Source organism: Acidaminobacter sp. JC074 (assembly GCF_022496765.1).
Lineage (GTDB): Bacteria > Bacillota > Clostridia > Peptostreptococcales > Acidaminobacteraceae > JABXKX01.
Genome location: NZ_VANV01000014.1, coordinates 115,344 through 173,014, shown reverse-complemented (window position 1 = coordinate 173,014; position 57,671 = coordinate 115,344). Strand labels below are relative to the sequence as shown.

The 57,671-nt window shown below is 35.5% G+C and carries 57 protein-coding genes (2 of these 57 cut by a window edge); 50 read left to right on the top strand and 7 right to left on the bottom strand.

What is annotated here, in order from left to right; genetic code table 11:
- The 17 genes from EZV73_RS16840 to EZV73_RS16760 form a co-directional block, all read left to right on the top strand.
- Positions 1-546 carry the 3' portion of a flavodoxin family protein gene (locus EZV73_RS16840; RefSeq protein ID WP_240841574.1) on the top strand. It extends 87 nt beyond the left edge of the window, so only the last 546 of its 633 coding nucleotides appear in the window; its start codon lies off the left edge, out of view; its stop codon occupies positions 544-546.
- 187 nt (positions 547-733) lie between these two features.
- Entirely contained in the window at positions 734-1,582 is an 849-nt protein-coding gene (locus EZV73_RS16835; RefSeq protein ID WP_240841573.1) for an NmrA family NAD(P)-binding protein, read from the top strand.
- 18 nt (positions 1,583-1,600) lie between these two features.
- Complete coding sequence (locus EZV73_RS16830; protein WP_240841572.1) at positions 1,601-1,789, top strand: tautomerase family protein; 189 nt, start codon at positions 1,601-1,603, stop codon at positions 1,787-1,789.
- Between the two features lie 10 nt (positions 1,790-1,799).
- Positions 1,800-2,213 carry a MarR family winged helix-turn-helix transcriptional regulator gene (locus EZV73_RS16825; protein ID WP_240841571.1) on the top strand — a complete coding sequence of 138 codons (414 nt, stop codon included), beginning with the start codon at positions 1,800-1,802 and terminating at the stop codon, positions 2,211-2,213.
- Positions 2,214-2,227: 14 nt separating this feature from the next.
- On the top strand, positions 2,228-2,776 hold the full coding sequence (locus EZV73_RS16820; RefSeq protein WP_240841570.1) for a flavodoxin family protein: 549 nt from the start codon (positions 2,228-2,230) through the stop codon (positions 2,774-2,776).
- Between the two features lie 46 nt (positions 2,777-2,822).
- Positions 2,823-3,701, top strand: coding sequence for a protein-ADP-ribose hydrolase (locus tag EZV73_RS16815; protein WP_240841569.1), 879 nt, complete (start codon positions 2,823-2,825; stop codon positions 3,699-3,701).
- A gap of 3 nt (positions 3,702-3,704) precedes the next feature.
- Positions 3,705-4,523, top strand: coding sequence for a Sir2 silent information regulator family NAD-dependent deacetylase (locus EZV73_RS16810; protein ID WP_240841568.1), 819 nt, complete (start codon positions 3,705-3,707; stop codon positions 4,521-4,523).
- 11 nt (positions 4,524-4,534) lie between these two features.
- Entirely contained in the window at positions 4,535-5,104 is a 570-nt protein-coding gene (locus tag EZV73_RS16805) for a flavin reductase family protein (RefSeq protein WP_240841567.1), read from the top strand.
- Positions 5,105-5,106: 2 nt separating this feature from the next.
- On the top strand, positions 5,107-5,670 hold the full coding sequence (locus EZV73_RS16800; protein WP_240841566.1) for a nitroreductase: 564 nt from the start codon (positions 5,107-5,109) through the stop codon (positions 5,668-5,670).
- 95 nt (positions 5,671-5,765) lie between these two features.
- Entirely contained in the window at positions 5,766-7,715 is a 1,950-nt protein-coding gene (locus EZV73_RS16795) for an NAD(P)/FAD-dependent oxidoreductase (protein WP_240841565.1), read from the top strand.
- A 10-nt stretch (positions 7,716-7,725) separates the two neighbouring features.
- Complete coding sequence (locus tag EZV73_RS16790; RefSeq protein WP_240841564.1) at positions 7,726-8,154, top strand: cupin domain-containing protein; 429 nt, start codon at positions 7,726-7,728, stop codon at positions 8,152-8,154.
- A 63-nt stretch (positions 8,155-8,217) separates the two neighbouring features.
- Complete coding sequence (locus EZV73_RS16785; RefSeq protein WP_240841563.1) at positions 8,218-9,174, top strand: AraC family transcriptional regulator; 957 nt, start codon at positions 8,218-8,220, stop codon at positions 9,172-9,174.
- A 111-nt stretch (positions 9,175-9,285) separates the two neighbouring features.
- Entirely contained in the window at positions 9,286-9,921 is a 636-nt protein-coding gene (locus EZV73_RS16780) for a flavodoxin family protein (protein WP_240841562.1), read from the top strand.
- Positions 9,922-9,925: 4 nt separating this feature from the next.
- On the top strand, positions 9,926-10,423 hold the full coding sequence (locus tag EZV73_RS16775; RefSeq protein WP_240841561.1) for an FMN-binding protein: 498 nt from the start codon (positions 9,926-9,928) through the stop codon (positions 10,421-10,423).
- A 10-nt stretch (positions 10,424-10,433) separates the two neighbouring features.
- Complete coding sequence (locus EZV73_RS16770; RefSeq protein WP_240841560.1) at positions 10,434-11,114, top strand: 4Fe-4S binding protein; 681 nt, start codon at positions 10,434-10,436, stop codon at positions 11,112-11,114.
- Positions 11,095-11,382: a putative quinol monooxygenase gene (locus EZV73_RS16765; protein ID WP_240841559.1), complete on the top strand. Its 288-nt coding sequence runs from the start codon at positions 11,095-11,097 to the stop codon at positions 11,380-11,382. The genes EZV73_RS16770 and EZV73_RS16765 overlap by 20 nt, the downstream gene beginning before the upstream one ends.
- Positions 11,383-11,495: 113 nt before the next feature.
- Positions 11,496-12,395: an AraC family transcriptional regulator gene (locus EZV73_RS16760; protein WP_240841558.1), complete on the top strand. Its 900-nt coding sequence runs from the start codon at positions 11,496-11,498 to the stop codon at positions 12,393-12,395.
- Between the two features lie 17 nt (positions 12,396-12,412).
- Here the strand turns inward: EZV73_RS16760 and EZV73_RS16755 are convergent, their stop codons facing one another.
- Both EZV73_RS16755 and EZV73_RS16750 read right to left on the bottom strand, forming a co-directional pair.
- Complete coding sequence (locus EZV73_RS16755) at positions 12,413-13,345, bottom strand: hypothetical protein (RefSeq protein ID WP_240841557.1); 933 nt, start codon at positions 13,343-13,345, stop codon at positions 12,413-12,415.
- Between the two features lie 75 nt (positions 13,346-13,420).
- Positions 13,421-14,575: a LysM peptidoglycan-binding domain-containing protein gene (locus tag EZV73_RS16750; protein WP_240841556.1), complete on the bottom strand. Its 1,155-nt coding sequence runs from the start codon at positions 14,573-14,575 to the stop codon at positions 13,421-13,423.
- A gap of 269 nt (positions 14,576-14,844) precedes the next feature.
- Here EZV73_RS16750 and EZV73_RS16745 point away from each other — a divergent pair, with 269 nt between their 5' ends.
- The 5 genes from EZV73_RS16745 (at position 14,845) to tdh (ending at position 20,306) form a co-directional block, all read left to right on the top strand.
- On the top strand, positions 14,845-15,633 hold the full coding sequence (locus EZV73_RS16745; RefSeq protein ID WP_240841555.1) for an SDR family NAD(P)-dependent oxidoreductase: 789 nt from the start codon (positions 14,845-14,847) through the stop codon (positions 15,631-15,633).
- An 89-nt stretch (positions 15,634-15,722) separates the two neighbouring features.
- A complete protein-coding gene (locus EZV73_RS16740) occupies positions 15,723-16,313 on the top strand; it encodes a flavodoxin family protein (protein ID WP_240841554.1) in 591 nt (196 codons plus the stop codon).
- Positions 16,314-16,438: 125 nt separating this feature from the next.
- Positions 16,439-17,788 carry an MATE family efflux transporter gene (locus EZV73_RS16735; protein ID WP_240841553.1) on the top strand — a complete coding sequence of 450 codons (1,350 nt, stop codon included), beginning with the start codon at positions 16,439-16,441 and terminating at the stop codon, positions 17,786-17,788.
- A 136-nt stretch (positions 17,789-17,924) separates the two neighbouring features.
- Complete coding sequence (locus EZV73_RS16730; RefSeq protein ID WP_240841552.1) at positions 17,925-19,094, top strand: low temperature requirement protein A; 1,170 nt, start codon at positions 17,925-17,927, stop codon at positions 19,092-19,094.
- A 186-nt stretch (positions 19,095-19,280) separates the two neighbouring features.
- On the top strand, positions 19,281-20,306 hold the full coding sequence (gene tdh / locus EZV73_RS16725) for an L-threonine 3-dehydrogenase (RefSeq protein WP_369123963.1): 1,026 nt from the start codon (positions 19,281-19,283) through the stop codon (positions 20,304-20,306).
- Between the two features lie 193 nt (positions 20,307-20,499).
- Here tdh and EZV73_RS16720 read toward each other — a convergent pair whose 3' ends face one another.
- The 3 genes from EZV73_RS16720 to EZV73_RS16710 form a co-directional block, all read right to left on the bottom strand.
- Complete coding sequence (locus EZV73_RS16720) at positions 20,500-20,970, bottom strand: ankyrin repeat domain-containing protein (protein WP_240841550.1); 471 nt, start codon at positions 20,968-20,970, stop codon at positions 20,500-20,502.
- Positions 20,971-22,107, bottom strand: a complete 1,137-nt coding sequence (locus EZV73_RS16715) for an aldo/keto reductase (RefSeq protein ID WP_240841549.1) — start codon at positions 22,105-22,107, stop codon at positions 20,971-20,973. It lies immediately after the preceding gene.
- A gap of 113 nt (positions 22,108-22,220) precedes the next feature.
- On the bottom strand, positions 22,221-23,336 hold the full coding sequence (locus EZV73_RS16710; RefSeq protein WP_240841548.1) for an aldo/keto reductase: 1,116 nt from the start codon (positions 23,334-23,336) through the stop codon (positions 22,221-22,223).
- Between the two features lie 112 nt (positions 23,337-23,448).
- On the opposite strand from EZV73_RS16710, the gene EZV73_RS16705 reads away from it, so the two are divergent.
- The 10 genes from EZV73_RS16705 (at position 23,449) to EZV73_RS16660 (ending at position 34,461) form a co-directional block, all read left to right on the top strand.
- Positions 23,449-24,057 (top strand): lactate utilization protein, encoded by a 609-nt coding sequence (locus tag EZV73_RS16705; RefSeq protein WP_240841547.1) that lies wholly within the window; start codon positions 23,449-23,451, stop codon positions 24,055-24,057.
- A 172-nt stretch (positions 24,058-24,229) separates the two neighbouring features.
- Positions 24,230-25,903, top strand: a complete 1,674-nt coding sequence (locus EZV73_RS16700) for an ABC transporter substrate-binding protein (protein WP_240841546.1) — start codon at positions 24,230-24,232, stop codon at positions 25,901-25,903.
- 106 nt (positions 25,904-26,009) lie between these two features.
- On the top strand, positions 26,010-26,435 hold the full coding sequence (locus EZV73_RS16695) for a MarR family winged helix-turn-helix transcriptional regulator (RefSeq protein WP_240841545.1): 426 nt from the start codon (positions 26,010-26,012) through the stop codon (positions 26,433-26,435).
- Between the two features lies 1 nt (position 26,436).
- Positions 26,437-27,135, top strand: coding sequence for an FAD-dependent oxidoreductase (locus EZV73_RS16690; RefSeq protein WP_240841544.1), 699 nt, complete (start codon positions 26,437-26,439; stop codon positions 27,133-27,135).
- A 624-nt stretch (positions 27,136-27,759) separates the two neighbouring features.
- Positions 27,760-29,127 (top strand): hypothetical protein, encoded by a 1,368-nt coding sequence (locus EZV73_RS16685; protein ID WP_240841543.1) that lies wholly within the window; start codon positions 27,760-27,762, stop codon positions 29,125-29,127.
- 65 nt (positions 29,128-29,192) lie between these two features.
- Complete coding sequence (locus tag EZV73_RS16680; RefSeq protein WP_240841542.1) at positions 29,193-29,636, top strand: hypothetical protein; 444 nt, start codon at positions 29,193-29,195, stop codon at positions 29,634-29,636.
- A gap of 14 nt (positions 29,637-29,650) precedes the next feature.
- Positions 29,651-31,765 (top strand): carbohydrate ABC transporter permease, encoded by a 2,115-nt coding sequence (locus tag EZV73_RS16675; protein WP_240841541.1) that lies wholly within the window; start codon positions 29,651-29,653, stop codon positions 31,763-31,765.
- On the top strand, positions 31,765-32,658 hold the full coding sequence (locus EZV73_RS16670) for a sugar ABC transporter permease (protein WP_240841540.1): 894 nt from the start codon (positions 31,765-31,767) through the stop codon (positions 32,656-32,658). Before EZV73_RS16675 ends, EZV73_RS16670 begins: the two co-directional genes overlap by 1 nt.
- Before the next feature lie 9 nt (positions 32,659-32,667).
- On the top strand, positions 32,668-33,753 hold the full coding sequence (locus tag EZV73_RS16665) for an ABC transporter ATP-binding protein (protein WP_240841539.1): 1,086 nt from the start codon (positions 32,668-32,670) through the stop codon (positions 33,751-33,753).
- Between the two features lie 69 nt (positions 33,754-33,822).
- Positions 33,823-34,461 carry a tetratricopeptide repeat protein gene (locus EZV73_RS16660; RefSeq protein ID WP_240841538.1) on the top strand — a complete coding sequence of 213 codons (639 nt, stop codon included), beginning with the start codon at positions 33,823-33,825 and terminating at the stop codon, positions 34,459-34,461.
- 36 nt (positions 34,462-34,497) lie between these two features.
- Here the strand turns inward: EZV73_RS16660 and EZV73_RS16655 are convergent, their stop codons facing one another.
- Positions 34,498-34,698 carry a hypothetical protein gene (locus EZV73_RS16655; RefSeq protein WP_240841537.1) on the bottom strand — a complete coding sequence of 67 codons (201 nt, stop codon included), beginning with the start codon at positions 34,696-34,698 and terminating at the stop codon, positions 34,498-34,500.
- Positions 34,699-34,882: 184 nt separating this feature from the next.
- Between EZV73_RS16655 and EZV73_RS16650 the strand changes: the two genes are divergently transcribed.
- From EZV73_RS16650 to addA, 4 genes are read left to right on the top strand one after another with little or no spacing between them, the layout of a single operon-like run.
- Entirely contained in the window at positions 34,883-35,881 is a 999-nt protein-coding gene (locus tag EZV73_RS16650; RefSeq protein ID WP_240841536.1) for a MotA/TolQ/ExbB proton channel family protein, read from the top strand.
- 7 nt (positions 35,882-35,888) lie between these two features.
- Positions 35,889-36,845, top strand: a complete 957-nt coding sequence (locus EZV73_RS16645; RefSeq protein WP_240841535.1) for an OmpA family protein — start codon at positions 35,889-35,891, stop codon at positions 36,843-36,845.
- Positions 36,846-36,903: 58 nt separating this feature from the next.
- The gene (addB, locus tag EZV73_RS16640) at positions 36,904-40,239 is read left to right on the top strand and encodes a helicase-exonuclease AddAB subunit AddB (protein WP_240841534.1); all 3,336 of its coding nucleotides are present in this window, start codon (positions 36,904-36,906) and stop codon (positions 40,237-40,239) included.
- Positions 40,220-43,699 (top strand): helicase-exonuclease AddAB subunit AddA, encoded by a 3,480-nt coding sequence (gene addA, locus EZV73_RS16635; RefSeq protein ID WP_240841533.1) that lies wholly within the window; start codon positions 40,220-40,222, stop codon positions 43,697-43,699. Before addB ends, addA begins: the two co-directional genes overlap by 20 nt.
- Positions 43,700-43,885: 186 nt before the next feature.
- Here addA and EZV73_RS16630 read toward each other — a convergent pair whose 3' ends face one another.
- On the bottom strand, positions 43,886-44,755 hold the full coding sequence (locus EZV73_RS16630) for a DMT family transporter (RefSeq protein WP_240841532.1): 870 nt from the start codon (positions 44,753-44,755) through the stop codon (positions 43,886-43,888).
- Here EZV73_RS16630 and EZV73_RS16625 point away from each other — a divergent pair, their 5' ends adjacent.
- The 14 genes from EZV73_RS16625 to csaB all read left to right on the top strand — a co-directional run.
- Positions 44,756-45,313: a cob(I)yrinic acid a,c-diamide adenosyltransferase gene (locus tag EZV73_RS16625; protein ID WP_330637164.1), complete on the top strand. Its 558-nt coding sequence runs from the start codon at positions 44,756-44,758 to the stop codon at positions 45,311-45,313. It abuts the gene before it with no gap.
- A gap of 130 nt (positions 45,314-45,443) precedes the next feature.
- Positions 45,444-47,543 carry a ribonucleoside triphosphate reductase gene (locus EZV73_RS16620; RefSeq protein WP_240841530.1) on the top strand — a complete coding sequence of 700 codons (2,100 nt, stop codon included), beginning with the start codon at positions 45,444-45,446 and terminating at the stop codon, positions 47,541-47,543.
- A complete protein-coding gene (locus EZV73_RS16615) occupies positions 47,540-48,226 on the top strand; it encodes an anaerobic ribonucleoside-triphosphate reductase activating protein (protein ID WP_240841529.1) in 687 nt (228 codons plus the stop codon). Before EZV73_RS16620 ends, EZV73_RS16615 begins: the two co-directional genes overlap by 4 nt.
- Before the next feature lie 8 nt (positions 48,227-48,234).
- A complete protein-coding gene (locus EZV73_RS16610; RefSeq protein WP_240841528.1) occupies positions 48,235-49,101 on the top strand; it encodes an ABC transporter ATP-binding protein in 867 nt (288 codons plus the stop codon).
- Positions 49,102-49,109: 8 nt separating this feature from the next.
- On the top strand, positions 49,110-49,907 hold the full coding sequence (locus EZV73_RS16605) for an ABC transporter permease subunit (protein WP_240841527.1): 798 nt from the start codon (positions 49,110-49,112) through the stop codon (positions 49,905-49,907).
- A gap of 9 nt (positions 49,908-49,916) precedes the next feature.
- Positions 49,917-50,711: an ABC transporter permease subunit gene (locus EZV73_RS16600; protein WP_240841526.1), complete on the top strand. Its 795-nt coding sequence runs from the start codon at positions 49,917-49,919 to the stop codon at positions 50,709-50,711.
- A 242-nt stretch (positions 50,712-50,953) separates the two neighbouring features.
- On the top strand, positions 50,954-52,363 hold the full coding sequence (locus EZV73_RS16595) for an oxaloacetate decarboxylase subunit alpha (RefSeq protein WP_334303300.1): 1,410 nt from the start codon (positions 50,954-50,956) through the stop codon (positions 52,361-52,363).
- 96 nt (positions 52,364-52,459) lie between these two features.
- Positions 52,460-52,843: a holo-ACP synthase gene (gene acpS, locus EZV73_RS16590; protein WP_240841524.1), complete on the top strand. Its 384-nt coding sequence runs from the start codon at positions 52,460-52,462 to the stop codon at positions 52,841-52,843.
- Positions 52,833-54,002, top strand: coding sequence for an alanine racemase (gene alr / locus EZV73_RS16585; protein ID WP_240841523.1), 1,170 nt, complete (start codon positions 52,833-52,835; stop codon positions 54,000-54,002). The genes acpS and alr overlap by 11 nt, the downstream gene beginning before the upstream one ends.
- 30 nt (positions 54,003-54,032) lie before the next feature.
- The gene (locus EZV73_RS16580) at positions 54,033-54,218 is read left to right on the top strand and encodes a hypothetical protein (protein ID WP_240841522.1); all 186 of its coding nucleotides are present in this window, start codon (positions 54,033-54,035) and stop codon (positions 54,216-54,218) included.
- A complete protein-coding gene (locus tag EZV73_RS16575; RefSeq protein WP_240841521.1) occupies positions 54,208-54,567 on the top strand; it encodes a type II toxin-antitoxin system PemK/MazF family toxin in 360 nt (119 codons plus the stop codon). The genes EZV73_RS16580 and EZV73_RS16575 overlap by 11 nt, the downstream gene beginning before the upstream one ends.
- A 155-nt stretch (positions 54,568-54,722) precedes the next feature.
- Entirely contained in the window at positions 54,723-55,193 is a 471-nt protein-coding gene (locus EZV73_RS16570; RefSeq protein ID WP_240841520.1) for a hypothetical protein, read from the top strand.
- Positions 55,194-55,250: 57 nt separating this feature from the next.
- On the top strand, positions 55,251-57,431 hold the full coding sequence (locus EZV73_RS16565; RefSeq protein ID WP_240841519.1) for a DUF5693 family protein: 2,181 nt from the start codon (positions 55,251-55,253) through the stop codon (positions 57,429-57,431).
- A gap of 2 nt (positions 57,432-57,433) precedes the next feature.
- Positions 57,434-57,671: the start of a polysaccharide pyruvyl transferase CsaB gene (csaB, locus tag EZV73_RS16560; protein ID WP_240841518.1), read on the top strand. 848 nt of this gene lie beyond the right edge of the window; only the first 238 of its 1,086 coding nucleotides appear in the window; it begins with the start codon at positions 57,434-57,436; its stop codon lies beyond the right edge, outside the window.

Below are 57,671 nucleotides of genomic sequence, written 5' to 3'. Positions count from 1 at the left end.
GAAAATATTGAAGTTGAAATTGTACACATAGGCAACAAACACATTAGAGGCTGTATAGCTTGTAACAAATGTGGAGAAAGAAAAGATGAGAGATGCATCATAGAGGATGATGTTAATGAGCTTATTCAGAAAGTAAAGGATGCAGATGGCATTTTACTGGGGTCGCCTGTCTATTACTCAGGAATTGCTGGAACCATGAAAAGCTTCTTAGACAGGTTTTTCCAAGTCGCATATATGAATGATGAGATGTTAAGACATAAAGTTGGTGCTTCTGTGGTTGCTGTAAGGCGTTCAGGCGGAACTGCAACTTTCAACCAGTTGAACATTTATATCAACCATGCAGAAATGATTATGCCTGCTTCACATTATTGGCATGTTATTCATGGTACCCTACCAGGAGAGGCGGTTAAAGACCTTGAGGGTGTAAGTATTATGAAACAATTGGGTAAGAACATGGCTTGGACTCTAAAGAGTCTTCTTGATGGAAAGAAAAATCATAATCTACCTTTAGCAGGCGAAAAAGTATATACAAGTTTTATTCGATAGACATCATTTTGATGTCTATTTTTAGGTTAAATAAAGTGATGTTTGTGTTAAGTTAGTGCATTATCTTTGGCTTTAAATCTTGATAATATTTCATTACAAGCTAAGCAAATGAAATAACTGAAGTTAATCTTTGGTTTTATTAGAAATAAATGTTCGTATGCGAACGAACAACGAAGGAGAGGTTTAAATGAATAGAATTTTTGTAACTGGTGCAACTGGCAATATTGGAAAAAGTTTGGTTGAAGAGTTAAAGAAGAACCATGCTGATTTTACTTGTGGCTTACAAGAAGGTAGGACTATTGAGGGCGTAAAGACGGCTACTATAAGTTTTGATGATGTATGGTCTATGGCTGATGCGATGGCAGGCCATGACACAGTCTTCATCTTAGCACCCTTATCTGAAAATATGAAGGCCTGGAGTCTAAATATTCTAAAGGCAGCCAAGTTGGCTAAAGTGAAGCATGTTGTAAGATCGTCTGGCTATGGCTCTGATGTAAATTCTAAGCATATGCTTTTAAAAGAACATGGTCTTATAGACAAGGCAGTTATGGAAAGTGGTATGGACTATACCATTACAAGACCCAACACATTTATGCAGAACTTTGCCTATGCATATGGTGCTTCTATTAAAGAGGCTGGTATGCTTTATCTGCCAAATGCAGATGCTAAAATCACTTATTCAGATGTGCGTGATGTAGGTGAGGCTAATGCCAAAGTGCTTATGAATATTTCTGACCATAAAAACAAGATCTACAATCTATTAGGGGCACCTATAAGAACAGATGAAATTGCCTTAAGTTTAGGTGGTCTGTTAAATAAAGAAGTAAGATATGTACCTGTATCAGTTGCAGATGCATCAAAGGCTATGTTAGATGCAGGTATGCCCAAATGGGTTGTAGAGGCCATTGATAGTTTAAATGAATTTGGCGCAAATGGTGGTACAGACACAAATGAATCTGATTTAGAGCGTTTGCTAGAAAAACCATCTAAGCGCTTTGAAGATTTTGCACGTGATTATTTAATGGCGTGGCAATAGTATAGAAAGGAGAATTAAATGCCAGTAGTAAATATTACAATGAGTCATGCTGACAAGGCAATGAAAAAGAAGATTATTTCAAATGTGACCAAAACATTAAGTGAAACCATTCAAATGCCTGAGAAGGCTTTTACGGTCATCATTGATGAAAAAGATCATGATTCTATTGGACTTGGTGGTCAAACACTAAGTGAACTCATGAAATAGAAAGGTTATTATGGAAGCACGATGTCTAATAGGTGTATTCAGACAAATTTCTAAGGAGTTAGACAAACAGCTCAAAAGAAGAATCAATCAAGAAGATTTGCCTGTTTTAGTGTCCCATATATCATTGTTTTATATCTTGCCTTCTAATGGTGATCATATAGCTTTTAACCAACTTACTGACAGATGGGAAATATCCAAATCTTCTTTATCAGATATCTTAAAAAGATATGAGGAGATTGGTGTTATTTACAGAATAGGCTGTCCTTATGACAAAAGGGTCGTTAATTTTGGTATGACGGATAAAGGTATGGCAATAAGAGATAAGCTAAATCAAATAGAAGATGAGCTTTTAATTAACCTGATGGTTGATTTAAATCAGAAAGAGCGTAGAACTTTAGAGTCTATGTTAAAAAGAATTTCATAAATAAGGAGAAGAATATGTCAAAAGTAATTTTATTAAGTGGAAGTCCAAATGCAAATGGAAATACAGTACAGGTTTTTAATGAGATGGCAAAGGTAATCGAAGCTGAGGGCCTAGAGGCTGAAGTGGTGTCACTTGCAGGTATGAGCATTGAAGATCCAATGAACTTCCAAGGTGGTTATAACGATGGCTTTGATGAAATCATTGAAAAAATCAAAAATGCAGAAGGTTTAATTGTTGGTGGTCCTGTGTATTGGGGGACTGTAAGATCGGATATGATGGCTGCGCTTCAAAGAATTGCCATGGCTTCTATGCAAGATGGTAATTTCTTATCAAGAAAAGTAGGTGGACCAATCGCAGTTGCAAGAAGAGGTGGTTTGACTTCAACTTTACAGGAGATGTTAATGTTCTTTTTATCAACTGATATGATTGTACCAGGTTCAACTTACTGGAACATGGTGATGGGTCAAGGTCCTGGTCAGGCTTTAGAAGATGAAGAAGGTATGAATACTGTAAAAAGATTCGCAGAAAACGTAGCCTTTACAATTAATAAAATCAATGGTTAATGGATGGGGGATTGGTAACAATCCCCCTTATAAATGATGGAGGAATATGAGCTTAAAACTGGATGATTATAGGCAACTGATAAATCTAGATGAGAAGTATATACCTAATCAGGCGTCTTCATCTAATGAAGAACTGCTAAGATTACTAGAAAATGAGTTGGATCTAAAAACAAAACATGCACTCTTTAGTGCCTTAAAAGCAGACTATAGTAAAAGAGACTTGATTAGAGCGGTCTTAACCATAAGACCCTCTGGCAAGGTCAACCCAAGAATGCTTGCCTTAAATGATGCTATTTTACAGGAAGAATTGAAGAAAAAATGGATAACCAACGCTGATGACTTAATTAAGATAAAGTCTAGATATCCCATGGCTGATAGAGTGAGTCTTTGGGATGGAGACATAACGACCCTAAAAGTAGATGCCATTGTTAATGCTGCTAATCCACAAATGGAAGGGTGTTTTATTCCTTTCCATAAGTGCATTGATAATATTATCCACAATGCAGCTGGTATTATGTTAAGAGAAGATTGTGGCACAATCATGCGCCTGCAAGGTGCCTATGAAGAGACTGGTCAAGCCAAAATAACCAGAGGCTATAATTTGCCATCTCGTTATGTTATCCATACTGTTGGTCCAATTGTGTCTGGAACTTTACTAAGTGAGAAGCATAAAGAGGACTTAAGAAAAACTTATAGGACATGCCTAGATTTGGCTAAGGAAAGCGGCTTGATTAAAAGTATTGCATTTTGCAGCATTTCGACTGGTGTATATGGCTTTCCATTTGAAGAAGCAGCTAAGATTGCTCTTTCGGCAGTGAATGAATGGTTAGAGGAAAATCCTGATCATATGGACCATGTCATATTCAATACTTATGGTGAGGCTGCAACACAAGTTTATTCTAGACTGATTGAGAAGTGGAGATAGGTGATGAATTTAAAAGAAATAAAAGACATAATCAAGTCATCCGATAAGATTCTTGTTGGTGCCGGGGCAGGCATGTCCATACCTGCAGGCATAGATTTAATGGATGAAAAAGCATTTGCAGAAAATTATCCAGCCATGGTTAAGTATGGCTTTTCTTTTGCTTATCAACTCATGGGCTATCCCTATGAAGATGACCGCTTAAGATGGGGCTATCTATCTGCAAGTTTGAATGACATGAACAAACTAGGTATAGATGAAACGTATCAAAATTTATTGAAACTCCTAAAGGATAAAGACTATTTTATTTTGACGACAAATGTAGACAGACTCTTTTATAAAAATGGATTTGATAAAGATAAAATTTATACACCGCAAGGTGATTCTTTTCTCTTTCAGTGTAAAGAACCATGTCATGATGAGGTTTGGGATGCTAGACCACTTATAGAGGAAATGGTCAAACACGTAGATCCTGCAACTCAATACCTAACCAGGGAAGATTTGCTTCCAAAATGTCCTGTTTGTGGTGGTGATGTCTACATGAATGTTAGAAGCGGCAGTTTTTATATTGATGACCATTATCAAGAACAAAGAGACCGATTGAATAAGTGGCTAAACGACAACATTGACAAACACATTGTTCTACTAGAAATAGGCGTTGGTTTTAACACGCCTGGGGTGATCAGGTATCCTTTTGAAGAGCTTTTGAAGCAACTTCCTAATGTAAGTCTGATTAGAATCAACCCAAGTCATAGCCGTGTACCTGAAAATGCTTATAGTTTAGAAATGAATATTGAAGAAGCCTTAGATAAGTTGATGGCATAAAGGAGGATCATATGCAAAAAAATATTGGCAGTGTAAACGGTTTGTATCCCATGCCTGTTACAATTGTAGGTACTCAAGTGGATGGACGTGTCAACTGGATTAATATAGCTCATGTCGGTATTGTGGCCGGTGACATGATGTTGAGTATGGGCAAAAGACACCATTCTAATATTGGTATCAGAAAAAATAAAACCTTATCCATTAATTTACTTGATGCGTCCATGATGATTGAAGCTGATTATGTGGGTTTGGTTTCAGGTAACAGCACAGACAAGTCAGAAGTATTTGATTATTATAAAGGCCAACTTGAGGGGGCCCCTTTAATAAAAAATGCACCGCTTGTTATGGAATGTGAAGTAATAGATGTATATGAAACAGACTTGCATGAACATTTTATCGTAAGAAGTCTTAACACATATGTTGAGGAAGACTGTTTAGATACAGATGGGAATATTGATTTTCTTAAGGTCAATCCTCTTTTGTTTGAAATGTCCAAAAGACGCTACTTAAGCCTTGGTGATGAAGTTGGTATGTGTTGGCATGAAGGCAAAAAAATGATGCAAGAAACAAGTTTGAGGTAATGATGAATAAGGAAGTTATTAAGGCAATTAAAAGTAGAAGAAGCACAAGACAGTTTTTGTCTAAACAAGTTGATAGAGAAATCATAGAAACCATTGTAGAGTGTGGTTTTTATGCACCAAGTTCATATAACACCCAAACTTGGCATTTTACAGTAGTTCAGGATGAAAAGCTTATTTCAGATATTAACTTTGCTGCCAAGGAGGCGAGTAGATTGTCTGGGGACTCTAATTTGATGCCTTTGGCTGACAATAAGGATTTTGATATTTTCTATGGAGCGCCCACCATTATAGTTGTTTCAGGTCAAAAAGATGGTTTAAGCCCTGTGATTGACTGCGCCTTGGCAAGTCAAAATATGCTACTGGCAGCAGAAGCTTTAGGTATTGGTTCATGTTGGAATGGCATCGTCAAGTGGTTATTTCAAAGTGACCAAGCTGATAACTTTAAGGAAAAACTTAATATTCCTGAGTCATATCAGGTTTATCATGCTATTGCAATAGGCCATAAAGCCAGGGAATACAGCAATTTTCCGCGGAGAGATTATTACAAAGCCAACTACATAGGTTAATAAAAGTGATGTTTTGATTAAATTATTTCATTATTCTATCTATTTACTCTTGATAATATATTAACAAAGAAATTAACAAGAGAAAGGAAGTTATGATGAAATACAAACATTTATTTGAACCTATTTCTATTGGTAATGTAGAAATTAAAAACAGGGTTATGATGGCACCAATGGGGTCTAACTATGCAAGTCATGATGGTATGATTACTGAAACTTATATTGAGCACTATAGAAAAAAGGCTCAAGGTCAAGTGGGATTAATTATTACTGAAGATACGACTGTATCACCAAATGCCAACTACGTTTTTAACACTGTTGGTATGTATGATGATAAGTTTATAGAAGGATATAAAGAGCTTGTAGATGAAGTCCATAAGTTTGGTGCTAAAGTAGGACCACAATTGATTCACCCAAGTTTTAATGCAAGAGAAGCTATTTCTGGTAAACGACCTGTTGCAGCATCTCCAATCGCATCTAGAATCTATAAAGAAATTCCTGAAGAATTAAGTATTGAGCAAATAGAGAAGATTGTTGAAGACTTTGGTGATGCTGCTAGACGTGTCCAGCTTGCTGGTGGTGATTTGGTACAAATACATGCCGCACACAACCATCATCTACTGGGTAGTTTTATATCGGCACTCCATAATAAACGCACAGATAGATATGGTGGTTCGCTTGAGAACAGATTGCGTATTCTTGTAGAAGTATTAGAGAACATCAAAAGCAAATGTGGTCAGGATTTTCCAATCATTATCAGAATTTCTGGTGATGAAAATACTGAAGGTGGAAGAAGTGCTGCTGAAACACAGTATATTTTACCTGTTTTAGAAGCTGCAGGTGCATCAGCCTTTAATGTTTCCTTTGGTACAAGCAATGCCTTTTGGGATGGTATTCCACCTATGGGTGCACCACTTGCATGTAATGCAGACTTAGCAGCAGAAATGAAAAAAGCTGTAGCTGTACCGATTATAACAGTGGGGAGAGTGACAACACCTCTTGTTGCTGAAGGTGTACTGAGAATGAAGAAAGCAGATATGGTTGCCATTGGTCGTGGACTCTTAGCTGATCAAGATTTTGTTAAGAAGGCCAAAGAAGGTAGGATAGATCAAATCAGAACTTGTGCAGGATGTAGCCAGTGTATCGTCTGTGTTGCCTTTGATCAGCCTATTAAATGTATGCAAAATGCTGATATAGGTAGAGAATCTTATATGGATAATACACCGGCCTCAGATCAAAAGAAAGTCTTGGTAGTTGGTGGTGGTCCGGCAGGTCTTGAAGCTGCAAGGGTAGCAGCTGTGAAAGGACATGATGTCACACTTGTAGAAAAAGATTCGAAACTGGGTGGACAGGTACTTATTGCCAGCGTCCCACCAATGAAACAAGAGCTTACTGGCATTGTTAGATTTTTAGAAAAGGCTGTTATAAGTGCCGGTGTAAAGGTTGAACTGAATAAAGAGATGTCAGCTAAAGAGATTCAAGCATTTGGAGCAGATAAGGTTATACTGGCTACAGGAGGTGAACCTTTGATAATAAATTCTATTCCAGGTATTGATAATGAAAATGTATTAGATGCATGGGATATTTTAAAGGGAAAGATTGCACCGGGCCAAAAATCACTTGTAATAGGTGGTGGATTAGTAGGTTGTGAAACTGCAGATTTTATTGCTCATCCATATGGCGATATGTCCATAGGTGGCAATGAAGTAACCATTGTAGAGATGCGCGATCATATCTTAATGGATGATTATACACCACAGCGTCACAACTTGGTCATGAGTCTGAAAGATAAAGAAGTGGCACTCATGACTTCAACACGTGTAAAAGAGTTTTTATCAGATGGCATTTTAGTTGAAAAGAATGGTCAAACCATGGAGCTTAGAGGTTACGATAGTGTGGTACTTGCAATGGGAACGCGTCCAAATAATAAACTTGCAAGTGACTTACAAGATATTGGCTTAGATTATACACTTGTTGGTGATGCTGTAAAAGCTAGAAAAATTCTAGAGGCTATTGCAGAAGGCTCTGAAGCTGGACTGGCTATATAAGAGGTGGACTATGAGAGATGCGATAATATTTAATGAAGAACACGTTGAGAAGACCAACTTAATGGATGTAGAAACTGAAGCAGCGGGTTGGATGAAGATGATTCCTGCAGGTGGTGATTTAGGCTCTATGATGTTTGGTGTATCAGAAATTGCACCAGGCTATGCTGGACATAGATGGCATGATCATGTTTATGATGAAGGTAAAGATTTTGAAGTTAGATATCCAGATGAGTTTGAAGAAATATACTACATTTTAGAGGGCAATGGAGTGGTACAGTGGAAAGACGAAGCTGGCGTCATAAAGGAAAAAATCGTTACAGTCGGTGATACAATTGTTTTTCCAAGTGGTATCGGACAACACCAGCTTTACAATAACTCAGAAGATATGATCAAGCTTGTTTTTTCTGCAAATAAGTTACCTTATGTGACTATCAAGTAGTATAATGGGTATAAGATGTGTAGCGTCACTTGGTGGCGCTACATCTGTTATAAGGAGAATAGGATGACTGATAAAAGGAAAGAATTGATTTCATCAATTGTAAGTACAAAACAGTATAAGGCAATGGAGTTATCCAATAAAGACATAGATGATTTTATTGTGACAGACGATGTTCATTACGTTTTTTCTAAGACATTGTTTGATTTGGATTCAAAAATGTTTTCAGTTATGAGAAATGTTTATAATCTTGGAGTTGTTTCTCATAGACATGATTTCTACGAAATCCAGTATGTCTATTCTGGACTTGTCAAGCAACGTATCAATGGTCAGAAAGTAGAACTTAAAAAGGGGACCATGACACTTTTTAATAAACATGTTATGCATAATATTGAGTCCTGTACATCCAATGACAGGATGTATCATATCGCCTTAAATGAAACGGCTTTTACAGATACTTTCTTTAATTTGATAGTAGATAAGAGTCCAATCAAGGCGTATTTACAATCCGATGATCCATCAAGTGATTACTTGACCCTAGACTGTAGTCATCCATTTTTTGAACAATATTTTGAAGCGATTGAAAAAGAATATGTTTATAGACAAGAAGGTTATGAAAAAAACATACAAATGTATCTAGCTCTTATATTCAACAAGTATCAACAACTTGTCATAGAAGAAAACTCTCATGATGCATCGTCATTAAAACATAAGAGAATACGTGAAATCAAGCAGATTATGGACGATCAATATAAGGAGATTACCTTAGAAAGTTTATCAGAACAGCTTCATGTACATCCCAATTATTTGTCCAGATTTATTGCAGGAGAAATGCATTCGAGTTTTAAAAAACTTTTAATTGATATAAGACTAAAGAAAGCATCCTATATGCTATTGGCAACAGATTCAAGCATTGAAATGATATCGGATGAGGTAGGCTATAAGAATGTCAATTATTTTTACAAAGTCTTTAAGGAAGTCTATAAAATGACGCCGAGTGAATATAGAAAGAAGAACAGATAAATGCTGATTGTAGAACAATCGGTATTTTTTATTCAACTTTTTCTCTAAGAATGTTCAATAAAAAAGAATGCTTTTCCTGTAAAATTTCATTATCAAGGAGAGGAGACATATATGAAAGTAATAGCAATTAACGGTAGTCCAAGAAAAAAAGGTAACACATCATTATTAATCGGTGATATTTTTAATGAGTTAAATGAATCCGGTATAGAAACAAAAGAGGTTAATGTCGGTAGCAAGCACTTTAAAGGATGCCTTGCATGTGGTGGCTGCTGGCAAAATAAAGACAAGAAATGTGTAATAAAGAACGATGACTTAAATGACATTATTGATGATATGTTAGACGCTGATGCCATTATACTTGGTTCGCCAGTCTACTGTGCGGACGTTTCAGGACAAATGAAAACTTTTATAGACCGTGTATCTATGGTAGCTTGTGCCAATGATGATATGTTTAAAAGAAAGTTAGGTGCCAGTATAACGGCTGTAAGAAGAGCAGGTGCTCTATCAGCTTTCCATACACTCAACTCTTTTTTTACAATCCTTCAAATGCCAATCATCAGTTCATCTTATTGGAACATGGGTTATGGTTACAGTGAAGGAGAGGTCCTTAAGGATGAAGAAGGCCTTCAAACAATGAGAAATTTAGGTAAGAATCTAACTTATTTCTTGAAAGTTGTAGATATCGGTAGTCAGCATGTTGAAGAACCTAAAACTTCGACAGAAATATTAACCAATTTCATTAGGTAGTATCATGTTAGTCATACTTGTAGTCCTTACATGCATGAGTCTTCTATTGAGAAAGGTGTTTAATAAGTCTTTGATGACAAGTCGTTTTTTAAGAGATGCAGACTTATCCTTTGATGGTTTTATTAAGGCTATAGGACTTATGACAATAGGCGTGCTTTCTTTAAATCTGATTGCATATGCAAATACTTATCACCAAGAACCACTTGAAGTAAGGTTAGAACATCAGGTGGATGATCTTGATTCATCTATTTACCAAGATGGCATATATATTGGTAGTGCGCAGGGCTTTAATGGTATGGTGACGGTTCAAGTTATTGTTGAAAACAATGCAATGACAAGTATAGAAGTGCTTGAGCATTCAGATGACCCACCTTGGTTTGACAGGGCCCAAACGGTTATAGATGATATGATTGGTAGTCAAGGTACAGATGTAGATGTTGTATCTGGTGCGACCTATTCTTCAAATGGTATTATAAATGCCGTAATAGATGCACTAGATTAAGGTGGAGAATATGAAATTACAAAGAATAAGAAAAATTGTTCAGCTTGCCATGCTTGTTATGGTTATAATTGGTTTTAATATACACGCACCTATTTTACTGACAGCCCTGATAGGACTCACTTTTCTAGCGGGTGTATTCTACTGCGGCTGGGTATGTCCTTTTGGCTTTATACAAGATACAGCTTCGTTTGTAAGTAGACAACTCGGCTTTAAAAGCAGAAGACTTCCCAACAAGATTCATCAAGTGATGATCTATTTTAGATATATTTTTTATATCATGATAGTGTGTGGTGTGTCTTTAAGATTTTTAAGTTTTGAACCAAGAAGCGCTTTTTACTTATTGCTTCTAAGAAGAATTCCTATAGTTGGTGTTATGGTCTATTTAGTAGTCTTTACACTTCTAAGTATGTTTTATGACCGTTTTTTTTGCAGGTACTTATGCCCAGAAGGGGCCAAGTATGGTTTAATGAGTTTGTTTAGAGTTTTTACCATTAAAAGAGCATCCGCTTGCGTTTCATGTAAGAAGTGTGACAAAATATGTCCGATGCAAATTCAAGTCAGTTTAGTAGATACTTTAAAATCACCACAGTGCATCAACTGTTTTCAATGTATATCAGCTTGTCCTATAGAGGGATGTTTGAAAATAAAAAATAGATACGAAAGGAATTGTTATGATAAGAGTAGTCGCTAGAAATCATATTAAAAACGATAAGTTAAAAGAGGCTGTAAAATTGAGCATGTCTCTGGTTGAGACTTCCAGACAAGAAGAAGGCTGTCTTTCTTATGACCTGTGTCAAGACACCAATGATTCTCAAATATTAACTATGATAGAAGAATGGTTTTCAAAAGAAGCTTTAGAAAATCACTTAAGGTCAGATCATGTAAGAGATGTTTTTAAGAAGGTAGAGCCTTTATTAGAGAAGGAAACTGAGATACATGTGTATCATAAAGTCTATTAGATGACACATAATAAATACTATAAAAACTCAAAGAATAATAGCCTTTGAGTTTTTGCTTATACGTTGATGATTTTTTTCTAAGTGTTTATAATGTAAATATAGGAGGGGTTCTCATGAAAACTAATATACCTTTTTTAATGAAATCAGGAGAAAAATCAAACTGTGGTGATCCTTTGGATATCAGCTTATCTAGCCATCATTTGAACTGGGATGGCGTTTTAGTTGAAAAAGGGACTTCGCCATATTTTTATCCAAAAGATGTTGTGACACCTAATTTTTATTTTGCAATGGAACTTAAAGTGACCTACCATTGGTTACTTGAAACAAAAGACGGTACAGTACCTTCCATAACAGAACCAGGAGATATATGGATCAATCCTCCTAACACACCTTTTACACACAACATAGACGTGCCGTGCAATTTTTTGATCATCAATATAAGTGAAGAAAAGATGGTAAAAAGTTTTGACGGTATTTTACCAAAGGGTTTGGTTTTCTTGAATAACTACAACATTCAAGATACAACACTTCAAAACTTGATGACGATTCTCTTAAATGAGGTAGAAACAGGCGGTCATAACGGGACTTGGTTGGTTGATAAAATCATCAATGTTTTTTCAAATTATTTTATTCGTCACTTTTCAAATTATTATGATCTTCTAAATAAAAAACAAGAGGCTTCCATATTAGATGAAAATGATTTTAATAAAGTGAATAACTATATTCACAATCATTTATCAGAAGGTATTACCATTGATGATCTAGCAGATGAGCTTAACATCAGCAAGTTTCATTTTCTAAACGAGTTTAAGAAATTGACAGGCATAACACCCTACCAGCATTTACTAAAGGTACGGATTGACTTGGCTAAAAAAGCGCTTTCTAATTTAGATAAGTCAATAACCAGTATTGCCTATGATTTAGGCTTTAGTGACAACAGTCATTTCAGTAGAACCTTTAAAAAGGCGACCGGGGATTCTCCTAAAAATTATAGAGAAAAGAAGAGTAGATAACTTTGTCATCTACTTTTTTAGTAATTAAAATCTTCTAATGATGAATATTGAAGGTCTGCGAAATTTATTAAATTGTCTACCATAGTCATCTTATAAGAACCATAGAAACCACTTGAATTCTCACTTAATCTTATATGGTTGATGACCTCTACACCATCAGGAGAATAAGTTAATCTGCCAACTCGGTAAAGTAGAAACATGACTTCTCTATCGGCCCACTTTGTAATGGCTTCATTGCCTACAAAAGATCTAGATACATCAATAACCTCAGCATTTTCAGTAAAGGATTTAGAAAACATATGGAGATTGTCTTCTTCTACAGATCTTAGATAGTTGATATAGGCATCCGGTAGAAGGTCTGTTGATTCTAGAGTAAAATCACTAAAGTCATTTAAATCACTACTTGTTGCAGGCTCTATGTTTAGTTGACTGATCTGCTTATTTTCTACTTTGAAGGATAAAACAGTCATTTCTTCTTGGTTAAACCTGGCTAAAACCTGCACGTCTTCATCAGTAGCTTTAGCTCTATAGATGTCATAAGTTCCATTAAAAAGAGTGCCATTTGCATAGGCAGATAGACCATTGATACTATCAATCTCTTGATCTGTTAGAGACAATAAAAATCTAGGTGCAAACGTACCTGTATAGGCGTATATGTCTCTTGCAGCAATTGCTTGAAAATAGGTCCTAATGGTTTTATAATCTGAGATCTCTTCAGCAGATTCTATAAGTTGATCATCAGAAGTGGCTTCTTCTGAGTTGTTTTGGTTTGCATCGTCTTCTTCGGGACTTGCCGAAGATACTGTGTCAATTTCCTCAGTTGAGTTCACATCAGTTTCTCTAGCTTGTGTATCTGATAATGGATTAGATGTGTTTTCTGTTTGGCTATTACATGCAAGTAACAATAAGCATACCAAAGTCATGATAATAACAAGGATGTTTTTTTTCATTAGATTCTCCTTTACAAATAAGAGGAAGATAGACTCTTCCTCTTAAAACTACATAGTTAAGGGCTACTATGAGACTTATTTTAATATTTCGTTGAACCATTGAGTTGATTCAGCAACACTTAAAGAGACTTCTTTTTCTTGGTCGTAGAAAGAAAATTGGTGGTAAGGTGAAGGTAAAAGGTCTGTGCCCACCCAGATTAACTTCTTTTCGATTGTGTTGATTTCATTAAAGTAGATCTTAGTGTATTCAGGTAAAACAGCACCATCAGAGTGAATCATAAGTGTTGGTGTATCAAGATTCTTTGCAGATAATCTAGGATTGAATGTTAACCATTCTTCCCAAGTCATTAATGCGAAATAATCAGGCTGCCACTCTTCAATACCACCACGTTCAGGATTTAGGTAGTAATCATATGGACCGAACATAGCTGCTGTTTCATCAGTTGTAGAAATCTTCTTGATGTATTGTACTTCACCAGTTGTTTCAAATAATTCTTTAGCAGCTTGAGCTTGTGCAATTTTAGCATTAACACCTTCTTCACCACCGTAGAATAATTTTACAGCTTCTTCATCATGGATCCATGATGCTGCAGTTGCTACTGCTTGAATTCTATCATCCTCTGATGCTGCAACCAGTGTATAACCAGCACCGGCACATACGCCGAATGCACCGATAGATTCAACTGAGTCTAATGAAGTCAAGAAAGTAACAGCGCTTTTGACGTCTTCAATTTTTAAAGCAGGACTTTCAAAGTTTCTAATGTCACCTTGGCTTTCGCCAAAGTTTCTTGGATCATAAGCAAGTGCTATAAAACCTTCACGCGCAAATCTTTCAGCGTATAAACCCGCCATTTGCTCTTTAACAGTTGTCCATGAACCTGTTACTACTATAGCAGTATATGTTTGATTTTCATTGTAGTCTGCTGGATAGTATAAGTCACCAACAATCTCGTCACCATGAGAATCAAATCTAACAACTTCTGATCTAACTTGACCAGTAGAAGTCGATTGCATTTGATCTTCGTTTAACTTCAGTACTTGATCTACTTGGATTAGATTGACGTTTTCTAAATCATTTAATTTAGCAATTTCCTCAACTGTTGTATTATGGTCTTGTGCAATTCTCCAAAGAACATCGCCTTCTTTTACAGTGTAAGTATCTGCAAAAACAGATAAGAAAGTACTTAGTAGGATGATGCCTACTAATGTAATTGATATTATTTTTTTCATGTTTTCTCCTTTGTTAGACATTTTGTTTTTCAATGATCATTTGTCTTTAGTATAGATGTTTTGCTTTGGCTTTAATTGAAAATAATTAAGAGTTTCTTGTATATTGTTGTGAAATCAAATTAAATGTTGACAAAGGTTCAGAGTTGAACTATGATGTATATCAAAAGGTTGCGGCCTTTTTAAAAAGAAAATATAGTTCAAATTTGAATTAATGAGAACTTTGTTATAAATAAGAAAGAATCGACGAATATTTAAAAGGAGAGCGTTAAATGAAGACAGCATTAATTACAGGTTCTACAGATGGTTTAGGAAAAGGTGTGGCTATAGAACTTGCTAGAAAGAATTATCGTGTACTTTTACATGGTAGGGATCCAGAAAAAGGCATGGCCCTTGTAAATGACATAAAGATCCTTACTGGCAATAAGAATATGTGCTACTACAATGCTGATTTTTCAGATTTAAATGCAGTGAAGGAACTTGCTCGTGAGATTATTGAAAATGAGGCGTCACTGGATGTTCTAGTAAACAATGCAGGTCTTGGTATCGAAGATTCCAAACGTTTAAGTCATCAAGGCCATGAAATGCTATTTCAAGTTAATTATCTAGCTACTTATATGATGACTAGGATGTTAACAGGACTCTTATCGAACTCTTATGATGGAAGAATTGTAAATATTGCATCTGCTGGGCAAGAACCACTTGATTTTTCAGATGTCATGCTCGATAAGGCGTGGTCTGGCTATCAGGCATACTGTCAATCAAAGCTTTCTCAAATAGCAATGACCTTTGAGCTGGCGGATGAACTCTTTGTAAAGGGGATATCTATAAACGCTCTGCATCCTGCTTCTATGATGCCTACGAAAATAGTTAGCCATTCAATAGATACATTAGAAATGGGGATCAAGTCAGTTGTAAAGCTAGTGGATGATGAGGATTTAAAATCCGTTACTGGAAAGTATTTCTTTAAAACTGTTCAAGCTGAATCGCATGAATGGGCTTATGATAAGAAATCAAGAGTTAAACTTATCAATTTATCTTATGATTTAACTGGTTTGTAGGTTCAATAATGTTCAAAAAAGTATTAATTATCTTCTATAAATGTAAAGCCTGCTATGAGATGATATTTAAGATATAGAGAGGAGTCGTTATGACAAAGAAGATCATAGGGATTTGCATGAGCCCTAGAAAGAATAGTGAAACTGCCAAACTACTTACAGAAGCCTTAAGAGGTGCTGCCTTTGAGGGGGCAGAAGTAGAGCTAATAAAGATTGATGACAAAAAAATCAGCCCTTGTACCGCTTGTTCTTACTGCAGCAAATATTCTAGCTGTTATAAAGAAGATGATCTTAAACTAATTTTAGATAAGATGAACGAAGCTGATGGTATCATCATAGGATCGCCAGTCTATTTCTATGATGTCACTGCCCAGTGTAAAATGCTTATAGACAGGTCCATTTCCATACAGCCGATAAATGGCAATAAGGTTGGTGGTATCATTACTGTAGCAGGCTCTTTAGGTCATTCAGAAGCCATCAAAACCCTTAATATGTTCTATTCAGTTCAGGGGATTACCTCCGCTGGTTTTGTATCATCTTATGGTGAAGTTGATGATAAACCAAGAGCAAAAGCATCTGCATTTGAGCTTGGTATTAAGATGGTTAAGATGTCAAATGTGTTAAAAAATTCTGAAGCTTTTACCATGCATAATCATTATGCCTTTGGGACCCACACAAAGTGATAAAAGTCTATTGACAAAGTAAGAATAGAGGACTATACTCCTTTAAGGATATATAATTATTAAAGACCGAAAGGTCTTTGTCAATGATATAAAGGTTCAAAGTTGAACTGAAAAGGAGACATCTTATGGTTTTAGACAAGAAGTTATTAAATTTGGCATGGCCAATTTTCATAGAACTACTTTTACTGATGTTACTAGGGAACGTCGATCAGATTATGATATCAAGATATTCACAAAATGCTGTGGCAGCTGTGGGTAATGCCAATCAAATTATTGGTTTATTAACACTGTTTTTTTCTATTCTGTCGACAGCTTCAGTTATCTTGATCACTCAGTACAAGGGTGCAGGTAGAGAAGGTGAACTGAATAAAATCTATTCCTTGGCTGTGATTGTGAACCTGGTCATCAGTGGTATCATCAGCTTGATACTGTGGTTCTTTAATATAAAGATTCTAAATGCCTTATCTGTACCTGCTGAAGTTATTCCAGATGCAAGCAAGTATATGGTTTTAACAGGTAGCTTTATGTTTTTACAGGCCATGATGATTACTTTTTCGTCGTTTTTAAAGAGTAACCACTTAACCAAACAATCTATGAAAGTAAGTGTGATTACCAATATCACCAATATATTTGGTAATCTTATTCTTATAAATGGTATTGGATTTATTCCTGCTTTAGGTGTAACAGGGATTGCCATTTCAACAAGTGTCAGTAGGTGGATTGGTGTTGTTTTGATGATCATGATGTACAGAAAGCACATCGGTGATAAGATCAGTCTAAGTGTTTTAAATCCACTGCCTAAGGTCTTGATTAGAAATACCATTAAGGTAGGGCTTGCATCTGCAGGATTTTCTTTTTCATATAACCTGTCTCAAATTGTTATATTATCTGTGATCAACTTATTTGGGACGACTACCATCAATGCAAAAATTTATACATCGATCTTAGTAACTTTTACTTATCTATCAACGCTTGCAATTTCAAATGCATCACAGATTATTGTAGGTAATAAGGTGGGTGCAGGTGATTATGATGAAGCCGAGCAAAGAACTTGGGTGGCACTGAGATGGTCCATGTTAACATGTTTGATTATGTCATTAATAACCTATTCAATGTCTGATAATTTGTTTAGAATTTTTACAGCAGATCCAGAAATTATCCGTTTAGGGAAGACAATTCTATTGATTGATATTTTATTAGAACAGGGAAGAGCGGGAAATATTTGTCTCTTGCAGTCATTACAAGTAGCCAATGATAATAAATACCTTTTTAAGATCACAGTAATTTCTACTTGGGCCATTGCAGTCATAGGTGGTTATGTATTAGCAGTTGTATTTGATATGGGTTTAGTCGGCATCTGGATAGCTATGACTGCAGACGAAATCTTAAGGGCTGTACTGTCAGCTATTAGATGGAAAAACGGCAAGTGGAAAGAACATAGACTTGTAGAAAAAATGGAAGTCAAGGCAGCTTAATTTAAATATTCAAAAGTGTAGATGCTTAGCATTTATATTTTTTTTTGCAATAATCTTCATTTTTATCTTAATTATTTACATGAATCTCTTAAGCAAAACTGATAAATTGAATGTATCTAAAGAATGGAGGACGAAAATGGAAAAATCATCGGTAAATACGGCATGGTGGCAAAAGCCCTCTAAGGCGACCAATGTGAACGAACATAGAGTTGTCAGTGTTATTGAACTTTTTTGTGATCTTGTTTTTGTAGCCTATATAGGATCTATATCACATCATCTAGTTGGACAGATGACATTTAAAGGCATTACGACATTTATTATTTTATTTTCTATAGGCTGGATGATATGGTTAAACTCAGCCTTGTATCATGATTTGCATGGCAACAATGACTTTAGAACTAGGTTCAATACTTTTATTCAAATGATACTCATTGGCCTGATGACTGTATTTACTCATGATGTTTTGGGTCACTTTTATGTTTATTACGTTTCTGTATATGCAGGTATAACCATTTTCATAGGCTTTCTATGGCGAGAGACAGGGATAGCGGATCCCAGTCATTTGGTTTATTCTAAACCTTATTCGCGTGTATATTTCCTCTTAGGCATGCTTTTAATAGCGTCCATCTTCTTTCCTCATGATTATAGAAGTATTTACCTTGGTCTCTCAGTCATCTTTTTAGTCGCACCGATGATTTCTAATTATTTGCTGGCTGACAGCAAGACTAAAGTTGATTATGTAAAGAGAACAAAACTGTCAAATGCTTTTATAGAAAGGTCGAATCTTTACTTTATTATTGTACTGGGGGAAATTGTTATTGGTGCGTTAAACGGTGCATCACATGTAGGTATAAATTTTAACAGTGTTATCATGCTTATATTCAACTTTCTCATAGCCTTTGGCCTCTGGTTTAATCACTTTGAGTTTGTTGGTTATATTCAGCATAAAGAATCCATCAGCGGCTATTTTATGTGGTTATTTTCTTTCTACTTAGAAACCATAGCTGTTGCCTTTATAGGAGCTTTGGTTTATTTAAGCTATACATCCTTGTCTATAAACACATGGATTGTTCCGACCGTGATATTTTTTATAGCCATTATCATTCACTTTTCTTTTAATAAGAAAATCAATAATCCCAACATCCATTTAGATACCAAACATACAAAGCTTTTTATGGTCCTATCCATTCTTATATTAGGTGTTTCATATATGATACAAGTTTCTTCTCTACAAGTTGTATTCTACCTAGTAGCGCTCTATATACCAGTTATACTTGGGGTTGGTCTTTGGATAAGACACTCATAATGAGAAGGATACAGACTTTTTTGGTCTGTATTTTCTTGTTTATAAAAGGTATTTATACAGAAAACGTTCTATATATTAAACAATAGAAGAAAATATTGAACAAATTACGTCAATTGTATTGTCAAATTGCCTTAAATCGATTAATATTTAGGTAAAGATAAAGGAGGCGCTTAAATGGCAACTAAAATGAAAGCATTAGTAAAAAAATATGCTAAAGAAGGTTTATGGTTAGATGAAGTAGATGTACCGGAAGTTGGCGATTTTGATGTCTTAATCAAAATGAGAAAAACTGCAATCTGTGGTACAGATGTACATATTTATAACTGGGACGAATGGTCTCAAGCAACTATTCCAGTACCGATGACAATTGGCCATGAATTTGTTGGTGAAATTGTTGAAGTAGGTTCTGGCGTTACAGATTTTAAAGTTGGCGATTTAGTTTCAGGTGAAGGTCATATCGTATGCGGTCACTGTAGAAACTGTTTAGCAGGTAGAAGACACTTATGTAAGAACACAATGGGTGTTGGTGTAAACAGAACTGGTATTTTCGCAGAATATGCTGCAATTCCTGAGTCTAATGTTTGGTTATGTGATCCTAGCATTCCGGAAGAAGTGCTTTCTATATTTGATCCACTTGGAAATGCTGCTCATACTGCTTTATCTTTTGATTTATTAGGTGAAGACGTATTAATTACAGGTGCTGGTCCAATTGGTATTATGGCGGCTGCAATTGCTAAGCATGCAGGTGCTAGACACATCGTTGTAACTGATGTTAACGATTACAGATTATCATTAGCAGAAAAATTAGGTGCAACTAGAACTGTAAATCCAATGAAAGAAAAATTACAAGATGTTATGAAAGACTTACACATGACAGAAGGTTTTGATGTTGGTTTAGAAATGTCAGGTAATGCTTCAGCATTTAATGATATGGTAGATTGCATGTTCCATGGTGGAAAGATTGCTATGTTAGGTATTCAAGGTCCAGATACTAGAGTAGACTGGAACAAGGTTGTATTTAACGGATTATGGATCAAGGGTATTTATGGTCGTGAAATGTATGAAACTTGGTACAAGATTCAAGCGATGTTACAATCAGGTTTAGATATTTCAGGTGTTATTACTCATAAGTTCCACTACACAGAATTTGAAAAAGGTTTTGATATCATGAGATCTGGTCAATCAGGTAAAGTAATTTTAGAATGGGATTAATTATTTAAGTCAGCGAAAGCTGACTTTTTTTAGTTGGTAAAAATCTGTTTTTATAAGCAACGAAGCACTCGATGAGCTGAGTTCTAAATAAAAGGCACAATCGCTTGATTGTGCCTTTAGGCAAAATGATTCATTAAAAGAGCTGAGGGTCGAAGCATTTGCCTATATCAAATATACTCACATCTGTGAGCTTCTAATTATCATCTTTTGTAAACAGGTCATAAATTGAGTCATTAGCATCTTTGGCCTTGTCGAGAGGTGTTTGTCCATCCTTGTTTTTAATACTTAAATCAGCACCAGACTCAAGAAGTAGCTTGGCAGCTTCAATATTTCCAGCCCAAACCGCATCGTGAAGTGGTGTAAAACCATTTGATGATCCTTGTGCATTGACATCATAACCATTTTCTATTAAAAGTGATACAATTTCCATATTGTCTTGAAACATGGCCGCATGTAAGGCAGTACCGCCAAATGAATCCCTTACATCTACATCCTGTGGACTTTCTAGAAGCTCTTTTACAAGGTCTATATCACCTGTATAAGAGGCCTTATGGATGGCGAGTTCATCGTGCTCTATACGATCTGCAGTCTTTTCATCATCTATACTTTTAGAACAAGCGGTTAATAAGACAAGGGCTAGAAGTAATAAAAGTGTTTTTTTCATTTATACCTCTAATTCACTTGAAACGTCCTTCAGTAAGTTTCTGATTTCAAGATTTTGCGGACAGACTTTTTCGCATTTGCCACAATCTACACAAACAGACGCTCTATTTTCCTCGCTGACAAAGATATTGTATTGACTCTTAGCGGCAGCTGTATCTTGATACATGGATGCATTGTTGTAAAACAGGAATGCATTTGGTATATCTACACCAAGAGGACATGGCATACAGTACTTGCAACCTGTACAATTAACACGCGTTCTGGTCTTATAAATATTCTTTACTTGATCAAGGATCTTATTTTCTTCATCAGATAAAGTATTGGGCTTAACTCTTGATGCTTCTTGAAGGTTCTCATCAATATGATCATAATCGTTCATACCGCTAAGGACAAGACCTACTTCAGGTTGATTCCACAGAAAAGATAGGGCCCACTGAGCTGGAGAACGTTTGATTTTCGAGCTGTTCCAAATCTTCATAACATCATCAGGGATATTATTAACAAGGTTACCACCTCTTAATGGTTCCATAATAGCAAGTCCTAAGTCTTTTGCATGTGCATACTGAAGGCCTTCTTTGCCGGCTTGATAATCTTCATCCATAAAGTTGTATTGAATAAGACAGAATTCCCAATCGTAAGCGTCAACAATCTCTTTAAAAAGATCGAGTTCATCGTGGAATGAGAAGCCAATATGTTTGATTCTACCGTCTGCTTTAGCCTTATCAATAAAGTCAAAGAGACCCAATGCCATATAGTTTGCCCAATACTTCTTATTGAGGGCATGTATCAAGTAAAAATCTATGGTATCTGTTTGGAGTCTTTCTAACTGTTCGTTTAAATACTTGTCCATATCATCTCTGGTCTGAATCAACCATGATGGTAACTTAGTAGCTAAATACACTTTCTCTCTGTAACCATCTTTTAAGGCTTTACCTACCAAAGCTTCGCTCTTACCTTCGTGGTAGGGATAGGCAGTATCAATGTAGTTGACGCCTTTATCAATGGCATACCTGATCTGTTTGATGGCCTCTCTTTCATCTATATTGGCATAGACACCATCTACTACAGGTAGTCTCATACAGCCAAAGCCAAGTGGTGAAAGCATTTTTTCTGTTTTACCAAATCTTCTTTTTTCCATTGTCATCTCCTTATGTTATCAGTTTTAAAAGTCTTAATAAACATAGTAGATTATACGCTTAATGATATTTAACTAATAGAACATTATTGAGGAGAAATAGCATATTCTTAAGATTAGCCCCTTAAAACTTTATCAGCATTTTTTAGCTCATCTATAATTTTAATTGATTGAGGACAGTGTTTTTCACATTTGCCACATGCTATACACTTAGAAGGATCTTTACCAGAGGCAACCACCATGGTATCATAGACCCATTTTTGTTCTTTTGTGTTTATCAGAAGGTTGTAATGCTGAAAAATAGTTGGTATATCAACACCTACAGGGCATGGCATACAGTAACCACAGCCAGTACATTCGACGTGGACATTCTTGTACCAAGCCTTTCTAGCGTCGTCAAACAATGCATTTTCTTCATCAGACAGGCAATTTGACTGAGCGTTATCAAAGATCCTAAGATTGTCTTTAAGCTGGTCTAGGTTAGATACACCAGAAAGTATAATGGATACTTCCTCCTGATTATAAAGCCACATGAATGATTTTTCTGCATTGGAGACGTCTGTCTTCCAGTCAGCAAAGGCATCCTCAACGTCTTTTGGGACATCATTTGCCAGCATGCCACCGTGTAAAGACTCCATGGTCGCTACAGCAATGCCTTTTGAGTGGGCATATTGAACGCCTTTTTGACCCACTTGGTTAAACTTATCATAATAATTATACTGAACCATTACCAGGTCCCAGTCATAGGCATCAACAACTTCTTTAAAAAAGTCGAAAGATTCATGTACAGAAAAACCAACATGCTTTACAAGACCTTTTTCTTTTAAGTCTGTAAGAAAATCAAGAACATCGTATTTCAGTGTTGTTGCCCAAGAATCTACATTGAGACCATGTAGCAAATAATAATCTAAATAGTCTGTTCTCAGCCTTTTCAGTTCTTCATCAAAGTAACGCTTAAGGTCATCCTTGCTTTTTACTGCATAGATTGGAAGTTTAGTTGACAATATGACTTTGTCTCTGTAACCATCCTCTAAAGCATGTCCAAGAGCAACTTCGCTACCTTCGTACATGTAGGCTGTGTCAAAAAAGTTAACGCCATGATCTATGGCATATCTGATAATGGGTTTTGCCTGCGTGGGATCAATCTTTCCATCTACTTTAGGCATTCTTAGAACACCAACACCAAAACGTGAAACTTGTCTGCCGTCTCTAGGCAGTTTAATATATTGCATACTTACTCCTTTCTTCCCTCTTCAGAATATCAGAATTGACTTAAGAAAAATTGAACATTATTGCTAAGACGAGCCTTCATTTTTGTGATAGTATAAGACTAGGAGGACATGTATGGAGATAAGTCAAGTTATTCAAAATCTGGAATTAAATAATTTTGAGGTTTATCCTGTAAAAGACATCAAAGAAGCAAGACTTTGCTTTATGGAAATTTTTGATCGCTTAAAACCTTCAAGTGTTTCTTATGGAGATTCTGAAACTTTTTTTGAAACAGATCTGCGATCATGGTTGAATGAACATGCTACGGATTATATAGATACTTTTGAAAAGGGTATAATCTTTAGAGAAAAAATAAGAAGGATGCGCCTTGCTTTAACAGTGGATTTGTTTATAACAGGTTCTAATGCTATTACAGAAAAAGGCCAACTGGTTAATCTAGATATGATCGGTAACCGTATTGGTGGCATCAATTTTGGACCAAAACATGTTGTTTTATTTGTTAAGACAGAAAAAATATGTACCGACCTCGAAACTGCTATGGACTATATACGAAACATAGTAGCACCTAGAAATGCTAGAAGACATGATGATATCAAAACGCCTTGTAAGGTCAGCGGCAAGTGTGAGGACTGTGGGAGTCCAACCAGAATATGCAACCAGTGGTTGATTACAGAGAAGTCTCATCCAAAAGGTCGAATAAAAATTATTCTTATTGATAAGTAGCTATGCTACTTTTTCTTATTATAGGGCTTTAATATCTTAACTTTTCTTAATGAAAGTCTATCAAATTAGAAATAATATTCAGAAAATTCAGTGATTGCAATGTATTCCTTGAAAATAGGTCATTTGACATATTTAGAGATTCATCTAACAATAGGAATATGGGGGGAAGTTAATGAAAAAGTATGTATTAATTATAGGCTTATCTTTAGTGATTTTTTTAATGGGATGTCAAGAGGAGTTTCAAGATCAAGTTTTTGTAGATGATACTGGTGAAGAAGCCATATCAGGTGAGCAGGTTGCAAGTTTAATAGAGGAGATGCCTGGTATAGAAAGAGGCAATTATTTAACACTAGGTGCTTATCAAGTTGATGAAAGAATGAATCCTCTTCTAAATGATTCCAGCTCAAGCATGGACCCAAGAAGGTTTCTATTCAATGGATTGATTACATTAGATTATGGGAAAGTTGTTGATGATTTGGCTTCAGTTGAGGTATCTGAAGATCAAAAGACATTTACTTTTAGGCTGCATGATGTGAAATTTCACAACGGAGACCAAGTCACAGCAGATGATGTTATTTTTACATATAAGGTGCTTGCTAATAAGGACTATAAGGGACCTTATATAGCAGTCGTTTCAGATATGGTAGGCCTAAAGGCCTATCAAGCTGGGGATGAACATGCTCTTGGACTAAAAAAAATAGATGAGAAAACTGTGGTCATGACATTTGATTCAGTGGGTTCTGAAAGAATAGTAGACTTTACTTTACCTATTTTAAGCAGCAGACACTATGCTTATGACAATTTCATCGAGTTTGAAATGATGTTAAGCGATCCTGTAGGAACGGGACCTTTTATGTTAGAAGACTATGTAGAACACCAGCATATTAGGCTGAAACGTTTTGATGATTATTATGGTGATAAACCCTATATTGACGGTGTCGTCATTCATAAAATGCCTTATGATACCTCTGATTTGATCATTACGCAGGGCGCGGTGGATTTTACTTATCTTCCAATCAATGTGGACACAGATGACATGTTGATGGGGCAAGATTTGGTAGAGTATATGAAACTGCCTAATATAAGTTATGACTATATGGCCTTAAATCAATCGAATGAGATATTTAATGATGTAAGAGTCAGAAAGGCTCTTGCTTATGCCATTGATCTCGATGCTTTTGTTGATACTCAAACAGATGGTTTTGGACAGAGAGTTCACACAAGCGTTTGGCCAGAATCCAGTGCTTATCCTGAAGATCTCAACACCTATGAAAAAGATGTGGAACATGCAAAAGAACTTTTGAAAGAAGCTGGCTGGCAAGATTCTAATGGTGATGGTGTTTTAGATAAAGACGGTAGAGACTTTATAGTAGAATGGCTGTATTTAAACAATCCATCTGACATCAGTAATAGGCAGGCAATAGAAGGAGCGATTGAGGAATTAAAGGAAGTTGGTATCCTAGTTAACTTAAAATCTGATTTTCATTCTGCTATTGTAAAAAGAGTATACTTTGATAATGATTATGACATCTGTAGTTTTTACACCAGCTTTGATATGTATGAAAATCCTAGAGCGAAGTTTGGCATAGATTCTTCTTCAAACGCTACTCAATATTATAATGAAGAAGCAGAGAACATCTTTGATCAACTTGATCAAACCGATAATCTTGATGAGCGTGACGCTTTGATGAAAGAGTGGGGCATGATTGCCAATGATACTCTACCTTTTATATTCTTATCGAGATCAAGTATTTTTGTAGTAAATAATCCTAGGGTTTATAACTACTCTTCAACTGAAAATATCTTAAAAGAGATATCTCATATAAAGCTGAAACATTTAAAGTAGCCTTGAGCTGCTTTAATTTTAATATAATATCTTGACATCAAGATAAAATCATGATAATATTATCTTAACATCAAGATAATATTATTTAAGATAGATGGAGGCAGTGATGGATTTAAATCTAAAGTTAATGATTGTACTGGGAAAACTGAGTCGAGTATTTTTGGATAGGTTAAGCAAGAATTTGGAATCACTGGATATGCCCATAAGCGCTTATCCAATGTTGGCACATTTGAATGATGTCGGTAGGGCAAAAACACAGAAGTTGGGTGAAGTAGCTTTTATAACAAGTGGTTCAATTACACATATGATCAACAAGTTAATCAAGCAAAACTGGGTAAGAAAAGTTGTTGATGCTGAAGATAAACGTATAACATGGATAGAAATGACGGATGAGGGTCAAAGGATATTTGATCAAGTGCATAAAACGCATATGGCTTATCTAGATGGGCTATTAGAAGACTTTACAGATGAAGAAAAAATCATGTTTATCAATCAGATCAAATACTTTGGTAAAACAATAGAGGAGAAATAATATGAAAATAACAGATTTTAAAGGTATATTTAAGAAGACTTATGCATATATTGAATCGGTGGATAATCCATTTGGAGATTATTATGTGATTAAGTTAAAAGCTCAAGGTTTATCTTGGACATCAGGTGAACATGCCATATTCTCACTACCAGACCACAAGGTGACAGGTAAGAAATGGAGAGCCTTTAGTATTGCCTCTAGTAACCATGAAGGTGTGATTACTTTAGGCATGCGTACTGGAGAAAAAATCAGCAGCTTTAAGGATACTCTAATTCATATGAAAAAAGGTGAACGTGTACAGGTAAGAGGACCTTTTGGTTGGTTTAAGGTGATGGACAACAAGGCCCCTATGGTTATGATCGCAAGCGGGGTTGGTATCACACCAATAAGGGCCATCATGAAATCACTTGAGAACGATGAATCTAGACCACTTCATACAGTTTATTCATCTAGAAAAGACTATTTGTTTAGTGGTGAGCTCGAAGAAATTGTGGCGAAGAATCAATCTATGGAACTCATTAAGACGACATCAAGAGATGCAACTTCTGATGAGTATAAACGTTTGGCTAAGCTCTACGGTAACGAGGCCTATTACTATATTTCAGGAAGTATGCAGGTTATTAAATCCATTAAAGATGCTCTAACAAAAGAAGGGGTAAAGAAGAACCGTATCATCAACGATCCTTTCTTTGGCTATTAAATAATGCTCGGTCCAAATATGGACTGGGTTTTATTTTTCGTATTGGATTGTAGAACTAAAGCTTGATACTATGTCATGTTTAGAAGTTGATTGCGAAAGCCTATACTTATAATGATCTGAGAAAGATAGAGAAATGATTCCTATGCTGGTTTGTGCAACAAAATATGAAGCATATGATAAATGCTTTCTTTTTTTATGCAATTTTTGAGTGATACATTAAAAAACGGGTATTAAGTGGATGAAAAAAATGCACCGAGCTGGCATGACAGTATTAAGTTAATGCAAAGGATTCAACTTATGTTAGCGTTAACATTGAGCAATCGATTGCATTGATTTATATGATGATTTTATACTATTTGCTATATATGAGGTCTTATTACAAAAAATGGGTGAAAACATTTTCATAATTCAACTCACATAACAAGCAAGTGTTTTCAAGGCTTTCAGCTTCCGCTGTTTATTAGCTATCAGAAAACAAAGAAAAAAACACATATTCGCTCTTGCTTAAAATAGCAACATATATTATCATAGAATTAGCCATAACACGAGAGGTTCGTGGTTTTTATGCAAACGTATGCATTATAGGGTGGAAAAAATTAAAATATGACTGTAGGAGGAATTACAATGAAAAGAGTCGTAAGTTTACTTCTTGTATTAGTACTTGCTTTCTCAATGGTTGCTTGTGGTGGTAACAACGCTAACACAAACAATGATGCTGGTACAAATACAGCTACTAATGAAGAAACAACAGAAACTACTACTGAGGTAGAAGAGGCAACTGGTTTAGAAGCAACTATTTCTGTTCAAGTAGAATCAGGATGGTTAGAGTATTATGAAGCTGCTAAAGCTAGAGTATTAGAAGCTAATCCAAAAGCAACAATCAACTTTATTGAAACTGGATCATTTGATCACATCAACGTATTAGATAGTACAGATGTTACAAACCCAGACGTTGCAGATGTATTTGCTATTCCAGCAGATAGAATCTATGGTTTTGCTCAAAATGAATTCTTAGCTTCATTAGACGCTAAAGGTATTGCAAATGTTGTTGGTGGTTTTGAAGACTACGATAACGGTTTAGGTGGTAACTTTAATGTAAACGGTGACTACTTAGCATTCCCAATGAATATTGAAACATTAATCATTTTTGCTAACGCTGCTAACGCAGAAGCAAATGGTGTAGATTTATCACAAACTATCGAGTTCAACGAATTAAACTATGAAGATATGTTAATTCCTGCTCATAACACTTGGTTTGGTGTTGCAATGGCTAACGCTGGTGGCATCGAGATGTTAGGCATGAAGGAAGATGGTACATTATTTACTGATTTAACAACTGATTTTGCTGATCTTCCACAAGAAAAGCAAGAAGTATTCAAAGCATTATTCAACTTCTGGAAAGCTCATGATGAAGCTGGTACAGATATGTGGGATAAAGAAGCTACTTGGGGTTACATGGATTCAGTATTCGCATCAGGCGGTACTAACTCAATGAGAATTGACGGTCCATGGGGTACTCAAGGTTTCGTTGATAAGTCAAACGATGGTGCTGACTTAGCTATCTTACCAATCAACCAAGTAACAATCGCAGGTTCTCCTCTTGCTCACTGGCAAGGTGGCTGGGGCTTAGCTGTAAACGCTAGAGTTGAAGGTATGGACGATCAAATGAAATTAGCTGAAGCTATGATCGAAGAAATTGTTAATACTGATTATGCAGTAGACTTCTTTAAGGCTACTGGTAAGATCTTAGAAAATGTAGATGCAGAGACTTATGCAAACTCAGACTTATCTGACACAGATAAAAGAGTTGTTGCTGCTGTTATTGAATCATACAATGCTGCACCAGCTAGACCTTTATTCTCAGAGTGGGGTAATGTATGGGGCACTTGGGAAAATTCAGTTCTTTCATGGTCAGCTGTTAAGCCAGCTACTGTAGAAGAAGCATACGCTGAAGTTCAAGCTGCATTCAAGGCAATGATGGGTAACTTCTAAATGAAGTGATATAGTGTTTAGAAGAGAGGGGAACCTCTCTTCTTTGACGCTATGGAGGTGAAAACATGCATTCGGGTACAAAACTACCAAAAAAACATATGTATATTATCTTGATATCTTTAAGTGTTATGATTCTTTCTATGTCTATAGAAACGATGATGAGAGTTAAAGATATAACCTTGTTTGATTTATGGTATCAAGGACAGTCTGATTTAAGCAGAGAAGCAGGTTACAACATTTATGTAACAGGTTCCTTATCCTATTTCTTTCAAAGGGTTATAGTGCCAATGGCGCTGGGTATCCATACTTATTTTGCTTATACAAAAATAAGAGTTAATAAGCTATTTGTTTTTATGTGGACTGTGCTACTTGGAGGCGGTTTGGCATACAACCTCATAGCATTTCAATTAGGATCGTTATTTTATTACATCAACAATATATTGTTCATAATACTAATTGTTACGGTATTATCCTTAATCGGTGTTATCAACAAGAATAAAGGTTTATAGAAAGGGGGCGTATTTTGGCTAGATACAATGTGTACTTATACGATGAGATTGGCAACGAGTACGAAAGAAAAAATCTCTACTTAAAAGAAGTCGCAATCCTTGAGGAAAAAATTCAAGAAGGATCTGGAAACGCTGAGAGTCTTAAAGAAACACTAAAAACTTTAAAAGCTGGTAAGAAGAATCATCCATATATTAAGAAACTGAATGATTATCATACAGAGGAAAAAGCTTTTAAGGCTTCTTTAAGAGAAAAGGTAACTTCTTATAAGAAGCGTGTAAATGGAAAATATTCTAGAAAAGTGCTAAAACTTCAAGTAGATTTACTTAGAAGTAAAGAAGCTTTGGCGTTTTACAAGAATTATGTTTCGCTTGATTACGATGCAGAACTAAAATATGAAGAAGCACGTATAATGGTAGATCAACTAGCAGAAATTGTTGAAACCATGATACAAAATGAAAATCGATTAAAAGAAGCACTTGCTGATGGTAAGAAGATTAAAGATTCTGACGAAGCAAAAGCCAAACAAGAATTTAATGATTTTAAAGCAGACCAGCAGAGACTTTATGATGAAGGTTGTAAGGCGCTGGTTGAAAAAAGAAACAAGGGCTTGATTTCTAAAAAGGCCTTAAACAACGAAAAAGGTGAGCTTAAGAAAAAGATGGACGAGGCTTTAACGGTTAAGTCTTATGATTCACCAAAGAAATCCAACAAAGAGCTGATTGGCAATATTAAGTATCAATTGTCAAAAGGTTTAAAGAGAGATCTGAATGTTATGCATTCAAATATTTCTGACTATAGAAGAAAAACACCTGTAGAACTTAACAAGAAAACACCTATTCATGCATACTTTACATGGATGCTTCCAGGTGTTGGTCAGCTGTTAAATAAGCAGTACATTAAGTCATTGTTCTTCTTTGTCTTGTCTGCATTTATGTATTTTGCAGCAATTCCTTATGCTTTAGGTTTTGGTAACTACCAAGGACAAGGTATTGCTGGTTTAGTAACACTTGCAGAAGGCGGCAGAAAAATTGACCGTTCACTGATCTTCATGATTGAAGGTATCATGGCCCTATTCTTGGTCATGTTTGTTGTGGCAATTGTGGTCATATCATTTAAAGATGTACTGTCGATTGAAAAGAAAAGAATTAAGGGTACAAGACAACGTAACTGGTTTGAAACTTGGGCCAATGTAACTGAAGAGGGCTTCCCCTACATGGTATCTATGCCAGCTTTAGTAGCGGTTGTATTTATTGTACTGGTTCCTATAACAACAGCCATACTATTATCATTTACAAACCTAGATCCTGATCATCAGAACAAGTTCCAATGGATTGGCATTGACAACTATAGGATGATTGCTTTAGGTGAAGGGGTTGCAGGTGGTCCATTCTGGCAAATACTTGGTTGGACACTTACATGGACATTGGTAGCAACAACACTTGCAATTACAATAGGATTTATGTTAGCCCTAATTGTGAATAACGAACGTGTTTATTTAAAACCATTATGGCGTTCAGTATTTATTTTACCTTGGGCTGTACCAGCATTTATCACAATCATGTTTTTCTCTATCATGTTCTCACAAAATGGTATTTTAACAACTCACTTGAACACCTTGCTTCATTCTTTAAACCTCATAGGTGTTGATGAGTGGCTGGTTGTAAAAAATGATCCATTCTGGTCAAGGGTAACATTGATAGGACTTCAAGGTTGGCTGGGAAGTGCCTATGTCTTCTTGCTATCAACAGGAGTACTGCAGGCGATTCCAGCTGACTTATATGAAGCTGCACAAATAGATGGTGCAACTGCATGGCAAAAGTTGAGAAGAATCACATTACCGATTGTACTCTTCCAAACTGCACCTTTATTAGTAGGTCAGTATACATTTAACTTTAACAACTTCTCTATCATTTACTTATTTAATGGTGGTGGACCCTTTAATCCAACGAAATATGGTAACTTAGCAGGCTCTACAGATCTATTGATTTCTTATATATATAAGTTAACAATGGAGAATGACTATCAAGCCATTGGTGCTGCTATTACAATTGTGATTTCTATCGGTCTGATGTTGTTTGCATTTATCGGATTTAAGAACTCTAAGGCGTTTAAGGAGGAAAAGTTATAATGAAATTATTCAAGAAAAAATCAGACTTATATCTTTCTGACAAACAGCCTCTTACAACAATGGGGATCGTAGGTCTATTCATCTCTTATGGGGTACTGATTTTATGGTCAATAGCTATATTATACCCACTTACTCAAATGGTGATTTCGTGTTTCAATGGTGAGCAGGGACAGTATTTGATGCTCAACAATCAGTTTTCATTTTCATGGAAGCACTTTGAGTATTTATTCGCAGAAACACTGTATTTAAAATGGGTTGTTAATACAATATTTATTGCCACTTCAACGGCTGTTTTAACTTTGATCTTTGTATCTTTTACAGGGTTTGCCTACTCTAGATACAGATTTAAAGGTCGTAAGGCATCGTTAATGGCAATCATGTTGATTCAAACCATTCCAACTTTTGCTGGTATTACTGCTTACTATACCATGCATTCAATCATTGCTAGTATCTCACCAGCTTTTACAAGACAGATGATGTTGATTCTTATTTACTCAGCTGGTGGTATAGCAGGTAATACGTTCATCTTAAAAGGTTACTTAGATTCTATATCTACTGAACTGGATGATGCCGCTAGAATAGATGGTTGTTCATCAATGAAAGTTTACAGATTGATCATTATGCCTATTGCAAAACCAATGCTTGCAATAATTGCCTTATGGTCATTCATTGGTCCGTTTATGGATTTCTTATTACCAAAAGTCTTGTTAACAAATCCTGAGTCTTACACATTAGCGGCTGGTCTTCAGACTCTAATCTCAGACTTTAGAACACTGAATCAACCTGCATTTGCAGCGGGTGGTTTGTTAACAGCAATACCGATTGTAATTCTATTTATAGCGTTACAAAAGCAATTAGTATCTGGTTTATCAAAAGGATCTGTTAAGGGATAGGAGGACGTCATGAACGTAGTATTAAAAAATATTGGTAAAAAATATGAAGGTCGTGAAGAGTTCACTTTACGCGACATTAACTTAGAGATAGAAGAAAAAGATTTCTGTGTTATACTAGGCCCATCTGGCTGTGGTAAAACAACACTTCTTAGAATGATTGCTGGTCTTAACTCTATAACAGAAGGTGACTTATTATTCAATGACAGAAGAGTTAACAAGGTTGCATCAAAAGATAGAGATATAGCAATGGTATTCCAATCGTATGCTTTATATCCTCATATGACTGTATATGATAACATGGCATTCTCATTATCAATGAGAAAAGAAAGAAAAAAGATCATTCATGACCGTGTAATGGAAGCTGCTGAAGTATTACAAATCACAGATTATTTACATTCAAAGCCATCAGATATTTCAGGTGGTCAGCGTCAGCGTGTTGCCTTAGGCCGTGCCATGGTTAGAAAGCCAAGCGTATTTTTAATGGATGAGCCTTTATCAAACCTTGATGCAAAACTTCGTGAGCACATGAGAGTTGAACTGGTAAGACTTCATCAAAAGCTTGGTACAACTTCTATATATGTAACTCATGACCAAACTGAAGCCATGACAATGGCAACTAAGATTGTACTGATGAATGCTGGTAAGATTCAGCAAGCTGGTAAGCCGGATGAGTTTTATAACAAACCTGCAAATATCTTTGTAGCCAAGTTTATCGGTTCGCCAACTATGAATATCATTGAAGGTACAATGAAAAAAGGTATCTTTATCTCAGATGATGAACTGATTACAGTTAAGCCAACTCCTGAAGATGAACTTTTACTAAAGCCTTTTGAAGGTAAGAAAGTTTCTTTAGGTATTAGACCTGAAAGATTTGAGTCAGGCGGTAAGTTTGGTGATACATTTGAAGCCACAATTGATGTTGTTGAAATGTTAGGTAAAGAGAAGATTCTTTATGCTAGACTTGAAAATGACAAGGAACTTGTTATTTCTACACCGGGTCACTATGATTATTCACCTGGTGAGAAACATGGATTTGGATTCGACATTGGTGCAATTCATTTCTTTGATTCAGAAACTGAAGAGCGTATCAATTAAGGAAAAGGCGAAAGCCTTTTCTTATTTTGTTTAATGGAAAATCATGTTATACTGATGTCGGAGGTTTCTATGAAAAAAGTATTAGTTATTTTTATTTGTATGGTTCTTGCAAGTATGTTAATTGCATGTGAATCGAAAGTAGATACACATAACCGTGAAGCTCTTAAATATGTGCGTATGGGCAACTATACCGAAGCGCTCAACTTGCTTAATAAAGCTGTAGAACTTGATCCGGAAGATGACACGTCATGGAACAATATTTCACTGTGTTACGATGCTATTGGAGAGTATCAATTGGCTTTAGAAGCAGCACAGAAGGCTGTCAATCTCGGTGAGGAAAGTGAAATAGAGTATTCCAATCTTGGTAATGCTTATTTTGATTTAGGTAATATAGAAGAAGCCAAGATGGCATATGAAAAAGCATTAGAAATTGATGACGAGTATTTTTACGCCCTATATGGCATGGGTATCTATTATTCTGAAAAAGAAGAATACGAAAAGGCTTTAGAGTACTTTTACAACTTATACAATAACAATCCAATCAATGTGGATGTTGTTAGATACATTGCATTTTGTAATTATAAACTTGGCCTAGTAGATGAGTCCATAGAGTTTTTACAAGCTGAGCTTGATAAGGTTTCTTCCACTGAGCTAGAACAGCTTTTAGAGTTATTATTAGAGTATAGACATACGCATTCAGATGAATAAACGAAAAGAAGCACTGCGACTGCAGTGCTTTAAATTTTATCTAAGAATGGTATCTAGCTGATTTTCTTTAACATAGTCATTGAACTCGACTTGGTCTACGAAGGTTACACCCGAGACCAAAAGAGAACGATCGATACATTCTTTCTGTGAGAGTTTCCCAATACCATAGTAGTAGTCGTAGTGGGTCTTGAAAACTCTCAAATTAGTAGGAATTGGATATCCGCACTTAGTTTTCATGGTACACCTCCCATGTATAATTTACCCGACAAAAGTTTGTTAAAACAAAAACATTCTTATTTTTCTGTAATGTTTCAAATATTAATGGAAGGTTAATTTATTCTTACAAATGGAAGTTCCTATTGTAAGAGCGCTTACAAATCTATACAATAAACTTAGAACATAGGACTAGAAGGAGGTATACATGGAAGCATTACAAGGTTTAAACAGCATTGCACTCTCGATTATCATAATTATTGTTGCTTTGTTTTTATGTACACTGATATTTTCAGTGATGATCAGACGAACTTATGGTGGTTTGATCAGAGATATTTCTGACAAGGAAAATAGAAAGAACAGATTATTTAAGTTTAGAATAATCAATGATATTATTGATGATTTTAATGTTGCACTTAATAACAATGTTGATGAGATCAACACGGTTGCAATTGTAGATAAAAATATTAATGTACATTTAAAGAATGTGCTATTAGGCGAGAGATTTGTTAAAAAAGCTGTATCTATGATGATCATTCTTGGTCTATTAGGTACATTCTATGGTTTGATTTTATCAATTGGTGAATTGGTTGATATGTTATCAGACAGTCAGTCGATTACAGGTGTTGACGTTATTACAGGTGGTTTGATCAACTCAATCACAGGTATGTCAGTTGCCTTTATTACATCGATGTTTGGTATCGGTACATCTATTCTTGCCAATATCATGAACATTTTATTTGGTTTAAACGATCAAAAAGAAGCATTTATCACGCATATGGAAGAGTTCTTAGATAACAACTTAATGACTTCTAAGAATGGTCTTGGCGCAGTGGATGAAGATGGTAATACTGCCTTATCACTTAGCTTTGACAAGTTTAATGACACACTTGCTCATAATTTAAGAAACATCACAACAGAAGTGACAACACAACTTGCTGAAGCGACTGGTGATATGGTGTTAACAGCAGAATCTATTAAGGGTTCAGTGGTTAGATTTGATCACTCATTAAACCAGTTCTCTGAAAACATCAGAGACTTCACAGAGTTTAATCATCATTTAAGAACCAACATCCAAAGACTAAGCGTGACTTTTGATGATTTAAATGATGAAATGGATAAGAACATAGCTGATATGAAAGCTGGACATAAGAAGGTGGATGACTTAAATCAAACACTTGAAAAATTATCTAGAAAAGACGGGTAGGTGAATTATGAAGCTGCGTAGACGTAGGGTAAGACACCACGAAGAAGAGGAAAATTTCTGGCCAGCATTTACCGACATGATTTCAACGGTTGTTCTAATCTTGTTTTTCCTGGTACTGGTTTTCTACATGGAAAAAATCGTGACCATGAGAACACTGAGTGCTTTAGAAGAACAACTTGCTAATACAGAACTTGTTTTAAACGAAAAGATGGAATCATTAGCTGAAACAGAAGAAAATCTCTCAATGAGTAAACTAGAAATTGAGAGCAACACACTGGCTTTAAAGGCTTTACAAGTAGAGCTTGAAGCAGGTCAGGAAGATTTGAAATTGGCCCAAGAAGCCATTGAAGATCAAAAGAATATCATCGAGCAAAGTAATGAAGAACTGGCTTCTTTAAGAGCAAAACTAGAAGGTATTGCCCTTTTAAGAGTGGATGTGCTTGATAAGGTTAAAAAGTCTATTGAAGATGAGTTGGGTGAAACCAGTTCATCGGGTGAAGCCCTTGTTACTATTGGTGACAATGGTAATATCATCATCAATGAGTCTTTGGTGTTCGACACAGATTCATCTGATATCAAGTCAAGTGGTAAGGCCTTACTAGATAAGATGGCCATTGCCTTTGAAAATGTATTAAGTGACCCTTCGATTAGGGAAAATATTGATGCAATCAGTATTCAAGGTCATACAGATGAAAGATCGTCTGAGTCTTACAACAGAGAGTTATCTGCAGAAAGAGCCTATACGGTTGTCAACTACTTAATGGCTTCTAACACCGATTTAGCAGATGACTTTGGTCAGTATTTTGCAGCCAGTGCTTATTCTGAGTTTAGACCAATTGATAATGGCACTTCAGAAGAAGCTTATGCAAAGAACAGACGTATTGAGATTGCAGTAATCCTTAAAGATGCTCAAATTCAAAATGTTATCAACACATACTTAGAAGAATCATTAGAAGATTTTTAGTATAAGAATTAGCCCATTTAATGGGCTTTTTTTGTTATACTTATAAAGAGGTGTAAATATGATATTATATGTAATTGGTCCATCCAATAGTGGCAAAAGTAAATACATTCATAAGATGATAAAAGAAAGACTGTCATCTACAAAACAAGTGATGATCGTCCCTGAACAATACACATTACAAGCTGAAATTGAATTGATTAGAGATTTAGAATCGAAGGGGATCATTGACGTAGAAGTGATGAGCTTTAACAGGTTTTGTACCCATGTCATCAGTGAGACGGGTTCTTTAAAGGAAACCGAGATTAACAAACTGGGAAAGGCCATGGTTTTAAGGTCCATTCTTGACAAACATGCAGATGAGCTCTTGGTTTATTCTCAGGTATCTAAAAAGACTGGTTTTATAGAAAAACTCACCACACTTTTAAGTGAAATGAAACATGTAGGTATAGATGGAAACGTGCTTAGAAAAAGACTAGAGGATGCGGGTACCCAAACCTTAATCGATCGAAAACTCTTTGATGTTGCCACTATCTTGGATTATTACAATGATTTTATGTCAGGAGAATACTTTGATGAGGAAGATAAACTTCTAGCTGTAATTGACCGTTTGAAGGCTTCTGGTATCCTTGAGGAAACAGTGGTTTATTTTGATGGCTTTGACTCTTTTTCTAATCAAGAATACCAATTGATGACTGAAATGATGAAGTTGGCTAAGGGGTCTGTTTTTTCACTGTCTATGGCAGATTCTGATGTTTATGCACCCGTAAATAGGACCTTTAAAAAGATAAGAAAAATCGCTGATATTCATGGTATTAAAGAACACAAACATCTGATTGAGGATAGTCCTGTGAATAAAGAACTTTATCATCTGAAGTCTAACTTTTTCTCTTTTCCTTATGAAGTCTATAAAGAGGAAAATGACCATGTCAGCTTACATATGAACAACAACATGTATGATGAAATAGAAGGTGTTTGTAGAGACATCATAGATAAGATCAGGTCTGGTTACAGATACAAGGATTTATCGGTTGTGACGGGACATCTAGAAGGTTATACATCTATTGTAAAAAGGATTTTTGGCGAATATAAGATTCCATATTTTATTGATGATAAGGTATCAATTATGAATCATCCTATCATCAGATTTATATTATCTTCTTTAAGAGCCGTTAACTCTGGCTTTAAGAAGGAAGATGTTTTACGACTTATGAAGTCAGGCTTTTGCGATATTGAGAGTGAAGCAGTCTATCACTTTGAAAATTATATTGTGTCTCATGGACTAAGGGGCAAGAAGTGGTTGGATCCAATTGAAGATGAAGATTTAGACGAGACCAGAAAAAAGGTCGTAGAACCCTTGTTTTCTTTACTAGAGTCTATGCCTAAAAAGGCGCCGATATCTGACATGACCAAGGTTCTTTATAAGTACTTGATGGATTCAAATATACCTGAAAAAACGGAAAAGTGGATAGACTATCTAAAGGAAGAACAAGCCTTCTCAAAGGTTCAAGAAAGTGCCCAGGTTTGGAATGTGGTCGTAGAAATTTTTGACCAGCTTATCGAACTTGAAGGCGACGATATAAAGACCATCAAGGATTATATTAGAATCTTAGAAGCTGGATTTACTGAGGTTACCTTAGGCTTGATACCACCGAGTATTGATCAGGTTGTTATAAACAGTGTTGAACGTTCTAAGGCTAAAGGTGTTAAAGGCATTTATGTTGTCGGTTTAAATGATGGTATGTTGCCTAAAAAATATTCTGATGAAGGCCTACTTTTAGATGATGAAAAACTTCATTTAAAAGATGCTGGTATTGATTTAGAAACGGATGCGGATAGTATTTTAAGCCGGGACATGTTTTCAACTTATACGGCTCTCTTAAAGGCAAGTGACTTTATAAGATTTTCTTTTTCTTTATCGGATGTAGAGGGCAAAGCCTTAAGGCCATCCATATATGTAGATAAGCTAGAGCGCATATTTGATCATTTAAAGCCAATTAGCCATGTACTTGATATAAAAGAGCCAGACCAAGTATATAACAAAAGCAATCACTATAAGTCTTTGACTGAACAGCTTAGAATTTATGCAGATGATTATGATATAGATGAAAAATGGTTTTCTGCCTTGTATTGGTATGAAAAGCAAGATGAATGGAAGGCTAAAGTTGATAAACTTCCAGATGCCCTCTTTTATGATAATCAAGTGGAATCCATTGATAAAAGCCATGCAAAAGAACTTTATAAGTTACCGCTCTTATCAAGTGTTTCAAGGTTAGAGCGTTATTCGAGATGTCCATTTTCTCACTTTATTCATTATGGCCTTAGACCAAAACAGAGAAAGGAATATGAAATAGACTTGCCGGATATTGGTTCTTTATTCCATAAGTCTTTAGAAAAGTTTGATGGTAAAATGAAGACTTATAAAGAAGATTGGATGACCATTGACAAGGCAAGAACCTATGAGCTTATGGATGAGATTGTTGATGAGTTGGTAGTGAATTTCAAATATGATATTTTTTCATCCTCTTCAAGGATCAAATATATGATTAAGAAGCTTAAACGTGTGGGTAAACGTGCAGTTTGGACTTTGGTTACCCAGGTTAAGCAGGGTGACTTCTTACCATATGCACATGAAGTTGGTTTTTCTGCGTCAGGTTATAACACGGTACCACCGATTATTATAGAGCTTTCTAGTGGCGATCGTATGATGTTAGAAGGACAGATTGACCGTGTGGATATGTATGAAGAAAACGGCAAGAATTACATTAAAATCATTGACTATAAATCTGGAAGCAAGAAGTTTTCTTTATCAGAAGTTTATCAAGGCCTGCAGCTTCAATTGATGGTTTATCTAGATGCTATATTAGAGAACAGCCAGTATTTTAAAGTGGATGAACTCTATCCAGCAGGTGTTTTCTATTTTAAGATTGATGATCCTATCTTAGAATCTGAAATCCTAAAAGGAGATATGACTGAGGAGGAAATTCTAAAATCATTAAAGATGGATGGTCTCTTGGTAGAAAACATTAATATTGCCAAGGCCATGGACAATCAAGTCATAGATAAAAGAAAATCAAGTGTTATACCTTTTGAGTTAAAGAAGGATGACTCTATTTCTAGTCGTTCTAAGGTTGCTAAAGCTGAAGAATTTTACATGCTTATTGACCATGTGAAAAGCATTGTTAAAGATATTGGTGATGAAATAACAGGTGGCCGTACACTTATAGAACCTATTAAACTTGGGACCATGACAGGTTGTATGTCATGTGATTATAAGAATGTGTGTCAGTTTGATCAAGGTTTTGGCAATAGGTATAAAAATCTGTCTAATATGAAAGATGATGAAGTTTTAGAATGTATAAAAAAAGGAGGAGATGATGCCAAGTTGGACGCATGATCAAAATGAAGCAATTATCTCAAGAGGCTCTAATCTCTTGGTATCAGCAGCAGCCGGTTCTGGTAAAACAGCTGTGTTGGTTGAAAGAATTATACAGTTAATCATAAAGTCTGGCGCTTCTATAGACCAGATGCTTATTGTAACATTTACAAATGCAGCAGCCAGTGAAATGAGAGAAAGAATTGTATCTGCTCTTTATGAGGCCATGGAAAGCTCGGACAGTCCTTTTTTAAGAGAACAAGTTAACAAGATTCAAAGAGCCAGTATCATGACCCTACATTCATTTTGTATTGGTGTTGTTAGAAACAATGCTCATTTTATAGATGTAGACCCTGGTTTTAAAGTAGGTGATACCGTAGAACTTGGTATTATGGCTAGTGATGTTATGGATATGATTTTAGAAGATGCATATGAGGAAGCATCAGAAGACTTTATTAACTTTGTAGAAGCTTACAGTGAAAACCGTCAGGATAAGAAAGTAGCAAGTTTGATTCATTCTACCTATCAGTTTATCCAGTCTCAGCCTGAACCTATAAAATGGTTAAAAGAAACGGTTGATAAGCTAGATGAGCCTGATCTTTATTTAGATATCTTAAGGGTAAATATTAGTTTTGACTTAGATGCCTCTTTGGAAATCTTAGAGTCCGCTGCTACCTTAACATCTGAACCTGATGGTCCTTTAGAATACGATGAGATGATTCAAAGTGATATTTCTCATGTACTCATGTTAAAGGAAGGACTAAATGATTTAGACTCATTTGTTGATAGCGTGCGTTCTATTTCTCATATGAGATTAAAGTCTATCAAAAAGGACAGAAAAGAAGAAATTGATCCTCATTTAATAGACGAAGTCAAATCTTTGAGAAAGCAGTATAAAGATATCTTAGACCAAATAGGCGATTTATTTAAATACAAGTCAGTAAGTGAGTATATAGAGGATATTAAGCTGGTAAAGCCTTTTATGGAAACGCTTTGTTCTTTGGTTGAAAGTTACAGTGATCGCTTTATGTTAGAGAAGTCAGAGAAAAACTATGTGGACTTTAATGACTTAGAACACCTGGCTTTAAAGGCCTTAGACAATGACCAAGTCAGTGACTATTATAGAAAGAAATTCTCTCATATATTCCTCGATGAATATCAAGATTCAAACCTTGTTCAGGAAACCCTAATTAAGAAGATAAAAAGAGAGGACAATGTCTTTTTGGTAGGTGATGTAAAGCAGTCCATTTACAAGTTTAGACTAGCAGACCCATCCCTATTTTTAGAAAAGTACCATGCTTATTCAAAAGAAAGTGATGCTCTAGATAGACGTATTGACTTAAAGAAAAACTTCAGAAGTCGTAAAGATGTTTTAGAAGGCATTAACTTCTTGTTTGAGTCATTGATGTCAGAATCCTTTGGTGAAATGGTTTATGATGATGATGCCAAGCTCTATACCGGTATAGATTTTGGTGATATTGAAGATGCTAGTGTAGAATTTAGGATTATAGAAGGCAAATACAGTGGTGATCCTTTATTAGAAGAACTATCTGCTGCAGAGGTAGAGGCCAAAGCCATCTCTCGTCAGATCAAAGATTTAATAGGAAAACAAAGTTATAACAGAAAGAAAAACGAGTATTTTGATATAAAGTATAGTGACATTGTCATACTGATGCGTGCAGTCTCTTCATGGGCGCCCGTATTCAATGATGTTTTCATGAAAGAGGGCATTCCCTTATTTGCTGATTTCCAAGGCGGTTATTTTGATGCAATAGAGATAAAGATGTTTGTTGATTTTTTAAGACTCATGGACAATCCTTATCAGGATATGCCTTTACTAACGGTTTTAAGGTCGCCGATTTTTGATTTTACGACAGAAGAGCTTATAAAGATAAGAATCTCGAAACCGGATGGTTTTTATTACTCTGCCTTGTTTGACTACGAAGAAGATGATGAAATAAAAGCGAAAATCGATGATATGAAATCGACCATAGAGGATTATCAATCTAAGGCTAAGTATATGAAGCTAGATGAAATCATCTGGAAGATTATGATTGATACAGGGTACTATCAATATGTTGGTGCTATGCCTGGCGGCAAGGCCAGACAAGGCAATCTACGACTTTTAGTTGATAGGGCTGAACAGATGGATTCCAGTCATGTGAGTCTTTATCAGTTTATACAAACAGTTGATAAAATGCATAAGAACAGCGCTGATATGGGAACTGCCAAAATCATTGGTGAAAGTGAAAATGTGGTTAGGATCATGTCTATACACAAGTCGAAAGGTCTGGAGTTTCCAGTCGTTATACTTGCAGGCTGTGGTAAAAAGTTTAACCTAAGAGATGCTTATCAAGAAGTGCTTCTTCATAAAAAACTTGGTATAGGCCCTAAATACATTGATGCTGTCCACCGTGTGGCTTTTGATACTTTACCAAAGAAGCTGATAAAAAGGCAGATCCGTATGGAAAGTCTTGCTGAAGAGATGAGGGTCTTATACGTAGCTCTTACAAGAGCCGTTGACAAGCTTATTATGTATGGAACGGCAAAGGATCTCGAAAGTCATGCGAAGAAGTGGACAAGAGGTGACAGTATATTTAATCTGATGAATGGTCAAAATTACTTGGATTGGATGATGATGATATTATCCAAACATCCGGTTAGTAAAAGCATTTGGGCTATTGCTGAAAAGTCTTATTTAGGTCTAAAGAGTCATGATGCAAACTTTAGTATTCACTTGATAAAAAGAGATGATTTGTTTATAGAAGCATCTGATAAGCACCAGGCCCTCAGTCATATATTATCAGACTTATCACCTTATGAGGATAAGGACTATGAACAAGTTCTCGAATCGGCTTTTAATTTTGAATACCCTTATCAAGTACATGAGTTGCCGTCTAAGTTTTCAGTAACAGAGTTAAAGCAATTAGAAAAAGGTGGTATCAAGGTAGAACCTTTAAATACGACACCTAAATTTTTACTTGAAGAAACACCTAAGTCTGCTGCAGAAATTGGTACCTTAACCCACTTTATTATGCAAAAGCTGGATAGAAAGAATCCTAATATTCAGGGGCAAATAGATAGGATGGTAGAAAGTAAGGTAATCGATGCCGAGGATATCAAGTATATAAGAACAGAACGGTTTGTAGAATTCTTTAATTCAGATCTAGGTAAAAGGTACATAGCATCTAATCAAGTTTTTAAGGAAAAGCCATTTGTATTGAAGAAAAAGCTTGAGATTACAGGTGATGATGATATTTTGATACAGGGTATTATTGATTGTTACTTTGAAGATCAAGGTGAAATAGTCCTTCTTGACTATAAAACAGATTATCTTTATGGTGATGGTGACATACTGGTAGAAAGGTATAAAACTCAGCTTGACTTATATAAAGAAGCCATAGAAGCCATAACAGGAAAAAGGGTAAAAGAAACTTATATTTATTCTTTCTTCAAAAACAAGGCGATTCCAGTCGAATAGTCTCTATATTAACGGTTTTGTAATAGGATGGACATACGAAGTACACATAGGGGTGTTATGATGTATTCAAGAAGAGAGATATCATAGTAAATAGATGATTTTTAACTTCAATCCCCCCTATTAATATTTTATGCGAGAAATCACTTGGTGCGAATCAAGTGATTTTTTACGTTTAAAAAACACCTTTTAAGCCGGTGTTTTTTTAGCATTATTATAAACTGCAAGGGCACTTAAGATGATAATTGACCCAATTATTTGAGTAGCAGTTGGTATTTCTGTAAATAAAAAGATGGCAAATATTGAAGCAATAATGGGTTCAGTTAAAATAGCCATTGAAACAAAGGTTGCGTTGACGTATTTTAAAGACCAGTTGAACAATGAATGACCTAAAAGTGTAGGGAATATGGCCATGCCTAGAAAGAGCAGATATTCTCTAGGAGCAGTAACAATCATATCTTGTCCTACAAATAGGTTGGTAACAAAGATAGTAACCATAGCAAAAGCATAAGTTAAGTAGGTGTAGCTTGGCATAGAAACATCTTGTCTGACCTTATTGCCGATGATCAGGTAGACACATATAAAAGCTGCCCCTGCAACAGCATATAGATCACCTAAAACAGCATTAGAACCACCTGAGAAATCACCCAGTGTTAAAATGATGCTGCCTAAAAAGGCAAACAATATGGCGATGACTTCTGTCCTTGACGATTTTTCCTTAAAAATAAAATATGTAATCAGTAAAAGCATGACTGGACTTGTGTTGACAAGAACAGTGGCACTAGCAACAGTAGTAAACTTTAAAGACAGTATCCATGCTGAAAAGTGAAGTCCTAAAAAAATACCGCTTATCATTATTTGAAAAACATGTTTTTTAGTCAAAGCTTTTAATTCCTGCAAGTTTTTTGCTAGAATGAATGGTGTGAGTAGTATAACAGTTGTCAGCATTCTGTAAAATGCGATTGTCAGTGCTGGTGACTGTGATGATTTAATAAGTATAGGTGATGTGGATACACCAAGTGCACCAATTAAGATGACCAGTTTAGGATTTATTTTCATATGTACCTCCAAATAAGGTCATTATACATGAAAGAAGAGGAAAATGCTATGAGTGGCTATGTACATGTTTATACAGGGAATGGAAAAGGAAAAACAACTGCTGCATTTGGTTTAGCAGTAAGGAGTTTGTATGCAGGTAAGAGAGTTTATATAGGTCAGTTTATAAAGAGTATGAAGTACAATGAAACTGGTCTTGATAAAGATTTTGATAAAGTAACCATAGAACAGTATGGTCAACATTGTTTTTTAGAACATGACCCTACTGAAAAAGATAAGGACATGGCACTTGATGGCTTAGAAAAGATCAAGGAAATTCTAAATGCTGATTACGATGTGGTTGTCTTAGATGAGATTTTTATTGCCGTTTATATGGGTTTTATTTCAACTGAAGAACTCATAGGTGTCTTAGATAAGAGAAGTGGTGATCAGGAAGTTGTTCTAACAGGTCGCTATGCATCTGAAGAAATCATGGCTTATGCCGATTTGGTAACTGAAATGAAAGAAGTTAAGCATTATTACAAACAAGGTGTTCTGTCGAGGGATGGAATTGATAGATAATTGGTTTAAGAAATATTTTATGGGTAAATGATGATTGTAAGTTGTTTATCCATATTTTTTTCGTCTATTTCGGCTTATCTTGTGGATTAGTTTGAAAATCATACTATATATAGTAGAAAGAGTGATAATAATGTTTGATAGAATCATTAAGAGGAATCAAGAGGTTACATCATTTGAAAGAGACAAAATAGAATCTGCTGTCTTTAAAGCACTTGTTGTATCAGGTGAAGATCGACCGAGAACGTCTTTAAAGAATTTATCTGTTGCAGTAACAGACAGGGTCATAAGTGATGTTTATAAGACGGTTGGAAATGAATCGCCAAGTGTAGAACAAATACAGGATGCTGTTGAAGATGCCTTAATGGCTATGGGGGAACACCATACTGCTAAGGCCTATATTAAATACAGATACAAACATTTGGAGTATAGAGAATCTAAAAAATCGGCCATGGACATATTGTCTTTATTTGATGAATACATTGGAAAAAGTGATTGGCGTGTAAAAGAAAATTCTAATATGTCATACTCTTTGCAAGGTTTAAACAACCATATCATAGCAAAAGCGACCAAAAACTTTTGGCTCCATCAGGTCTATTCAGATTCAGTAAGAGATGCGCATGAGTCAGGCGAATTACATATACATGATTTAGGTCTTTTAAGTACCTACTGCTGTGGCTGGTCTTTAGAAGATTTGCTTAAAAAAGGTTTTGGCGGTGCGCCTGGTAAAGTAGAATCAGCACCACCTAAGCACTTTGAAGCTGTTTTGATGCAGCTTGTCAACTTCATCTATACACTGCAGGGCGAGGCTGCTGGTGCACAGGCAATTTCAAATTTCGATACCTTACTAGCGCCTTTTGTTAGACATGATAACTTAGATTACAATCAAGTTAAACAGATGATGCAGGTATTTATATTCAATATGAACATAGCGACTCGAGTAGGTTTTCAAACGCCATTTTTTAACATCACCATGGATAAGGAAGTACCGGTAACACATAAGGACTTGCCTGTAATTCTTGGTGGTCATATCCAGTATGACCTTAAGTATGGTGATTATCAAAAGGAAATGGATATGATCAACATAGCCTTTTGTGAAGTTATGATGGCTGGTGATGCAAAGGGGCGCGTTTTTACTTTCCCAATTCCTACTTACAATATTACCGATGGATGGGACTGGGATAACCAGGTTTCAAATAAAATCATGGAAATGACAGCCAAGTTTGGCACCCCTTATTTCAGTAATTTTGTTAACTCTGAACTGGACCCTGAAGATGTGCGTTCTATGTGTTGTCGATTAAGACTTGATAATAAAGAGCTTCTTAGAAGAGGTGGTGGCTTATTTGGTGCCAATCCTAAGACGGGTTCCATAGGTGTTGTGACCATCAATATGGCAAGACTGGGCTATGTATCAACTTCTATGGAAGACTTGATGAACCGTCTGGAACGTTTGATGGTCATATCAAAAGATGCTTTAGAAACCAAGCGCCGTGTACTTGAAGAAAATATGCATAAGGGTTTGTATCCTTATTCAAAATATTACTTAGAAGACATCTATGCAACTTATAAAGAATACTGGCATAATCATTTTGCAACCATTGGTCCTAATGGCATGCATGAATGTATCATGAACTTTACTGGTGGTACTGAAACCATTGTTACACCAGTCGGCAAAGAGCTTGCAGAAGAAATACTGGATTTTATGAATGAAAACCTTTTGAAGTTTCAAGAAGAAACAGGTCATTTATACAATTTGGAAGCAAGTCCCGCAGAAGGTGCTGCATATCGGTTTGCCAAAATGGACCGTGAAGATTACCCAGATATTATGACTTCTGGCCATAAGCGTCCTTATTATACAAATAGCACCCAGTTGCCTGTTGGCCAAACTGAAGACCTGTTTGATGCGCTTGATCATCAAGAATCTCTTCAAATCAAATACACGGGTGGCACAGTCTTTCATGGTTTTGTTCCAGAACGAATCGATGACATTGATATGGTCAAACGCACTTTGAAAAAAGTCATGCACAATTACCGTATACCGTATATTACCTTAACACCAACATTTTCTATTTGTCCAGACCACAAGTATTTGCCGGGGGAACATCTCTTTTGTCCTCACTGCAAAGAAGAAACAGAAGTCTGGTCTAGGGTGGTTGGTTACCATAGACCGGTTAAAAACTGGAATGAAGGTAAAAGAGAAGAATATGATGACAGAATAGAGTATGAATTATGAAGATAGCTGATTACCTAAAGACATCATTTATAGATTACAAAGACCATGTTGCCAGTGTTGTCTTTACATCAAAATGCAATTTTTCTTGTCCCTTTTGCCATAATAAGAACATCCTGAAAACAGATGATCTTATAAGTGAAAAGACCGTACTTAAACATTTGGAAAAGAGACGGAACATATTAGATGGTATTGTGATATCAGGCGGTGAACCAACTTTACAAGTTGGTTTAACTTCTTTTTTACAAGATGTAAAATCTTTGGGATATGATGTTAAGCTAGATACCAATGGTTATAGACCACAAGTTGTACAGAGGCTTATTCAAATGTCTTTGATAGATTATGTGGCTATGGATATAAAAAATACCTCATCTGCATATGCTGATACAATTGGTAGAGACCTTGAATTATCTAAGGTCTATAAGACCATGGAGATCATAAAAAATACACCCATTGAATATGAGTTTAGAACAACCATGATTAAGGACTTTCATGCTGATATTGAGTCCTTGTTTGAAATGGTTTCTGATGCCAAAAGATTTGTCATGCAACAGTATCGGTATTCTGAAAGTCAAATTGTAGATTGCAAGTATGACTATTTTACTTTAGAGGAAATGTATGCCTTTAAGAAAAGATATAAAAGTGTGTATAATATAGGTGAGGTAATCGTAAAAGGATCCTACTAGGGGGCAAGATGAACATTATTGAAATCAAGGAACTGACCAAGTACTATGGCAAACAACTTGGCATAGAAAATGTAACTTTCAATGTTAAAGAAGGGGAGATATTTGGTTTCATTGGACCCAATGGTGCTGGTAAATCTACAACCATTCGAACACTTCTTTCGTTGATTTATCCAACAAGTGGCCAGGCTAAGATATTTGACAAGGACATCATTAAATATGGTTATGAAATAAAAAAAGAAATAGGCTACTTGCCATCTGAGGTTTTTTATTATGACAATATGAAGGTTATTGATATTCTAAAATACTCTGCCAGTTTCTATAAAAAGGATTGTACAAAACGCATGTATGAGCTTGCTGAGATCATGGATTTGGATTTGACTAAAAAAGTAGATGATTTATCTTATGGCAACAAGAAGAAAGTGGGGATTGTTCAAGGTTTGTTACATGAACCTAAGCTTTTGATATTAGATGAGCCTACAAGTGGTCTAGACCCTTTGATGCAGCAGAAATTTTTTAACCTTATTTTAGAGGAAAATAAGAAAGGAACAACGGTCTTGTTTTCTTCGCATATTTTAACAGAAGTCCAGAAGTTGTGTCATAGGGTAGGTATCATTAAAGAAGGCACCATGATTCGTGTGGACGACATCAAAGCCCTAAAAGGTGACAACTATAAGAAATTTACAGTTCATTTAAAGGACACCAGTGGTTTTGAAATAGAGGGAATCAATAATTTATCCATCAAAGAAGATGGTGTCCACTTTTTATACAAGGGTGACATAAATAAGGTCATTGGACTTTTAAATACTAAACATGTGGATAATCTGGTGATAGAAGAACCAACACTAGAAGAGATCTTTATGCACTATTATGTCTAGGGGGCTTTATGAATATATTTAAACATGAGTTCAGACTGTACATAAAACCCACACTGGGCTGGGTGCTAGCTTTCTTTATTATGCTGGCTGTATTCTTTGGAATCTATCCCATGTTTCAAGACAGTGTGGCTACTGTAGAAAAAATATTGTCTTCATTTCCTGAAGCCTTTATTAAGGCCATGGGCTTTGATTTGATGAACTTTACGTCAGAAATTGGCTTTCTAGGTTTCTTGATGACCTATATTATTTTAATTGGCGGTATCCAGGCCATGAATCTGGGTTTATCCCTTTTGTCTAATGAGTTAAGAGATAAAACAGCAGATTTTTTATACTCAAAGCCAGTCATGAGGATAAACATCATTCATTCTAAAATTTTGGTTGGTATCACATGCATACTGATTACCAATATTTTATTTGCTATAGGATCATTATTTACTCTAAGCTTAATGGTAAAAGCTGATTTTTCATTAAAACTCTTATCATTGTTTTGGGGTTCTCTTCTTTTGACTCAAGTGTTCTTTTTAACTTTTGGCATGATGGTATCTGTTTTCATGAATAAACTGAAGTCAGTAGTACCTGTTTCCTTGGGAACAGTCTTTATGTTTTTTATCATCAATATGTTAAATGAGTCTATTGAAGGAAGACCTTTAACACCATTAACGCCATTTGCCTATTTTCATGCAGGTCAATTGATTCAGGACTTAGCCTATGATTATAAGTGGTTATTATTAAATATCTGTTTACTTATTATCTTTGCTATAACCGCTTATATCCGTCAAATGAAGAAAGACATTCCATCTGTTTAAGGGGGCTATATGAATATTATTTTAAGAGAACTAAAATCTATACGCCGATCTTTAATCATTTGGTCGACCAGTATACTATTTCTTATATATGTAGGTATGGTAAAGTATGAAGGTTTTTCTAAAGTGGGTGAGGCAGCCAATGAAATGTTTGATTCCCTGCCAATAGCTGTAAAGGCCATACTGGGTATTGGGTCTATGGACCTGGCTGTGGCATCTGGATACTATGTGGTCTTTTTCTTATATTTCTCTATGGTGGGTGGTATCCATGCCATTATGCAAGGGGCTATGGTTGTTTCTAAAGAAGAAAGAGATAAAACGGCAGATTTCTTGATGGTCAAACCTGTAAAAAGATCTTATGTGATACATATGAAAATCATTGCCAGTCTAATTGCAATGATTATCATCAATGCTGTTACATGGATCGGTTCTGTGGTAGTGGTTGATCTTTTTAATGAAGGCCCGTCTATAAATGATTTGATAGGTAAATTGATGATTGGTCTTTTTATGATTCAACTGATCTATTTTGCCATCGGATTTTTGATGGGGATATTAATGAAATCTACTAAAAAGGCGACAAGTGTGTCATCGGCTATTTTGCTATCCACTTTCTTATTATCCATCATTATAGATATCAACAGTGAATTAAATGTGGTTAAGTATCTGACGCCTTTTAAGTTTTTCGATGGTAAGATGATTTACCTTGAAGGTTTAAGTGGCTTTTCCTTTATCTTATCTTTTATTTTAATATTTACTTGTTTGGGCATCAGTTATTATGTCTATGAAAAAAAAGACTTACATGTATAACCTAGCGAAGACTGCTAGGTTTTTTTCTTTGCAATATTATTTGAATTTTAAGAAAAATTAAGATATAATACTTACTATTAGGACTTGGTGCTAAAATGCAAGCTAACTTTCTTGCGAAAACAAATTTGCATATAGGCATTCTTTTTATCGATTGTATTTTACAAACGTTTAACTTTGTGTATAATGAACATGACAAGAAATTTTGCAACTTAAATATTACAAAATTGCAAAATCGCTATATAATGGAGGAAAATATGAGTAAGGTTAAAATTACGGAAACCGTGTTGAGGGACGCTCATCAATCATTAATCGCGACTAGAATGAAATATCATGAAATGGAACCTATTTTAGAGGACCTAGACAAGATTGGCTACAACGCTCTAGAAATGTGGGGTGGCGCGACTTTTGATTCTTGTTTAAGATTCTTAAATGAAGATCCATGGGAAAGACTTAGAAAAATTAGATCAAAAGTAAAAGATACCAAACTACAAATGCTGTTAAGAGGTCAGAACATTCTTGGTTACAAACACTATGCAGATGATGTTGTAGAAGAGTTTGTTAAGAAGTCTGTGGCAAATGGTATTGATATCATTAGAATTTTTGATGCACTTAATGATACAAGAAACTTAAGAGTTGCTCTTGAGACAACTAAGAAGGCTGGTGCGCACGCACAAGCAGCTATTTCTTATACAATCAGTCCAGTTCATACAACAGATGTGTATGTTAAACTTGCAAAAGAAATGGAAAGCATGGGTGCTGACTCAATATGTATCAAAGATATGTCGGGTTTATTAACACCTTACTATGCAGAGGAATTGGTTGCTGCTATTAAGAAAAATACCAATGTACCTTTAGAAGTTCATTCACATGCAACAAGTGGTCTTGCATCGATGATGTATCTAAAAGCTATTGAAGCGGGTGCAGATATCATCGATACAGCAATTTCTACGTTCTCAATGGGTACTTCACAGCCGCCAACTGAATCATTTGTTGCGACTTTAAAGGATACGCCATATGATACAGGTTTAGACTTAGAAAGACTGAACAAAGTAGCTGAATACTTAAATCCTATTAAAGAGAAGTATATGAAAGATGGTACATTAAACCCTAAGGTTTTAAGTGTAAACATCAATACATTATTATATCAAGTACCTGGTGGTATGTTATCAAACTTAGTATCTCAACTATCAATGCAAAATGCACTTGATAAGTTTGACGATGTACTTAAAGAAGTACCTCGTGTAAGAGAAGATTTAGGTTTCCCACCACTTGTTACACCAACAAGTCAAATTGTTGGTACACAAGCTGTGTTTAATGTTATCTCTGGTGAAAGATACAAGATCATTCCAAAAGAAGTTAAAGCTTATGTAAAAGGTATGTATGGTAAGTCAACTGTACCTATGAAGCAGGAAATGATTGAGAAAATTATCGGTAATGAGGAAATCATTACTTGTAGACCGGCTGATATCATCAAACCTCAATTAACTGACTTTAGAAATCAGATGAAAGAATACTTAGAGCAAGAAGAAGATGTATTATCATATGCATTGTTCCCACAAGTTGCTGAAAACTTCTTTAAGTACAGACAAGCTGAAAAGTATAAAATCGATTCAGAACTGGTTGATAGAGAAAACAAAACATATCCAGTATAGGCTACCGAAAGGTAGTCTTTTTTTCTTGCAATGAAAAGATTATAGTGCTATACTGAAATCGCTTGAACCCTTTGAATGACTTTAATGGAGGTCGTTATGCTAGGTATTGGAATTGATATAATAGAAATTGACAGAATCAAGAGAGCCATAGAAAAACAATCCGGTTTTTTAGATAAACTCTTTACTGAATACGAGCAAAACTACTATATAAATAAAGGGGAAAAAGCAGAAACAATTGCAGGTTTTTTTGCAGCCAAAGAAGCCGTTTCCAAAGTACTCGGGACAGGTGTGAGATATTCGTGGAAAGACATAGAAATCAAGCATACTGAGTTTGGAGCGCCTTTTGTTGTTTTACATGGTCAGGCTAAAAGCATTGCTGATGAAGCTGAAATCGGCAAAGTTTTGGTTTCTATTTCACATTGTAAAACATATGCTGTAGCAAATGCCGCGGGCGTTAAGGGGGATGAAGATGTTAAATAGAGCAGTATGGGTAGAAATTAATTTAGATCACTTAGCACACAATATATCTGAAGTGAGACGTGTAACGAAAAATGATGCAAAAGTGACTGCTGTTATTAAGGCAGATGGTTATGGACATGGCGCGGTTCATATTGCAAGAACTTTGTTAGATAATGGTGCAGACAGATTAGCTGTTGCAACACTTACTGAAGCACTCCAATTGAGAAAAACATTTAAAGAAACCGAAATCCTTATCCTAGGATTTACGGAGGAATCTTCTGTTCATCTTGCAGTTGAAAACAACTTAATACAAACGATTTACACGAATGATCAAGCGCGAAAGTTTAATGAGATTGCAAAATCATTAAATAAGACTTTGAAAGTGCATATCAAGTTGGATACAGGTATGACGCGTCTTGGTATGATGCCAGAATCGAAAACGATTGAAGCGATTGAAGAAATGAAAAAGTGTGAGAACTTATATGTAGAAGGCATGTATACCCACTTTGCAAGAGCTGATGAATTTGATAAGACAACCACTCAAAAGCAAGTTGAAAACTTTGAGTTTATAAGAAAAGGTCTAGAAGAAAAGGGGATTGTACTAGATATCTATCATGTATCTAATTCTGCTTCTATCATAGACCTGCCAGAATACAATTACGATATGGTTAGAGCAGGTATTATGCTATATGGTCTGTATCCATCAGATGAAGTCAATAGAGATGATGTAAAACTCAAAGAGGTTATGTCGCTTCATACTAAAATTTCTAGGGTGCAAGAAGTTGAACCTAATGTAGGTGTTTCTTATGGACATAAGTATGTGACGGATGAGGTAAGAAAAATTGGAACACTCCCTATCGGTTATGCCGATGGTTTTTCTAGAAGCTTAACTTTTAAAGCAGAAGCCATTATTAAAGGCAAAGATAAGAAAGTGCCTGTAATAGGCCGTATCTGTATGGACCAGTGCATGATTGATGTAACTGGTATAGATGTAGCCATTGGTGATGAAGTTATATTATTTGGAAAAGACGGTCAAATGGCCATTACAATAGATGATATTGCAGGACATTTAGATACAATTAACTATGAGGTTGTTTGTATGATTAACAGACGTGTTCCAAGGGTATATAAAAGCTCGGGGAAGGTTGTCAAAGTAGTTGATTATATCATGTCTCTTTAGTATAATAGATTAAAGAGGCTAGGAGAAAATATGAAGCGTAAACGCAGAAGTGTATACCGTTATAACGATGCCGTTCTAAAAAGCGGGTATGAAGAAATGGCACAGATCAACTTGGGATTTGCAGAATCAGGAATGGTTAGCTCTACTGACGACCTAATGTCTTATGAAAAGACATTGGTAAATCAAATGATGGAGCGTGATGATTTTGTCGATTAAACGTGGTGAGATTTATCTTGCTGATTTAAGTCCAGTTGTTGGGTCTGAGCAAGGTGGTCAAAGACCTGTACTCATTGTACAAAACGATGTAGGAAATAAATACAGTCCAACTGTCATAGTTGTTGCTATTACTGCACAAATTACAAAGTCTAAACTACCAACTCATGTGGAGCTTCCTGGCAAGGGAAATGGTTTGAATAAGGATTCTGTAATTTTATGTGAGCAGATTAGAACCATCGATAAGAAAAGGTTGATGCAATTACTAGGTAAATTGGATGAATCCTATATGGAAAAAGTAAATGAAGCATTATCAATTAGTATGGAACTGGTTGATTTTATTAACTCATAATCTATCTTCAGATACTGTAGGTGTCTGAAGATTTTTTTGTCTTTTGTAATAAATAATCTCTTGTAAAAAGTTATTAAGATAGGATATGGATTGAGCTCATTTCTTGTATTACAGGCTGAGTTATAGTAAAATGTTGAAGAGTAAGGGAGGCTTGTATGAAGAAAATTTCATTGAGTATAAATTTATTGTTGGTTATTGTGATTATTTTATTATTAGGTAGTGGGGCTGCCGTTGCGAATAATCCGGGATCGACAAGTGATCCAATTGTAACACAATCCTACGTTGAAGGACGTATTAAGGCATTAAGTGATGACGTTGATGAACGACTAGCAGCCTTGGAAAGTCAACCAAGTGGTGATAGTGTTGCTTTTAAAGTACTTGAAGTAAAAGTGGGACAAATCATTCATTTAGAAGAGAATAGTCTATTTATTTTAAGAGCGGGTGAAGCTCTTGCCATAGCAGGTCAAGGTGGCGGTTTATCTGACTTAACAACAGGTTATGATGTAGGAACCGACAGTCCTGTAGAATTGAATCACTTACTTTTAACACCTAAGACTGATGGAAGAGGTGTTAAGATGACCTACGACGGTTGGGTAATGATCAGTGGTGGCTACACTATAGAATAGGCAGAAAAGGTTTAGGACAACTAAACCTTTAATTACGTTTAAGTGAGAGGAAGCAAAATGAAGAAGAACATAGTCTATATACTATTAATCATACTACTTGTCGTAACAACTGGCATCAATGTGATGGATAGAATGGCAGTAGAAAATGCAGCAAAAACAGTAGAAATTACTTTATCTTATGATGATATGGTAGAAATGAGTGACCAATCAGATGAGGATGTAGTATGGTGGTTCAATGAGTTTTCAAAACTAGGCGTTGAATCTGTCGCATTAACAGAAGAGACCTTTCAAACACTTGTAGATCAAGGTTATGAGTTAGAACTAAAAATTTTGCATAATCTGAAAAAGGATACATTATGGGAAATGAGGTACCCGGCTCCTTTTGTAGATTATGTTAAAGATAACGAAATTGATTTAAATGATGTGGTTGTTGTATCTGATGACCAGGATTTAAAAGACTTCATTATTAAAGGTTTAGACAGACATTATCCTAAGGATTTTTACACACTATTTGAAGAGGGTGATCACTACGCCTTTTTATTAGATGGTTTACAATCTGAAGTTAGGTATACTCAAATCTATAAGAATATAGATACAGATAATGTGCCTGTAAAGCAAATTAAAGATGTTCATTCATCTGCTATTTATGATTTTGCCATTGATTTTGATCCTGATAAAATCCAAAATATCAAAGATGGTAATTTACAAGTCAATCTTAGACCTTGGAACAATAAGAGATTTCCTGATAAGCTGATTGATGCTTATGATGAGGCCTTGAATATGTACGATATTAAAGCGACCAATATCATATTCGCAGGCAAGGAAATTCTAGGTTATCCTGATAAGTACGTAGAACTGTATGACTATTTAAGCGAAAATAATATCACACCAGTTTTAATAGAGACAGGTGTTCAAAGATCCAATGTAGAGCAAGAGGACCTATTCCAATTGGTTGAGGATATGAACTATCAATCAGTCAGAGCTTTACCACTGGTATCTTATTTACAGGAACGTTTTGAGCATTATAATTATGATGGTGGTCAAGAGATAGAAAATGTTATGTTTAGAGGTATTACTGAGCGTAACATGAGAATAATTTATTTTAGACCATTTAAACTAGAAGCAGAAACATATGTAACTGATATAGACGAGTACAAAATCTCATTTGAGCGTTTACAAAAGCGATTAGATGACCATGATATAAAACTTGGCAAGTTCAGTGTCATGCCTTATAAGTCAGATAATTTATGGTCTGGTATTATTATTGGATTTGGCCTTGTATCGATTATGATTCTTGCCAGCAGATACTTCTTTAAGTTACCAGCATGGTTTGAGTATGTAACACTTGTAGTAGGCGGTCTATTAGTGGCAGCAGCACTTCTTGTAGCGCCAAACTTTGGTAGACAGTTACTTGCCCTAGCGGCAGCAGTGATTATTTCATGCCTTGGTAGTGTTATATTAATTGCATATGCAAAAGACTTAATCGGCAATCGCAAGGTCTTAAAACTCCATGAAATAATCGGTAGAAGTATTTTATTTACTTTGGCTATGAGTGCCCTTGCTTTACTTGGTGGTATGATTGTAGGCGGCTTGTTGTCTCATTCAAAGTATCTGCTTGAAATTGAGTTTTTCAGAGGTGTAAAGGTTAGTGAAATCCTGCCTTTAGTAGTCTTTGTTGTCTTATACCTATTGAAATTTGGTTACAATAGGTCAGTGGATGAAATTAAATCCCATGATATTTTACCGAAAGACTTATTGAGATTTTTAAATGTAGAGATCAAGGTATCTTACCTACTTGCAACTGCTCTAGGTGGTGTGATTCTTTATATTTATATTGCAAGATCAGGCCATGAAACAACGGTTCAACCATCTGATATAGAAATGATATTTAGAAACTTCTTAGAGCTGGTATTACTTGCTAGACCTAGATTAAAAGAATTCTTGATTGCAGTCCCTGCCATGATGATGTTTGCTTACATCTCTTATAAGGGATACAAGCCGCTTGTTGCCTTAGTTGGTTTACCAGCAGTGATTACATTTACATCTATCATCAATACATTCAGTCACTTAAGAGCACCTATTTACTTATCAATTGTAAGAACCCTTCTTGGCATTGGTTTTGGTCTGGTAATTGGCTTGATAGGCATCTTGGTATTTGATGGTATCATAAGACTTGTAAAACGCATTAAGAAACGTTATTTAGCATATGAAAGTGAAGAAAAAGAACTAGGGGCTTAAGTATGAAGAAGTTAGTCATTTCTGGCTATCATGGTTTTGGAAATATTGGTGATGAAGCCATTTTGAAAGCCATGCTTACAGAATTTAATAAGATGGATAAAGACATTGAGTTGACGGTACTGTCACAGCGACCAGAGGAGACTGCAAGAAACTTTAATGTTAAAACTGTCGATAGATCAAGTATTTTTAAAGTAATAAAGACCATTTACCAATCTGATATTTTAATCAGTGGTGGTGGTA

Excerpts from the sequence above, each read along its gene's own strand:
- EZV73_RS16835 (WP_240841573.1), top strand. The coding sequence starts at position 734 with ATGAATAGAATTTTTGTAACTGGTGCAACTGGCAATATTGGAAAAAGT.
- EZV73_RS16830 (WP_240841572.1), top strand. The coding sequence starts at position 1,601 with ATGCCAGTAGTAAATATTACAATGAGTCATGCTGACAAGGCAATGAAA.
- EZV73_RS16825 (WP_240841571.1), top strand. The coding sequence starts at position 1,800 with ATGGAAGCACGATGTCTAATAGGTGTATTCAGACAAATTTCTAAGGAG.
- EZV73_RS16820 (WP_240841570.1), top strand. The coding sequence starts at position 2,228 with ATGTCAAAAGTAATTTTATTAAGTGGAAGTCCAAATGCAAATGGAAAT.
- EZV73_RS16815 (WP_240841569.1), top strand. The coding sequence starts at position 2,823 with ATGAGCTTAAAACTGGATGATTATAGGCAACTGATAAATCTAGATGAG.
- EZV73_RS16810 (WP_240841568.1), top strand. The coding sequence starts at position 3,705 with ATGAATTTAAAAGAAATAAAAGACATAATCAAGTCATCCGATAAGATT.
- EZV73_RS16805 (WP_240841567.1), top strand. The coding sequence starts at position 4,535 with ATGCAAAAAAATATTGGCAGTGTAAACGGTTTGTATCCCATGCCTGTT.
- EZV73_RS16800 (WP_240841566.1), top strand. The coding sequence starts at position 5,107 with ATGAATAAGGAAGTTATTAAGGCAATTAAAAGTAGAAGAAGCACAAGA.
- EZV73_RS16795 (WP_240841565.1), top strand. The coding sequence starts at position 5,766 with ATGAAATACAAACATTTATTTGAACCTATTTCTATTGGTAATGTAGAA.
- EZV73_RS16790 (WP_240841564.1), top strand. The coding sequence starts at position 7,726 with ATGAGAGATGCGATAATATTTAATGAAGAACACGTTGAGAAGACCAAC.
- EZV73_RS16785 (WP_240841563.1), top strand. The coding sequence starts at position 8,218 with ATGACTGATAAAAGGAAAGAATTGATTTCATCAATTGTAAGTACAAAA.
- EZV73_RS16780 (WP_240841562.1), top strand. The coding sequence starts at position 9,286 with ATGAAAGTAATAGCAATTAACGGTAGTCCAAGAAAAAAAGGTAACACA.
- EZV73_RS16775 (WP_240841561.1), top strand. The coding sequence starts at position 9,926 with ATGTTAGTCATACTTGTAGTCCTTACATGCATGAGTCTTCTATTGAGA.
- EZV73_RS16770 (WP_240841560.1), top strand. The coding sequence starts at position 10,434 with ATGAAATTACAAAGAATAAGAAAAATTGTTCAGCTTGCCATGCTTGTT.
- EZV73_RS16765 (WP_240841559.1), top strand. The coding sequence starts at position 11,095 with ATGATAAGAGTAGTCGCTAGAAATCATATTAAAAACGATAAGTTAAAA.
- EZV73_RS16760 (WP_240841558.1), top strand. The coding sequence starts at position 11,496 with ATGAAAACTAATATACCTTTTTTAATGAAATCAGGAGAAAAATCAAAC.
- EZV73_RS16755 (WP_240841557.1), bottom strand. The coding sequence starts at position 13,345 with ATGAAAAAAAACATCCTTGTTATTATCATGACTTTGGTATGCTTATTG.
- EZV73_RS16750 (WP_240841556.1), bottom strand. The coding sequence starts at position 14,575 with ATGAAAAAAATAATATCAATTACATTAGTAGGCATCATCCTACTAAGT.
- EZV73_RS16745 (WP_240841555.1), top strand. The coding sequence starts at position 14,845 with ATGAAGACAGCATTAATTACAGGTTCTACAGATGGTTTAGGAAAAGGT.
- EZV73_RS16740 (WP_240841554.1), top strand. The coding sequence starts at position 15,723 with ATGACAAAGAAGATCATAGGGATTTGCATGAGCCCTAGAAAGAATAGT.
- EZV73_RS16735 (WP_240841553.1), top strand. The coding sequence starts at position 16,439 with ATGGTTTTAGACAAGAAGTTATTAAATTTGGCATGGCCAATTTTCATA.
- EZV73_RS16730 (WP_240841552.1), top strand. The coding sequence starts at position 17,925 with ATGGAAAAATCATCGGTAAATACGGCATGGTGGCAAAAGCCCTCTAAG.
- tdh (WP_369123963.1), top strand. The coding sequence starts at position 19,281 with ATGAAAGCATTAGTAAAAAAATATGCTAAAGAAGGTTTATGGTTAGAT.
- EZV73_RS16720 (WP_240841550.1), bottom strand. The coding sequence starts at position 20,970 with ATGAAAAAAACACTTTTATTACTTCTAGCCCTTGTCTTATTAACCGCT.
- EZV73_RS16715 (WP_240841549.1), bottom strand. The coding sequence starts at position 22,107 with ATGGAAAAAAGAAGATTTGGTAAAACAGAAAAAATGCTTTCACCACTT.
- EZV73_RS16710 (WP_240841548.1), bottom strand. The coding sequence starts at position 23,336 with ATGCAATATATTAAACTGCCTAGAGACGGCAGACAAGTTTCACGTTTT.
- EZV73_RS16705 (WP_240841547.1), top strand. The coding sequence starts at position 23,449 with ATGGAGATAAGTCAAGTTATTCAAAATCTGGAATTAAATAATTTTGAG.
- EZV73_RS16700 (WP_240841546.1), top strand. The coding sequence starts at position 24,230 with ATGAAAAAGTATGTATTAATTATAGGCTTATCTTTAGTGATTTTTTTA.
- EZV73_RS16695 (WP_240841545.1), top strand. The coding sequence starts at position 26,010 with ATGGATTTAAATCTAAAGTTAATGATTGTACTGGGAAAACTGAGTCGA.
- EZV73_RS16690 (WP_240841544.1), top strand. The coding sequence starts at position 26,437 with ATGAAAATAACAGATTTTAAAGGTATATTTAAGAAGACTTATGCATAT.
- EZV73_RS16685 (WP_240841543.1), top strand. The coding sequence starts at position 27,760 with ATGAAAAGAGTCGTAAGTTTACTTCTTGTATTAGTACTTGCTTTCTCA.
- EZV73_RS16680 (WP_240841542.1), top strand. The coding sequence starts at position 29,193 with ATGCATTCGGGTACAAAACTACCAAAAAAACATATGTATATTATCTTG.
- EZV73_RS16670 (WP_240841540.1), top strand. The coding sequence starts at position 31,765 with ATGAAATTATTCAAGAAAAAATCAGACTTATATCTTTCTGACAAACAG.
- EZV73_RS16665 (WP_240841539.1), top strand. The coding sequence starts at position 32,668 with ATGAACGTAGTATTAAAAAATATTGGTAAAAAATATGAAGGTCGTGAA.
- EZV73_RS16660 (WP_240841538.1), top strand. The coding sequence starts at position 33,823 with ATGAAAAAAGTATTAGTTATTTTTATTTGTATGGTTCTTGCAAGTATG.
- EZV73_RS16655 (WP_240841537.1), bottom strand. The coding sequence starts at position 34,698 with ATGAAAACTAAGTGCGGATATCCAATTCCTACTAATTTGAGAGTTTTC.
- EZV73_RS16650 (WP_240841536.1), top strand. The coding sequence starts at position 34,883 with ATGGAAGCATTACAAGGTTTAAACAGCATTGCACTCTCGATTATCATA.
- EZV73_RS16645 (WP_240841535.1), top strand. The coding sequence starts at position 35,889 with ATGAAGCTGCGTAGACGTAGGGTAAGACACCACGAAGAAGAGGAAAAT.
- addB (WP_240841534.1), top strand. The coding sequence starts at position 36,904 with ATGATATTATATGTAATTGGTCCATCCAATAGTGGCAAAAGTAAATAC.
- addA (WP_240841533.1), top strand. The coding sequence starts at position 40,220 with ATGCCAAGTTGGACGCATGATCAAAATGAAGCAATTATCTCAAGAGGC.
- EZV73_RS16630 (WP_240841532.1), bottom strand. The coding sequence starts at position 44,755 with ATGAAAATAAATCCTAAACTGGTCATCTTAATTGGTGCACTTGGTGTA.
- EZV73_RS16625 (WP_330637164.1), top strand. The coding sequence starts at position 44,756 with ATGTACCTCCAAATAAGGTCATTATACATGAAAGAAGAGGAAAATGCT.
- EZV73_RS16620 (WP_240841530.1), top strand. The coding sequence starts at position 45,444 with ATGTTTGATAGAATCATTAAGAGGAATCAAGAGGTTACATCATTTGAA.
- EZV73_RS16615 (WP_240841529.1), top strand. The coding sequence starts at position 47,540 with ATGAAGATAGCTGATTACCTAAAGACATCATTTATAGATTACAAAGAC.
- EZV73_RS16610 (WP_240841528.1), top strand. The coding sequence starts at position 48,235 with ATGAACATTATTGAAATCAAGGAACTGACCAAGTACTATGGCAAACAA.
- EZV73_RS16605 (WP_240841527.1), top strand. The coding sequence starts at position 49,110 with ATGAATATATTTAAACATGAGTTCAGACTGTACATAAAACCCACACTG.
- EZV73_RS16600 (WP_240841526.1), top strand. The coding sequence starts at position 49,917 with ATGAATATTATTTTAAGAGAACTAAAATCTATACGCCGATCTTTAATC.
- EZV73_RS16595 (WP_334303300.1), top strand. The coding sequence starts at position 50,954 with ATGGAGGAAAATATGAGTAAGGTTAAAATTACGGAAACCGTGTTGAGG.
- acpS (WP_240841524.1), top strand. The coding sequence starts at position 52,460 with ATGCTAGGTATTGGAATTGATATAATAGAAATTGACAGAATCAAGAGA.
- alr (WP_240841523.1), top strand. The coding sequence starts at position 52,833 with ATGTTAAATAGAGCAGTATGGGTAGAAATTAATTTAGATCACTTAGCA.
- EZV73_RS16580 (WP_240841522.1), top strand. The coding sequence starts at position 54,033 with ATGAAGCGTAAACGCAGAAGTGTATACCGTTATAACGATGCCGTTCTA.
- EZV73_RS16570 (WP_240841520.1), top strand. The coding sequence starts at position 54,723 with ATGAAGAAAATTTCATTGAGTATAAATTTATTGTTGGTTATTGTGATT.
- EZV73_RS16565 (WP_240841519.1), top strand. The coding sequence starts at position 55,251 with ATGAAGAAGAACATAGTCTATATACTATTAATCATACTACTTGTCGTA.